General features: G+C 58.3%; 46 protein-coding genes and 2 pseudogenes (1 of these 48 only partly in view). 16 read left to right on the top strand and 32 right to left on the bottom strand.

What is annotated here, in order from left to right:
* Positions 1-145: 145 nt before the first annotated feature.
* The 6 genes from ACV1FX_RS02595 to ACV1FX_RS02570 form a co-directional block, all read right to left on the bottom strand.
* Entirely contained in the window at positions 146-1,030 is an 885-nt protein-coding gene (locus ACV1FX_RS02595; RefSeq protein WP_473115949.1) for an autoinducer binding domain-containing protein, read from the bottom strand.
* 262 nt (positions 1,031-1,292) lie between these two features.
* Entirely contained in the window at positions 1,293-1,724 is a 432-nt protein-coding gene (locus ACV1FX_RS02590; RefSeq protein ID WP_473115948.1) for a DoxX family protein, read from the bottom strand.
* A 59-nt stretch (positions 1,725-1,783) separates the two neighbouring features.
* Positions 1,784-2,821, bottom strand: a complete 1,038-nt coding sequence (locus ACV1FX_RS02585) for a zinc-binding dehydrogenase (RefSeq protein ID WP_473115947.1) — start codon at positions 2,819-2,821, stop codon at positions 1,784-1,786.
* Positions 2,822-3,006: 185 nt separating this feature from the next.
* Positions 3,007-3,975, bottom strand: coding sequence for a Bug family tripartite tricarboxylate transporter substrate binding protein (locus ACV1FX_RS02580; protein ID WP_473115946.1), 969 nt, complete (start codon positions 3,973-3,975; stop codon positions 3,007-3,009).
* Positions 3,976-4,331: 356 nt separating this feature from the next.
* A complete protein-coding gene (locus tag ACV1FX_RS02575; RefSeq protein WP_473115945.1) occupies positions 4,332-6,542 on the bottom strand; it encodes a xanthine dehydrogenase family protein molybdopterin-binding subunit in 2,211 nt (736 codons plus the stop codon).
* A gap of 1 nt (position 6,543) precedes the next feature.
* Entirely contained in the window at positions 6,544-6,999 is a 456-nt protein-coding gene (locus ACV1FX_RS02570; protein ID WP_473115944.1) for a (2Fe-2S)-binding protein, read from the bottom strand.
* Positions 7,000-7,036: 37 nt separating this feature from the next.
* Between ACV1FX_RS02570 and ACV1FX_RS02565 the strand changes: the two genes are divergently transcribed.
* A complete protein-coding gene (locus tag ACV1FX_RS02565) occupies positions 7,037-7,171 on the top strand; it encodes a hypothetical protein (protein WP_473115943.1) in 135 nt (44 codons plus the stop codon).
* Between the two features lie 1,185 nt (positions 7,172-8,356).
* Entirely contained in the window at positions 8,357-10,447 is a 2,091-nt protein-coding gene (locus tag ACV1FX_RS02560) for a methyl-accepting chemotaxis protein (RefSeq protein ID WP_473115942.1), read from the top strand.
* 177 nt (positions 10,448-10,624) lie between these two features.
* Here the strand turns inward: ACV1FX_RS02560 and ACV1FX_RS02555 are convergent, their stop codons facing one another.
* Together ACV1FX_RS02555 and ACV1FX_RS02550 are read right to left on the bottom strand one after the other, a co-directional pair.
* Positions 10,625-11,038 (bottom strand): carboxymuconolactone decarboxylase family protein, encoded by a 414-nt coding sequence (locus ACV1FX_RS02555; protein WP_473115986.1) that lies wholly within the window; start codon positions 11,036-11,038, stop codon positions 10,625-10,627.
* Between the two features lie 359 nt (positions 11,039-11,397).
* Entirely contained in the window at positions 11,398-12,177 is a 780-nt protein-coding gene (locus ACV1FX_RS02550; protein WP_473115941.1) for a TetR/AcrR family transcriptional regulator, read from the bottom strand.
* A 552-nt stretch (positions 12,178-12,729) separates the two neighbouring features.
* Here ACV1FX_RS02550 and ACV1FX_RS02545 point away from each other — a divergent pair.
* The 5 genes from ACV1FX_RS02545 (at position 12,730) to ACV1FX_RS02525 (ending at position 16,750) form a co-directional block, all read left to right on the top strand.
* On the top strand, positions 12,730-13,311 hold the full coding sequence (locus tag ACV1FX_RS02545) for a VOC family protein (RefSeq protein ID WP_473115940.1): 582 nt from the start codon (positions 12,730-12,732) through the stop codon (positions 13,309-13,311).
* Positions 13,312-13,603: 292 nt separating this feature from the next.
* Positions 13,604-14,074, top strand: a complete 471-nt coding sequence (locus ACV1FX_RS02540) for an Lrp/AsnC family transcriptional regulator (protein WP_473115939.1) — start codon at positions 13,604-13,606, stop codon at positions 14,072-14,074.
* A gap of 90 nt (positions 14,075-14,164) precedes the next feature.
* Positions 14,165-14,863: a fumarylacetoacetate hydrolase family protein gene (locus ACV1FX_RS02535; RefSeq protein ID WP_473115938.1), complete on the top strand. Its 699-nt coding sequence runs from the start codon at positions 14,165-14,167 to the stop codon at positions 14,861-14,863.
* A gap of 134 nt (positions 14,864-14,997) precedes the next feature.
* The gene (locus ACV1FX_RS02530; RefSeq protein ID WP_473115937.1) at positions 14,998-16,080 is read left to right on the top strand and encodes a cupin domain-containing protein; all 1,083 of its coding nucleotides are present in this window, start codon (positions 14,998-15,000) and stop codon (positions 16,078-16,080) included.
* An 88-nt stretch (positions 16,081-16,168) separates the two neighbouring features.
* On the top strand, positions 16,169-16,750 hold the full coding sequence (locus ACV1FX_RS02525; protein ID WP_473115936.1) for a maleylpyruvate isomerase N-terminal domain-containing protein: 582 nt from the start codon (positions 16,169-16,171) through the stop codon (positions 16,748-16,750).
* A gap of 69 nt (positions 16,751-16,819) precedes the next feature.
* Here the strand turns inward: ACV1FX_RS02525 and ACV1FX_RS02520 are convergent, their stop codons facing one another.
* From ACV1FX_RS02520 to lpxK, 8 genes are all read right to left on the bottom strand, one after another.
* The gene (locus ACV1FX_RS02520; protein ID WP_473115935.1) at positions 16,820-17,791 is read right to left on the bottom strand and encodes an amidohydrolase family protein; all 972 of its coding nucleotides are present in this window, start codon (positions 17,789-17,791) and stop codon (positions 16,820-16,822) included.
* Between the two features lie 35 nt (positions 17,792-17,826).
* Entirely contained in the window at positions 17,827-18,462 is a 636-nt protein-coding gene (gene wrbA, locus ACV1FX_RS02515) for an NAD(P)H:quinone oxidoreductase (RefSeq protein WP_473115934.1), read from the bottom strand.
* Positions 18,463-18,748: 286 nt separating this feature from the next.
* Positions 18,749-19,747 carry an ABC transporter substrate-binding protein gene (locus ACV1FX_RS02510; RefSeq protein ID WP_473115933.1) on the bottom strand — a complete coding sequence of 333 codons (999 nt, stop codon included), beginning with the start codon at positions 19,745-19,747 and terminating at the stop codon, positions 18,749-18,751.
* A gap of 69 nt (positions 19,748-19,816) precedes the next feature.
* Complete coding sequence (locus ACV1FX_RS02505) at positions 19,817-20,659, bottom strand: ABC transporter permease (RefSeq protein WP_473115932.1); 843 nt, start codon at positions 20,657-20,659, stop codon at positions 19,817-19,819.
* Positions 20,647-21,390 (bottom strand): ABC transporter permease, encoded by a 744-nt coding sequence (locus ACV1FX_RS02500; protein WP_473115931.1) that lies wholly within the window; start codon positions 21,388-21,390, stop codon positions 20,647-20,649. The genes ACV1FX_RS02505 and ACV1FX_RS02500 overlap by 13 nt, the downstream gene beginning before the upstream one ends.
* Positions 21,387-22,175: an ABC transporter ATP-binding protein gene (locus ACV1FX_RS02495; RefSeq protein ID WP_473115985.1), complete on the bottom strand. Its 789-nt coding sequence runs from the start codon at positions 22,173-22,175 to the stop codon at positions 21,387-21,389. Before ACV1FX_RS02495 ends, ACV1FX_RS02500 begins: the two co-directional genes overlap by 4 nt.
* A 224-nt stretch (positions 22,176-22,399) precedes the next feature.
* Positions 22,400-23,989 (bottom strand): M24 family metallopeptidase, encoded by a 1,590-nt coding sequence (locus ACV1FX_RS02490; RefSeq protein WP_473115930.1) that lies wholly within the window; start codon positions 23,987-23,989, stop codon positions 22,400-22,402.
* Positions 23,990-24,161: 172 nt separating this feature from the next.
* Entirely contained in the window at positions 24,162-25,217 is a 1,056-nt protein-coding gene (gene lpxK, locus ACV1FX_RS02485; RefSeq protein ID WP_473115929.1) for a tetraacyldisaccharide 4'-kinase, read from the bottom strand.
* 321 nt (positions 25,218-25,538) lie between these two features.
* Here lpxK and ACV1FX_RS02480 point away from each other — a divergent pair, with 321 nt between their 5' ends.
* The 5 genes from ACV1FX_RS02480 to ACV1FX_RS02460 all read left to right on the top strand — a co-directional run bounded on the left by ACV1FX_RS02480 (position 25,539) and on the right by ACV1FX_RS02460 (position 34,541).
* Positions 25,539-27,341, top strand: coding sequence for a carboxylesterase/lipase family protein (locus ACV1FX_RS02480; RefSeq protein ID WP_473115928.1), 1,803 nt, complete (start codon positions 25,539-25,541; stop codon positions 27,339-27,341).
* 410 nt (positions 27,342-27,751) lie between these two features.
* Entirely contained in the window at positions 27,752-29,911 is a 2,160-nt protein-coding gene (locus ACV1FX_RS02475) for a xanthine dehydrogenase family protein molybdopterin-binding subunit (protein ID WP_473115927.1), read from the top strand.
* 377 nt (positions 29,912-30,288) lie between these two features.
* The gene (locus ACV1FX_RS02470; protein ID WP_473115926.1) at positions 30,289-31,185 is read left to right on the top strand and encodes an SDR family oxidoreductase; all 897 of its coding nucleotides are present in this window, start codon (positions 30,289-30,291) and stop codon (positions 31,183-31,185) included.
* A 747-nt stretch (positions 31,186-31,932) separates the two neighbouring features.
* Positions 31,933-32,418, top strand: a complete 486-nt coding sequence (locus ACV1FX_RS02465; RefSeq protein ID WP_473115925.1) for a (2Fe-2S)-binding protein — start codon at positions 31,933-31,935, stop codon at positions 32,416-32,418.
* Positions 32,415-34,541, top strand: a complete 2,127-nt coding sequence (locus ACV1FX_RS02460; protein ID WP_473115924.1) for a xanthine dehydrogenase family protein molybdopterin-binding subunit — start codon at positions 32,415-32,417, stop codon at positions 34,539-34,541. Before ACV1FX_RS02465 ends, ACV1FX_RS02460 begins: the two co-directional genes overlap by 4 nt.
* A gap of 716 nt (positions 34,542-35,257) precedes the next feature.
* Here the strand turns inward: ACV1FX_RS02460 and ACV1FX_RS02455 are convergent.
* From ACV1FX_RS02455 to ACV1FX_RS02420, 8 genes are all read right to left on the bottom strand, one after another.
* Complete coding sequence (locus ACV1FX_RS02455; protein ID WP_473115923.1) at positions 35,258-35,779, bottom strand: hypothetical protein; 522 nt, start codon at positions 35,777-35,779, stop codon at positions 35,258-35,260.
* A gap of 1,251 nt (positions 35,780-37,030) precedes the next feature.
* A protein-coding gene (locus ACV1FX_RS02450; protein WP_473115922.1) for an IS5 family transposase occupies positions 37,031-37,794 on the bottom strand; the annotation gives its coding sequence in 2 pieces (ribosomal slippage) (positions 37,031-37,162 and positions 37,165-37,794; 762 coding nt in all).
* Between the two features lie 285 nt (positions 37,795-38,079).
* Positions 38,080-39,780 carry a methyl-accepting chemotaxis protein gene (locus tag ACV1FX_RS02445; protein ID WP_473115984.1) on the bottom strand — a complete coding sequence of 567 codons (1,701 nt, stop codon included), beginning with the start codon at positions 39,778-39,780 and terminating at the stop codon, positions 38,080-38,082.
* A gap of 796 nt (positions 39,781-40,576) precedes the next feature.
* Positions 40,577-42,325, bottom strand: a complete 1,749-nt coding sequence (locus tag ACV1FX_RS02440; protein ID WP_473115921.1) for a GMC family oxidoreductase — start codon at positions 42,323-42,325, stop codon at positions 40,577-40,579.
* Between the two features lie 289 nt (positions 42,326-42,614).
* Entirely contained in the window at positions 42,615-43,712 is a 1,098-nt protein-coding gene (locus ACV1FX_RS02435; protein WP_473115920.1) for a hypothetical protein, read from the bottom strand.
* 1,104 nt (positions 43,713-44,816) lie between these two features.
* Complete coding sequence (locus tag ACV1FX_RS02430) at positions 44,817-46,400, bottom strand: amidohydrolase family protein (RefSeq protein ID WP_473115919.1); 1,584 nt, start codon at positions 46,398-46,400, stop codon at positions 44,817-44,819.
* Positions 46,401-46,657: 257 nt separating this feature from the next.
* Positions 46,658-47,254, bottom strand: coding sequence for a glutathione transferase GstA (gene gstA / locus ACV1FX_RS02425; RefSeq protein ID WP_473115918.1), 597 nt, complete (start codon positions 47,252-47,254; stop codon positions 46,658-46,660).
* 513 nt (positions 47,255-47,767) lie between these two features.
* Entirely contained in the window at positions 47,768-48,667 is a 900-nt protein-coding gene (locus ACV1FX_RS02420) for a LysR family transcriptional regulator (RefSeq protein WP_473115917.1), read from the bottom strand.
* Positions 48,668-48,763: 96 nt separating this feature from the next.
* On the opposite strand from ACV1FX_RS02420, the gene ACV1FX_RS02415 reads away from it, so the two are divergent.
* Together ACV1FX_RS02415 and ACV1FX_RS02410 are read left to right on the top strand one after the other, a co-directional pair.
* Positions 48,764-49,657: an aldo/keto reductase family oxidoreductase gene (locus tag ACV1FX_RS02415; protein WP_473115916.1), complete on the top strand. Its 894-nt coding sequence runs from the start codon at positions 48,764-48,766 to the stop codon at positions 49,655-49,657.
* A 440-nt stretch (positions 49,658-50,097) separates the two neighbouring features.
* On the top strand, positions 50,098-50,418 hold the full coding sequence (locus ACV1FX_RS02410; RefSeq protein ID WP_473115915.1) for a putative quinol monooxygenase: 321 nt from the start codon (positions 50,098-50,100) through the stop codon (positions 50,416-50,418).
* Between the two features lie 366 nt (positions 50,419-50,784).
* Here the strand turns inward: ACV1FX_RS02410 and ACV1FX_RS02405 are convergent, their stop codons facing one another.
* The gene (locus tag ACV1FX_RS02405) at positions 50,785-51,378 is read right to left on the bottom strand and encodes a TetR/AcrR family transcriptional regulator (protein WP_473115914.1); all 594 of its coding nucleotides are present in this window, start codon (positions 51,376-51,378) and stop codon (positions 50,785-50,787) included.
* Between the two features lie 199 nt (positions 51,379-51,577).
* Between ACV1FX_RS02405 and ACV1FX_RS02400 the strand changes: the two genes are divergently transcribed.
* Complete coding sequence (locus ACV1FX_RS02400) at positions 51,578-52,192, top strand: FMN-dependent NADH-azoreductase (protein WP_473115913.1); 615 nt, start codon at positions 51,578-51,580, stop codon at positions 52,190-52,192.
* 18 nt (positions 52,193-52,210) lie between these two features.
* Entirely contained in the window at positions 52,211-53,140 is a 930-nt protein-coding gene (locus tag ACV1FX_RS02395; RefSeq protein WP_473115912.1) for an NAD(P)-dependent alcohol dehydrogenase, read from the top strand.
* Between the two features lie 176 nt (positions 53,141-53,316).
* On the opposite strand, the pseudogene ACV1FX_RS02390 reads toward ACV1FX_RS02395, so the two are convergent.
* The 7 genes and pseudogenes from ACV1FX_RS02390 to ACV1FX_RS02360 form a co-directional block, all read right to left on the bottom strand.
* Positions 53,317-54,147: pseudogene (locus ACV1FX_RS02390) on the bottom strand (methyl-accepting chemotaxis protein); the annotation flags it as partial.
* 72 nt (positions 54,148-54,219) lie between these two features.
* Positions 54,220-54,486: pseudogene (locus ACV1FX_RS02385) on the bottom strand (PAS domain-containing protein); the annotation flags it as partial.
* A 164-nt stretch (positions 54,487-54,650) separates the two neighbouring features.
* The gene (locus ACV1FX_RS02380; protein ID WP_473115911.1) at positions 54,651-54,833 is read right to left on the bottom strand and encodes a hypothetical protein; all 183 of its coding nucleotides are present in this window, start codon (positions 54,831-54,833) and stop codon (positions 54,651-54,653) included.
* Positions 54,834-54,869: 36 nt separating this feature from the next.
* Positions 54,870-56,003 carry a WD40 repeat domain-containing protein gene (locus tag ACV1FX_RS02375; RefSeq protein ID WP_473115910.1) on the bottom strand — a complete coding sequence of 378 codons (1,134 nt, stop codon included), beginning with the start codon at positions 56,001-56,003 and terminating at the stop codon, positions 54,870-54,872.
* Positions 56,004-56,011: 8 nt separating this feature from the next.
* A complete protein-coding gene (locus tag ACV1FX_RS02370; RefSeq protein WP_473115909.1) occupies positions 56,012-56,338 on the bottom strand; it encodes a hypothetical protein in 327 nt (108 codons plus the stop codon).
* Positions 56,335-56,781, bottom strand: a complete 447-nt coding sequence (locus ACV1FX_RS02365) for a hypothetical protein (RefSeq protein ID WP_473115908.1) — start codon at positions 56,779-56,781, stop codon at positions 56,335-56,337. Before ACV1FX_RS02365 ends, ACV1FX_RS02370 begins: the two co-directional genes overlap by 4 nt.
* A gap of 14 nt (positions 56,782-56,795) precedes the next feature.
* Positions 56,796-57,671, bottom strand: partial view of a sigma-54-dependent Fis family transcriptional regulator gene (locus ACV1FX_RS02360; RefSeq protein ID WP_473115907.1) — the end only. 1,161 nt of this gene lie beyond the right edge of the window; the window shows 876 of its 2,037 coding nt (coding positions 1,162-2,037); the start codon falls outside the window, past its right edge; its stop codon occupies positions 56,796-56,798.

The raw sequence follows: 57,671 nt of genomic DNA, 5'->3' as shown, positions 1-57,671 counted from the left end.
GATCGCCTGTCAGATTTTGCAGGTGGCGTGAGATCCGCCGGATCACGTTAGACCACTTTGGCTGGAATACAATGCGCCATGCCTCATCGAGGCGCACGCGCGTGCCCTCCGATCTGGCTTCGCTGGACATCGAATGAGAAGGCCGTCAGCTCAACAGGCCGCGGCGCAAGGCTATCGCTACACACTGGGCGATCGACGCCGCGCCCAATTTTCGGCGCGCGTTTTCGAGATGAAAGACGACGGTACGCGGAGCGATCGCGACCAGAACGGCAATATCGGCGATCGTCTTGCCCTGCGCTGTCCATGCAAGGCACTGGCGCTCGCGCTGGGTCAACTCACTTCCAATGAGTTGCCGCGTGACAAAAGCAGCTTCGAGCCGCGCGGCGACATGGACGTGAAAATACAAGCCGGCCTGGTGGATGAAATCCTTGCACTCGCCAGCGATACGATCGATATCTGTCTTCCGATCGTCCGTCGCCAGCGTAAAGGCCGCCATTCGTCCGAAACCGCCCCTGATCGGCACAGTGATGCCGGATCGAATGCCAAAGGTGGTTGCCTCATCAAAGAACTGGCGCTGGGCTCGCGAGCCGACGGGCGCGCCGGCGACCCCGCCCCAACTGAAGAGATCCCGTTCGACCTTGGCACGGAGGACGATCGGATCGAGCTGCTGATATCCAAGATGAAAGTAGCGGCTGGTCCATGACTTCGGGTAGGACGAGATCAGCATGGGCGCCTCGTCCGTCAAGCGCAAATAGGCAAATCGCTTAAATCCAAGCTTTGATGCAAGCCGCGCGGCGATCCGCTCGAAAGCGTTCGTATCGCCCGCTGTCTGGATCGCGTCAATAAACTCCTGGAACGTATTCTCGATCGAATTCATTTGCTCGGACCATCTCGGCATTTGTCTGCCGATTTTCGTCGATCGTCGGCGGCACTTGCTGCAATTCGGAAGGTGGACCCACGTTTGCCGGTCGGCATCCTCGCATCTCCGCTTCCTCAATTTGGAATGCCGTGCACCGGCGGCGCAGAGCATCTTGTTCTGCCGGCTTGCTCTGGAACCTGATGCATCATCATCGACCGTGCGCCTGTGGCCTGACCGCGACCGCGCTCGTCGACTGACGGATGACCGGTGTCCGTTTTCCCCAGCGATGTCGAAGAAGCACTAGCACCTTGATCTGTCTTCCCTGATGTAGCCCGTATCCGATAAGCTTGAGCTCGCCCGCGGGATCGAACTCGTACGCTATTTCGGACTGGGCGAGCCTTCATCGAGCGTCGAAGGCCAGTTTCCCGGTTGATCAGAATTCGCGACCAATGAGCCTGTCCACCGACAATCGGCCGCCCCCGAGAATGGTGATCGCAAGGCAGGCGGCCGTCCATAAGATCGAGTACTCCATCGCCGACCAGCCCCTTGCCGAGGTCACATGGATGGTGACGGTCAGAAGACCAGCGCATACCGCTGCGGCAGGGCGCGTCAAAAGGCCGACGGCGACAAGCAGGCCACCGACGAACTCGATCGATCCGGTGAGATCCACGAAAAAAGCGGCAGGCTTGAAGCCGATGGCCTGAAAGGCCGCAATCGTCTTTGCAGGATTACCGCCAAACCATCCGAACAATTTTTGCGCGCCGTGCGGGACCAGCAGAAGCCCAGCTGTGAGACGGATCAGGGGATAAGCGAAGGGTTCGAGGCCGCTATAGAGCGGTTTCAGAAACGGCAAAAACAGTTTCATCTGGCGGATTTCCTTCTATTCGTGCAATCAACGCAGCGAACAGAGGTGAGAAGCGGAGCTTATTTCAACGTCGGGTCAAGTACGATCTTACCTAGCACCTCCTGTGTTTCCATGAGGTGATGCGCTTCGGCCGCGCGCGAAAGTGGTAGTACTTGCTCGATTACCGCTTGAACCTTTCCGGCTGCAGCGGCGGCAAAAATCTTGGGAATATCCGCGGGGGAGTAGCCTGGCCGGCCCCTGATAGAGATGCTTTTCTGATAAAGATGAGAAAAATCTATCGGCACAACGGGGCCGGCGTGCGCCCCCGCCGTGACGAGGCGACCGTTAGAGCCAATCGCGCGAAACGCTGCCGGCAATACCTTGGGATTTGCAACGTTGTCATAGAGCACGTCGACACCCCTGCCCCTCGTGATCTCCATGACTTCCGCATAAAGGTCGTGAGAGTTGTAGTTCACGGCATAGTCAGCACCGAGGGACGTTGCCAGTCTGGCGCGATCGTCCGAACCTGCCGCAGCAATGACCTCGGCACCGACTACGTTTTTCGCGATCTGAATTCCGAGCGTCCCGAGATTGCCGCCCGCGCCCATGATGAGCACGGTCTCAGATCCTTTCAGTTCAGCGACATTGACGAGAAGATTCCAGGCCGTCGGAACGTGTCGCATGACGACGGCGGCGTGATGAAAGTCGATATCCGACGGGATCTCGACTGCGACAGCAGCCGGGACCGTGACTTTCTCGGCGAAACCACCGGGTCTGTTTATGCCCATCATACCGAAGGGTCCGCGATAGTCCTCCACGTTGCCACATGTATCGAGCGGCATCATGCCGGCTGCGGCGGCGCGCATTCCCCTACGCCAACCGGTCACCCCTGGACCAACCTTGTCAACCACACCAGCACAATCAACCCCGGGAATTAGAGGCAGAACAATGCCGCGGTGATGTTCCTTCCCAGCACGAACCGAAACGTCCAATACCCGATTGACCGTAGACGCGAGAATGCGGATGCGGATCTCGCCCTCCCGCGGCTCTGGTTCTGCCACGTCCTCGTAGCGCATGACCTCGGGCGGTCCAAACTCGCGAAGTACGATCGCCTTCATTCAAGCACTCCTCGTAAAAACCGGCATCGCTTGCCGCCAATCTGTCCCGTTTGACCCGGATCTCGATGATTGCGCTCCCGATCGGCACTCGGTCACCATTGCTCGGTCCAAACAGGCAGTACATCCGCACGAAGAAGACGCTTGCGTCTGGGTCAATGGGCGGGGGGGCCTGGTCGCTGAGATCCTCAATTTATCTTGAGACCAATCTCGCGGATCACGTTTCCCCACTTCTCTGACTCATTCTTCATAAACACTGCGAACTCGCTAGGCGAAGTCGCGATGGACTTAAGCATGTTAGGCGCCAGGAATTTTCGTTCAAAGTCGGCGTCGGAGAGTATCTGCCTTACATCTTTGTTGATCTTGTCGATGATGGGCTGTGGTGTGCCCGCCGGCGCCACCATGCCGACCCATGTATACGCCTCAAATCCGGCGAGCCCGCTCTCCGAGAGAGTCGGTACATTCGGCAAGTTTGATAGTCTCTGGAGACCGCCAGTCGCCAAAAGCCTGACAGATCCAGTTTCCGCGGCTTCCGCTGCCGGAGCAGGTGATACCAGCATCATCGAGACAGTTCCTGCGAGGACGTCAGACAAGGCGGGGGCTCCGCCTCGATAGTGCACAGCCACTAGCTTGAACTGACCAAGCTGCTGCATGAGTTCAAAGTTGAGATGCATGCTCGATCCTGCCCCGACAGTGCCGTAGGTCAGGACTCCCGGTTTGGATTTAGCGAGAGCCATCAGCTCCTGAAAGCTCGTGGCTGGGACGGAGCTATTAACGATCAGTGCTTGATCGATGCGGCCCACGCCAGTAATAGGCACAAAATCCCAGAATGGATCGTACTGGAGCGCAGGGTACAAGTGCTGATTGATGGCAAATGTAGCATCTGGCGCGATGAGCAGTACGGAACCGTCGGGCCGGGCCCTTGCAACAGCCACGGCACCGATCTGACTGTTGGCGCCAGACTTATTTTCGATGATCACGGGCTGCTTCCAAGTCTCGGAGAGGCGCTGTCCAAGAGCTCTGGCGATTGTGTCCACAAGGGCCCCCGGAGCTGTCGGAACGACAATCGTGACCGGCTTGGTCGGATATTGCTCCTGAGCCGCCGCCCCCGTTGTCAAGAGACCTACAATCCAAAGAATGTAAAGAACCCGCTGCATTTAAACGACCCGTGATGACTCTGATACTAACCGACCTTGTGTATTGCCCCGCACTGGAGACGACAATCACAAAGCCTTCCGACAACGACAGCCTGTTTGGCCGACGACACCTTCTTCTGCATGTGAGACCATAGGCAGATTCGTTGTTTCAACCACCGCACACCCGATAGGTCGTCGATCCTGGGACTTCGACGATTCCTCGTATGCATCCGGTGCGCCCCTCAAGACCTCTTGCCAGCCTTGCGATCACTAAAATGAAACGCCTCTCCCAAGAGAGCCGGTCGCAATGCTGAATGCACCAGAAGGCCAACCGAAACGCAAAAGCGCTTCGGTTGGAGTCTGGGAGGTTACCCGTCTCAAGCAATCGCCTTTTTCACCCGCTCGGGCAAGAACGGTGTGTGTCGCAGACGTACCCCGCTCAACTCCATGATTGCGTTAGAAATGCACGGCGCAACCAGAGGCGTTCCCGCTTCGCTAACCCCGGTCGGAGCATTATCAGTCTTGATCACCTCCACGTGAATCTCCGGAATTTCGTTCATCCGCGGGATTGCATAGTCATAGAAGTTAGACTGTTCGACTGCGCCATCCTTGATCGAGATGCGTTCGCTCATCGCCAAGCCCATACCGAAAACGATGCTGCCTTCCATCTGCGCGACGACGTTGTCGGGCTGGACTGCGAGCCCGCAATCGACGGTGCTCCAGAAATTATGCACCGTAATTTTGCCACTGGGTTGATCGAGCGACACTTCCGCGACGCCTGCAACGTGGGTGTGCTGAAAGTCCATATATGCCAACCCCAACGCACGGCCGGAGCGCTTCTTGCTCCACTCCGCCATTTGGCACACCCGCTCCACCACCTTGCGTGCACGCGGGCTGCCTTTGAGCAGATCGAGCCTAAAGTCGAGCGGATCCACCCGACGACTGCGCGCCACATCGTCCATGAACGCTTCGGTCGCGAACTTGTTAGCGTTTGCTCCAATCGCGCGAAGCGGACTGGTGCGAACACCAGTCTCTTGATAGCTCTGCTCCACGAGAAAATTCGGCACATCGTAGCCGTCTACGTCGGTGCCGCTCATTAGCATGCCATCCCTACCGCCACGTTCAACGAAGCGGACAGGATCAAGATATTGCGTTAGTCGATCCGCCGCAACGCGATGATGCCAAGCGATGAGCTTGCCGGCTCCGTCGAAGCCGGCGCGCAGAAAGTTGGCAGAAAGAGAGCGAAAGCGGCCGTTGCGAACGTCATCTTCTCGCGTCCATATCGTTTTTATCGGACGCCCTACTTCCTTGGACAGCATGACCGCATCCATGATGAAGTCAGCGTCGCGGCTGCCTCGGCGGCCAAAGCCGCCACCCAGCAAGAAATTATTCAGTTTCACCTTGTCTCGGGGGATATCGAGAAATTTGGCCGGTGTTGTCTGCGCGATAGACTGCCCCTGAGTGCCCGCCCAAATCTCGACTGAGCCGCCATCCGGCGCGACAGAGGCGACCGCATTCAGTGGCTCCATTTGCGCGTGATAGGCATAGTCAGTGCGGTATTCGCCCTCGACTACGCTCGCCGCTTTCTCGAGTTCGGCACGCGCCTGCCCCCGCGCAGTAAAATTGAGGGAAGGTCCCTTCACATTCCTGGCCCTCGCGGCAAAGGCGTCGAGCCCCTTGTCGCTGTCGAAGCCCCAAGCCAGGCCGGTGCGGGTCCACGTGACTGCGCCATTCAGCGCCTCGCGTGCCTTGAGGGCAGCCCAAACCGTCTCGGCCACGACACCCACCCCGTGCGGTAGCCGAACCACAGAAACTACCCCAGGGAGCGCTTTGACCACGGCCTCATTGATCTTGTCGGGAATCGCCCCCTCGATCGGCGCGCGCAAAACCACGCCGTAGAGCATGCCCGGAACTTGGACATCGATCGAGTAGGTCGCACTACCGTTCACTTTCAAAGGTAGCTCGATCCGCATGCGGTCCTTGCCGATCAGGCGAAAGTCAGCGGGCTTCTTGAGCTGATCCAACGTGATCTCGGGCGCCGTTGCGGGCACATCTGCGAACTTGGCGATATCGCCATAGGTCAACCTACGACCCGATTTCCGATGCACAACCACGCTCGGCTCGGTGGCAAGCTCTTCGATAGGGACGCCCCATTTACGTGCAGCATTTTCCAACAGCACGCGACGTACCTGCGCGCCGGCGACCCGCAGCGGAGTGTAATAAGCCTCAAGCGTGTATGATCCCGCAGTATACAGCATCCGATAGATCGGACTGCCATAGATCTCATCTACGATCGGCGCCGACACGACGTTGACTCGGGACCAATCAGCATCGAGCTCCTCCGCGACGATCAAGGGGAGCGACGTCATCGAGCCCTGCCCCATCTCAGCGGCAGGCGACATGATGCTGATTGTACCGTCCGGGGAAATGCTGATCCACGGACTCATGGTCTTTCCGCTTGGATCAGATGCAACAGTGACGGCGTCAGCGTTCCCTGGCAGGGCGATCGCGAACGACAATCCGGCCGCGCCGATCATAATTTGACGACGTGATAGAAGCGCTTCAGATTTCTCGATGCGCTTGTTCATGTCATGCCTCCCGCGACGCGCGCTCGACCGCGCGAATGATGCGCTGATAAGTGCCGCAACGGCAAAGATTGCTGCTCATGTGCTCAACGATCTCGGAGCGCGTCGGCTTAGGCTTCTGGTTCAGCAAATCAGCGGCACTCATGATCTGTCCGGACTGACAGTAGCCGCACTGCGGTACGCTCTCAGCGAGCCACGCCTTCTGAACCGGATGGCTAGAGTCCACTGAGAGGCCCTCAATCGTAGTAACCGTCTTGCCCGCCAACTCCGAAAGCTGCGTCTGACAAGAATACGCGCGCTTTCCATCAATATGGACCATGCAGGCGCCGCAAAGCCCGGCCCCGCAGCCAAATTTTGTGCCGGTCAGCTTGAGGCTTTCGCGGATCACCCATAGGAGCGGCGTATCGGTCGGCGCATCGACAGAAACCGATTTGCCATTGATCGTAAAGCTAGTCGTCATGACTTCCTCCAAGTAGCGCCATAGAGCGCCTGCACGCATGAACTATCCGAACTTCCGCATCGATCTCGTTGGTAAAGCTCCGCGCATGCGGATCGCCGAATCCACCAAAAACACTGAAGGGCCCATGGCAGGTCGGTTGGTGAGCGATGATCGGCGAAAGGGCTTTTTCTGATCACCGGCCACGGCTTTCGCCATCATCAGGTGGCACTGCGCAGGGCTGGTCGCGCAGCAAAGTGGCTGACATGATTGTTTCGATTGTGCCGACCACGGCACTAGCGCCGAGTCCGTGAAATTCGGTGCTTGTCGAACGAGGGAAACGCGCTTCATTCCAACCGCAACGATGCGAACGCCGCTTGGCGCGGCAGCATCGAGCTTCACTTTGTTCGCCTCGTGCAACCGCCGCGTTCTGTTCGAACTCGCCCGCGCGCTCATTAGACCGTTTCTCCCAAGCCGCATTGTTACACATTGAAAAGGGTGTTTCTTGCCAATTTTGTTCGTTGGATCGCGTCGAGTTGGTGGGTATTGCCAAGCACCCGCAATTTCGAATGCCCGAGCGCACGAACGGTTGCAGCTCGCCTAATGGCGTGAAGCGCATGTTCATCGAACGCCGGACATCATCACGATCAGCTATGGCAGTTGGCTCACCACCAAGAAAACGGCGCTACCGTTAGACGTTGGGCACCGAAAACTGACGGCGCAGTCACTACACCTTTTCGAAAGCTTCATGGATTCGGCTTCGGAACGTTTTGGCCGGCAAGAACTGATTGTGAATGAACCGCGATGGCTCAGCCGAGGGCCCGAACTAAGACGGCAGCGTTACGTTCCAAACCGCAGACAACGAAGTAGTGACAGGCACCCTTGACGAACAGACCGCATGGACCGGTCACCACGACTTGCTTCATGTCGTCGGCATATGCGCTGCCCGCAATAGTGCTCGCGCGTGAAGACGCCCCCCAGAGACAGCCATTCCTCCCCCTAGCAGATTACGCTCAGACAAATCACACCGAAAAATGTACATGTCCGATTTAATGCCGTCAATCAGTTTTGGGCGCTTTGGAGGGCAAGGGCGGCGGCTGCCTAGGACTGGCCAGGCAGCGGGTGGAATACGCCCCAAGTAAGTGGATTGCTCAATGAATCCGGGGATTCGCGCCATCCTGGAAGGAACTCTGCGTTCATCCCCCACCGCTTTATACCGCGATCGCGACGTCAAGGAGCGGTTAGCTTTTTTCGGTCATATACTAGTTTTAGAATCGCCTCCAAAACGGCGGCTTTCTCTCTCGATGCCGGTGGGAGCGGATGGGGCTGCCGCCAGCTGATAGCGATGCAATTCATCTAAAGAGAGCTTCTGGAGAAACGCATGTTGAATCGGTTGACTATATCGGCGCTACTGAAGATCGTGATTTTCGCCGCAGCTTTCTGTGTCGTGGTCGTATTCTCCTTCAATGCTTGGGATGGCTGGCAGCGCTTACTGGTCGCAAGCCGAATTTCCGTGGTCTCGGACGCTTCGGCAAACTTATTCGCGGCGATGCATAATCTGCGCACCGACCGCCTCTCCAGCAGCTATCTCAATGCCGACGCCCCTATCGATAGCGACACTGAAAAATATCTGCGTCAAGTCCGCGACGCGGAAGTACCGGCGATGGAAAACGCGCTCGCTGTCCTTGAGAAGATCGATTTCGAGTCGAAGAATATCCTGTTCTACGAGTTCGACCAGCACTTCAAAACGTTGTTGTCCCAGCAAAGGGAATTCTGGGAACTCATAGGGCAACCGAAGGCGCCTCGTCGTCCAGGGCTCGCAAAAGAGTATACAGAAACGGCAAATGCGCTGCTTGCCACATTGGCGAAGTTGTCGGCTGTCCTGGCCGTCGACATCAACCACAAGGACGCTGTGATCGACCAACTGCTTGCAATAAAGCAGGTCGCCTGGTTGTTACGAAGCACGGCTGGCGAAGGTGTTGCGATTGTTACAGCTGGCCTCATGGAAGGGCGCGTCACGCCGGAGTTGAAGAGCAATTACATTAGATCCGGCGGCGGCGTCGACGCTGCGTGGAAGGCGCTTGAATTGACGACCGCTACCATGCAGTTGCCACAAGGGATTTCCACCGCCATGACTGCGAACAAGAGCGCATATTTCGACGCAGAGTTGCTCTCGCTGCGTGATCGCTTGCTTATAGCCCTTGAGAATGGCCAGAAGCCCGAACTGACGGCGACTCAGTGGAATGTGCTCACTTCGGGTCGTCTGTCAACGACGGTTCGCGTTGCCGAAGCTGCTCTCGATGCCGCCAAGGAGCGCGCCCGGATCCTGTATTCCGCTGCCCTTAGATCGCTAGTCCTGCAGCTCTCGGTGCTGGCCGGGTCAATCCTATTGAGCGTAGGCGCTATGGTGGTGATCAGCCGACGTGTGATCACCCCGTTGCATAAGATCCGTGATGCCATGCTAAAGGTCGCCGCTGGCGATCTTTCCGTCCAAACGGGCTACGCTCATCGCGGCGATGAGATCGGATCGCTCGTCGGCGCGCTGGAGACGTTCAAAAATCAAGCCATCGAGAAGCTGAAGATGGAAGGCTTAGAGCGCGAGCGCAATGCCGGCGCTATCGCGCGCCAGCGGGCCATCGAAGGGTATGTCGGCGAATTCGAGGGCCGCGTTCGCAAATCCCTTAATGAGTTGAACGAAGCCTCCGCCGAGATGCGGAAGACATCCGGCGATCTATCGGCCGTGTCGCGCCAGACCAACCACCGCGTTCAGGTTGCCGAAAAAGCTTCCGGCGACGCTTCCATAAGCGTTGAAAGCGTAGCTTCAGCCTCGGAGGAATTGAGCGCCTCGATCAACGATATCAGCTGGCAGGCCTCGCATGCCGCAGGTATTGCGAGCCGTGCTGTGAACCAGGCTCGGGAAACGGATGCCACGGTGCAGGGGCTCGCGAAATCGGCCGACCGGATTGGTGAGGTGGTCGGTCTGATTACCAGTATCGCAGCGCAAACCAATTTGCTTGCGCTTAACGCTACCATCGAAGCCGCCAGAGCGGGAGACGCGGGTCGCGGATTTGCGGTGGTCGCCTCCGAGGTTAAGTCTCTGGCGAGCCAGACGGCAAAAGCAACCGAGGAAATCTCCGAACAGATTGCGGATATCCAGAGAGTGGCTGGCGATGCTATCAATGCGATTCAGGCGATCGGCGGTATTATCGGTGAGGTCAATGAGGTGGCAACCTCGATTGCCGCTGCCGTTCAGGAGCAAGGCGCGGCGACCGCAGAGATCACGCGCAGCACACAACACGCGGCGCAAGGCACCAAAAACGTATTGGACAACATCTCCGGCGTCAAAGTAGACGCTGATACAGCAGCAGGTGCGGCCGAGAGCGTGAAGCTCGCTTCCGAAACGCTGGAAGTACAAAGCCGCGGACTCGGCGAGCAGGTGAGTAATTTCCTCGGCAAGATTCGCGCGGCGTAGTCGAACCTAACATTCGTTCCATTCTGGACGACGGCCGGCATATTGACGGCGCAATCAGGCCGCTTTCTTAGCGCTGGCGTTCAGGTCCTCCCGCAGGTAGGGCCTGGAAGCCGCGCGCGCTGGCGCGCATTATCAGCATCCACCCGGAGTTGGTCGCGCGGGCCTCGCGTCGACCGACTACATTTCCACCCCGCTCGTCTCCGGCGTGATTCGAAGCGCTTTGGTAAATCGCGTATTCCCGACATACCAAGCCACTAGGGCGGCCAAATCCACGGCGCCCTGCGCGCCAAACGCATCGATCACCGCCTGAAACGTTTCGTCATCCACCCCGTCGGCACCACAAGCTTGATCAACGAATGCAAGTGCCACCCTCTCGTCGGTCAAGAATAAATCTGACTCAATCCAGGCTTTGAGTGCTTGAATTTTTGAAAGGGGCACACCGAGTTTTACCGTCACCCCGACGTGCACACTCCATTCATATGCGCCGTCGTTCAGTTGACAAATACGCAAGATCATCAACTGCTGTAGGGGCCTGGGTATCGAGGAGTCTCCGCGGAGAGCGGTCGCATAGGCCGCCTGAGCCCTTAACATCGCGGGAGAATGGCACAATGTCCTATGTATATTCAGGATTTCGCCGCCCCGAGCGCGGATCGCCGAAAACGCCTCAGTGATCCGGTCATCTTCCGCTGTAGAGGTCCCGAGCCGAGATGAGTTCTCAGACGCACGCATTGCACACCTCCAAACTGGGCCTGTTGCAAAAGGAAAAGCGCGCGCTCGGCTTGACGCAGGCGCGGACGGGGAGCTCCAATGCAACCCCAGCTATCAAGAGGCTCATAGATGCGAGCCCCTCAAATTGCAATATGTCCGATTTTATGACGTGTCAATATTTGGCTAGCGCCATGGTAGTCGGCGCCGTCGACCACAGGCAATAAGGCGCGAAGCCAATCCAGCTATGTGCGATTGCGAACAGGGCCGCGGCGCGTGGCCGGAGCGACCTCCGCTTTACCGCTTTTCATTCCATCGAGAAGCAGGGCAGTCATCGTTCTCAGCTCCGCCAGTCCGGGCTCGACCGACGGCTTATTGGTTGTGTGGAGCCACCAACGCACGGACGCGAACATGAGATAGAAGATTGTACGAGCGGCCAAATCGACGTCGATATATGGCATGATCTCCCCCGCGTCCCGCGCTTTGGATACGAGATCGCGAAGATGACTGATCGTCTCGAGGCGAATACGGCTGAACTCGCGCGCATGGGGAGACGTGGTGTGAAAAACATTCTCGCGCAGGATAGTGCGAAAAAGATCCGGCTCGGCGGCGTATGCGGCGTACACTGGTCGAAAATGGGCGACAACCGCATCCACGAGCGATCCTTGATAGACGCCGGCTTCTCGGCAACGTTCAATCACGGGAGGCATGAACTCATTGAAAATGAGCAGCACTAGCTCACGCTTGTTCTCCGCGTAAAATCCGAGAGTTCCGAGTGCTACACGCGCTTCCTTGGCGATGTCGCGAAGCGTTGTGCCGTCATAGCCAACCTCGGCGAACTGCCGGCGCGCGGCCGCGTAGATCCGCTGAAACTTGTCGACTTTATTCTGCTCCCTAAGTCCCAGCGTCTCCGCGTGATCCGCATGCGCACCACGGATGCGATAAACGTCGTGAGGCTGTTCCTTTTCACGAGAAATGGCGCGCGTGCTGGAACGCTGCGTCTTCGATTTTGCCTTTGACTTCATCTTATCCGCTGGTTGCTATCTGCCGAACCCTAACAGCGCTCATGTCGAGGATCTCACTTTCCCTGCGACAGCACCGTACAAGAATCATGAAATTGACAATGCTACTCGCAGATAGAGTGCCCCAGCAACCGACGCCATTTTTTGGCTTGTTCAGCAGCAAACTGACTGCAAGTAAAAATTGTACACGGTACATTTTTCTTGGTCAAGCACCGGACGCGATTCAGACCTTGCCGACTGCTGAAAGAAGCTCACGGCGCGGCGGCAAGGCGGCATTTATTTCCCGTTTCGGGGGCGCCAACCGCGCCTTCTTATCGCGAGGAAGAGCCACCGGCCGCCGGTCTACCCAGCTGACGAACAATTACTGGACATATATCAATTTCGATCCTATATCATTTTCCGTCGCCACGGCGCGCTTGAGAAGGTCTGGGCCGGGAAAGATAAGCGGCGAGCATTCGACTTGAAGAGAGAAGTCGAGCGAACGCAGGCCCGCTGTACGGGACGGCATTCTGAAAAGCGCATGTGATGGTCTGAACAAGAGGAGGAGTTTGACGGATGACCACGAAAGAGACGACCTCGCACCTGTCCAACCTTAATCCCAAGGTTGGCGGGCGCGAAGAAAAGGTCGACAATGCCTTTGGGTTGTGGGGGTTGGACCACTTTGCATTGACCAGCCAAAACGTAGCTCTCATGGAGCGTTTCGTGCGCGAGTTTATGGGGGGCGAACCCTATTATTACGCGGGCTTCGATGAGACGGACAAGAAGATGGGCCGTAAGCCCCACCTTTTCCTGCGGATCGGTCACTCGCTTCTGCAATGTACAGAAGAAGCAGGCCCGTCTACGCCGCAGCCCGACGACCCCAATATATCCCCGCATTATGGCTTCAGGACCACGGTAGCAGGACTTGATATGAACATCGCGCGTCTGAAGAAGGAAGGCATCCCCTTCTTCGGGCCGATGAGTCACCGTGATATCGATATTGTTTCCGTGTACTTCAAATCACCGGAGGGCCACAAGTTCGAGATCTGCACTTGGGAGGGGTACCCCGAGGATAAAGCGAGGATGATGGGAGCGCCGGGGGTCGGCTTCATTCCATGGAAAGACTTGAACCATAACTGGCCACATACGCGGAGCTGATTCAGATCCGGATGGGTCGACACGAGGCCGCGGGACAGTGTGAACGGTTCGCGGCGTAGCATTCGCGAAGGGGCATGTGATGCCGCTTCGCGCATGCGGCGGTCTGAAGCCGCCTATCCGCAATGCAGATCTAATCCTGTTTCTACCGATTTCAGGGATTGGTCAAAAGCGGGCAATGGCGCGGTTCATCAACTAGGTTCCCGACATGCCCCTCACACAAAGAGCTCAGACGACTCGAACCGGGAGTAGCGACCTGGTCACTTACAATGACGACAAGGTGGGAAGACTGAGGATGTCGGTTTCCAACCTAGATGCGATCGACAAAAAGATCATCAAAGCCCTTCAGTGCGATGGCAAGATCACGATTGGAGACCTCGCCGAAAAGGTTGGCCTATCCGGGTCTCCGTGTGCCCGCAGAGTGCGGCAGCTTGAGGACAGCGGCATCATCAAAGGCTATGCGGCCATCATTGACCAGGAAAAGGTCGGATTGCCGGTCAGTGCCTTCGCATCCGTCAAACTCGAACGTCAGACTGAGGAGCACGTCGAGCGCTTTGCGGCTGCCGTGATGAGCTGGCCGGAAGTTGTCGATTGCTACCTGATGACAGGGCAGCGCGACTTTTTGCTACGAATAGCCGCCGGTGATCTAAGGGCCTACGAGCGCTTCTTGAGGGAGAAGCTGGCGCGCGTTGAAGGCATAGCGTCAATTGAGACTAGCTTCGCTTTGGTACAAATGAAGCGTTCTGAAGCACTGCCAATCCCCTAACCATCGTTGCTGAAGACGGCCCGATGCTCCGCCTTCTTTCGGGTGGATCCGGGCTACGATAGAAATTGCGTATCGAAGAGGATCACCAACTTGAGTTTCGTGTTCGACCCCGCTCCTACTCCAAGCGCAGCCGTCTATGGAGAAGCCGCACGCTTTCCCGTTCGCCGCATCTTCTGCGTCGGGCGAAACTACGAGGCCCATGCCCGCGAAATGGGTAAGGACCCGTCTCGCGAAGCACCGTTCTTCTTTACCAAACCTGCGGATGCAGTGGTGGACGATGGTGCCATTGTTCCCTACCCGCCGCTGACGAAGGACTTCCAGCACGAGGCCGAACTTGTTGTCGCGATCGGGCGAAGCGGGTTCAACGTGCCGGAAGACAGCGCCTGGGACTTGATCTGGGGCTATGCGAACGGCAATGATCTGACGCGCCGAGACTTGCAATTGGAGGCGCGTGACAAGGGGCGGCCCTGGGACTGGGGCAAGGCTTTCGACAAGTCAGCCGTATGCGGTCCAATCCACATGGCTTCACGGATCGGTCGGCTCGCCTCGGGTGGGATCAGGCTATCCGTCAATGGAACTGTTCGTCAGAGCGCTGACCTTTCCGAGCTCATCTGGTCAGTGCCGGAGATCATCTCGATTCTCTCACATGCTGTGCGCTTATTGCCGGGCGACCTCGTCTATACCGGTACCCCCGCAGGCGTCGGCGCATTGGTGCCCGGAGACGTCTGCGTCGTCGAGATCGAAGGATTGGGCGCGCTCACCACCACGATTGCAGAGCCGGTTGGATGAGCCGACTGCTCCTTCACAACTAAGTAGATCTCGATGCGGAGCGAGTTACTCACCAGCCATGCTGTTCACCTCCTGCCCCGGAACGACCGCATCAACTCACGCGATCATCACTATGCGACGACAAGGCCAGGAACATGAATGATCAAGACCACAGCAACATGATGAAGCCGGAGGACACTCCGGAGCTACGTCAACTGTATTCGGAGTTCGAAGCCGAATATCTTAAGCCGCTGTGGACGCAGATCGACGACCTCATGCCGGTCGTACCCGCCCCCAAGGCTGTGCCTCACATATGGAAATGGTCGCGACTGCTTCCGCTTGCGCAACGTTCAGGTGAGCTCGTTCCAGTCGGGCGGGGCGGCGAGCGCCGCGCCATCGGACTGGCCAATCCCGGCCTGGGTGGGAAAGCGTACATCAGTCCAACGCTCTGGGCGGCGATCCAATATCTTGGTCCGCACGAGACCGCGCCAGAACACCGCCATGCTCAAAATGCCTTCCGGTTCGTCGTAGATGGAGAAGGCGTATGGACCGTCGTAAACGGTGACCCAGTACGCATGAGCCGAGGCGACCTTCTGCTGACACCCGGCTGGCATTTTCACGGCCACCACAATGACACGGACGCTCCGATGGCATGGATTGACGGTCTCGACATTCCATTCTCCTACCAGAACGACGTCGGATTTTTTGAGTTCGGATCCGATCGCGTGACTGATTACGCGACACCGCACTTCTCGCGCGGAGAGCGGCTCTGGTCGTATCCGGGCCTGCGGCCGCTTTCGCAGCTTAAGGACACCGTCAGTTCGCCGCTCAGTGCGTATCGATGGGAGTTCACCGACCGCGCACTGACTGAGCAACTGCTTCTCGAGGACGAGGGACAGCCGGCCACGGTCGAGCAAGGGCACGCAGCGATTCGCTACATCAATCCGACGACCGGAGGCGATGTTATGCCGACAATCCGCGCCGAGTTTCACCGCATTCGAGCGGGAACGTCTACGCCGCCACGACGCGAGGTCGGATCGTCGGTATTCCAGGTCTTCGAAGGATCAGGGGCGGTTTCTTTCAATGGCACCACGACAAGACTAGAAAAGGGGGATCTCTTCGTTGTGCCCTCCTGGATCGGCTGGTCCCTTCAAGCTGAGACGCAGTTCGATCTGTTTCGGTTCTCGGATGCACCTATCATGGAGCGTCTGCACTTCGCCAGGACTCAAATTGACTAGTCCGAGGGCCAGGCGGCTTGAGGTCTGATCCCATCGTGCCTGGAGGTGCAGAGAAGCCGGAACGGCAATCCCCTGGTACCAAAGGCGGATGTCTACAATGACTAGTCGCGTGGAAGAGGAGGCCCGGAGGCAATTGCGAGACCGGCTCGGATCGGACTCTCGATACGACTGTCCGGCGGCGCCCGCTCGAGATCTTTTGTGGGCGCGCCAAGGGACGGCCTACTTTGCTCGAAAGTTGAACGAACTCTCCGACAACGCACTAGACGCGCCCTCCCTCATTCCGAGTTGGACGCGTCGCCATGTCGTTGCTCACATCGGCTATCAGGCCCGCAGCCTTGCGCGACTCGCCGAAGCCGCACGCAAGGGAACGGCGAAGGAGGTTCTGGCAGAACCTGAGCACCAGATCGAGAACGTCGAGCTCGGCGCGACCCTTCCCGCGCACGCGTTGCGCCATCTCTTCCAGCACTCTGCGGTGCATCTCAGTGTTGAATGGCGGGATCTGAGCGATTCCCAGTGGCAGACCAGCGTGTTGTCCTTAACGGGTGATCTTGTGCGGATTTCGAGAACGCCATGGTCTCGAGCAACAGAGATTTGGAGGCACGCTATCGACCTCGATAACGGCGGCTCTATCTATGATGTACCGGCAGGACTGCGCAACTACGCAGGCTGACCTGGTGGTCTGCTCGCGAGAATGTCTGCGATCCGAACAGATTTGGGGCAGATAAAAGCGTTGTCAGCTCTAAAGGTTAAGCAACGCCTCCGCGTTGCCATGGGCAATGCGCTGCCTATCTGAGGGGCTAACAGGAATGTTATCGAGGAATGCCCTCCCCTCTTCCATCGTCCCGTAGGGGTAGTCCACAGAGAACATAATCCGCGGGACGCCGACTTCGAGCATTGCATTAAGAAACGTGTGCATGAAGTTGAACCCGCCAAACGTATAGTGCAGGTTTTGGCGAAGATAGTCGGCGACTGGCAGTCTAAGTTTTGTCATTTGCACGGGAAAGGACCGGTTCAGCCGCTCGATCATGAAGGGTATTCCCTCCCCGAGATGGCCGATCACCACCTGGAGCGCCGGATAGCGGTCGAACACACCGCCGAGAACCAACCGGAGAACGTGGGTTGCGGTCTCGATGTGCCAACCCCAGGCCTTCCCTGCGAACACGCTCGAGATTGCCGGAGGGAAACCGCCGTACAGCGCGTTGATGACCGGCTCCGGTGGCATCGTCGGGTGGAGGTAGATCGGAACACCGAGGCTCTCGGCGCAGGCAAGAACCGGACTGAAATAGGGATCATCGAGGTAGCGGCCACGAGCGTGGCCGTTGACATTGGCACCTTTGAATCCAAGTTCAAGAACGCAACGCTTGAGCTCAATTGCAGCCTGGTCCGGAGACTGGATCGGTAGCGAAGCAAAGCCCGCCAGACGGGTAGGATGAGCCTTGATTCCGGCTGCGAGGTAATCGTTTGCGTCCCGCGCGCATGCGATTGCTTCCGGAGCATCGGCTTGCTCGACACCGGGAGAATTAAGAGAGAGGACCTGCATGTCGATGCCGGCAGCATCCATCTCGGCGATCCGCGAGTCCCCGATATTCATCAACCTATCGAAAAGCTTGCCTCCACCCGGGGCTTGGCGCATCCGTTCTGTGCTGGCCTTGCCAAGGCTGGATACGAATGTCGGCGTAACGAAGTGTTCTTCAATTGCAATGACGCGCATTCCGCCCCTCCCAAGTTTGAGAATTAAAGCAACGTCTAATCGTGCGTGCGCCCCCGTAGTAGCCATAAGCCCAGAGTGGCAGCCCGCTCGCCCAGCACGGCTGCGCCCTCAAGATCATCCGCACTCGGTCTCACCCGAGTGCCGGCGGGCTTCGTCGTTGCGGTCGCGCCGTAGGGTGCTGCAACGAGATTGAAGATGGGATCGCTATAGCCGGGGGTAACTACGATCATGCCGAGATGCATCATGCTAGTCAGAATACCCATCAGGGTCATCTCATGACCTCCGTGTATCGTGGAAGCCGACGTAAATCCTGAGCCGATCTTGTCTCGAAGATCTCCCCGTTGCCAGTTCTCACCGAGGCGGTCGATGAACCGCTTCATCTCGGCCGACATTGAGCCGATGCGCGTGGGCGCTCCCATCAGCACGACGTCAAACGCGCTTAGATCGTCTGGCTGCGCCACAGGGAACTGTTGGATCTCCGCGAAGGCGGACCCGGTATGTCGGTGCGCGAGCAATTCCGCTTCATCCGTAAGCTCCGGGACGCGATAGACCTTCGCGGTAGCACCCTTAACTCGCCTAGCCCCATCGGCGAGGGCCTGAGCGATGCGCACCGTATTCCCACTGCGGGAGTGGAACAAGACAACCACCTTTACGCCATTGTCGCTCGCCATCTCAACCTCTCATCGGACCGCATTGCGGGACGTCCTGCAGTCGCCAGAAAGCCGCGATGGCAGGGACCGTTGCAGGTCGCTCCTATTTGTTGTTCGGCAGCCTTTCGGTGAGGGTCCCACTGGACGCAGTCGCCGCCCGGGCACTCCTATGGGGCCCCTGCGCCGTTGAGCTCATGCCCGGCCGACCAGGCTATCGAAACCTGGTCCACGCTTCCCGCGCTACCGGCGCAAGCGTTGAGCCGGAGAACAACATTCCTCCAGCTCGGAGGCCTTCCCAGATCGACTATCACTCACGCTTCATCGCTGCCTCGACCAGGCTCAGATCCATAGTGTCCGATAGATTGATAGGGTCCTTGATAATCTCCAGCTTCTCCATCAGGTCCAGATTGGCTTGCATCGCCGCCACGTTCGGCATCATGTTGGGGTCGCGATAAAAGTCCGCCTTGGTGAAGAGCCAGTCCTGCCAGGACGCTTCGGGCATTTTCGTCACCTTCGCCGCGATCTTTACGACTTCAGCGTGATTGGCAGGATCCGAAAACCAATGTGCGACCCGCCGCATGTCGGCGAGAAAGTCGATCAGCGCCGCGCGGTTCTTCTCTATGAAGGTCTTCTTCGCTACCCACACGATGGCCTGACATTCTCCCACGGCATCTGCAGCTGTAAACAAGACCCTATTGCCATCCCTGACCCCTCGTTGTGCCGAAAATGGACGGGTCACGGCGATCAAGTCGACCTTCCCACTCTTTAGCATCGCGCCCATTGTCGGAGCAGCGGCCTCGACGATGTTCACGTCCTTGCGTTCGTCGATGTTGTTCTTGCGCAGCATCGCAACAAGAAGCATGTAGTTGGCACTACCGCGCGCGCTTACAGCGATCGTCTTACCCTTGAGGTCGGGTACGGTACGAATGCTGCTGCTATCGCGTACGAGGAACTCAGTCGAATAATAGTCGGATATGCCGTCCTCTAGCTCGCCGGCGATGATGCTGACGTCCTTCACCCCGTTTTCGTAGGCGACGGCGAAACCAGTGGTCGAAATGTCCGCGATGTTGAGATCGCCGGAGGCAAGGCCCTGTAGAGCCTCGGAGGTTCCGCGGAAACGCGTAACCTCCAGATTGTAGGTCTTGCCGTTGTTCAGCATCAAGTCCTTCTTCTCGAGTACGATCGAACCCCAGTTGGTGACCGGGACAACCCAGGACAACTTGATTGCCGCAGGTTGCGCACCAGCGGACGCATCCATCGACAGCACCAAGCCTGCTACGGCTGCGACTCTTGCGAGCAGCATCATTGTTCTATCCTCCCGTTGATTTGCCGCCTTCAGGCGACGATTGTCCTTGCGCGCCGGATGCGGATCTGGTCACACCGTCGTCGGTGCGACTGCTTCCTGATGCCAACGCAGCAGCCGCTGCCGCAGCGTCCCCAGGATTTTGATCAGAAGGAAGCCGAGCACGGCGACCTCAACGATGCCCGCGAAGACTGCTCTGGAATTTGAGTAGCGAGACGCGTTCATCATGTCCGCTCCGAGCCCGGCCCCGCCGGTAAGCATCTCAGCGACGATACATATGATCAGCGAGAGCGGCAAAGCTACCTGTAGGCCTGTCAGGACTTGCGGAAGGGCCGCCGGCAGCAACACATCCCAGACCAGTTCGGTATCGTTTGCTCCCATGCTCTTTGCAGACCAGATCAGATCTCGCTGAACTGCCGTAGCAGCGGCGATCGTGGCGGTGAGCACCGGAAGGATTGCATCGATGATGATCATGGAGAGCTTCGTCGCATCACCGAAACCCAACCACAACACGATGATCGGCAAAAAGACGATCTTCGGAATGGGAAACGCGATCGAGATGATAGGGTCAAAAAACCACCGAACAGCCCGACTGCGAACAATCAACACGCCTAGGAGGATACCGATAGCGCTGGCGATCGAAAAACCCACCATTGTACGGTAGAGGGTGAGCCACAGGCTGCGCCAGAGTTCGCCTGATATCGCGCTTTCGTAGATGGTTGCGACCACCGAACTGAACGACGGCAATTGAAAAGGCGTGACCAATCCGCTCCTGGCGAACAGTTCCCAGGAGATCGCGAGCACCACCAACGCGATCGAATTACGCCCGATGTTCGCGACGCTTGTCATCACGGCGATGAACCTGACCGAGTCCTGCCGAGGCGAGGATCCCTGAATGCGCGCTACTCGCGCCATAGTAGAAGCCTCCGCGTGAACATCTGATACATGCGATCGAAACCAAAGCCCAAAAGCGCGACCGTAATGATAACCGCATACATCGGAGCGTAGGAGCCGGCGGCCCCATAGAAGCCGATCAGGTAGCCAAGCCCGTCGCGGCCAGAGATCAGCTCGCCGGCCACCAGCAGCACGAATGAGAGCGCCAATGCCGTGCGGACTCCGTTGAGAAGCTCGGGCAGCGCGCTGGGAGCGACGACGTCGAACAAGACACCGAGCCTCGATGATCCCATGCTGCGCGCTGACCAGACGAGCACCGCATCGCTAGATCGTGCGCCGTTGTAGGCACCGATGGTGATTGGGAGCATGCACCCGAGAAAGACAAGCAGCACCTTCGATGCATCACCAAATCCGAGCCAGATGGAAGTAACCGGAATAAGGGCCGATTTGGGCACCGGATAAAAGATCTGCACAAGTGGATTGACGATTGCATTCAGCCCACGCGACCACGCCATCAGAATGCCGAGGCTGCCGCCGAACGCAATCGCGAGGGCAAGTCCTGATCCCGCTCGCTCAAGTGAGGCAAATGCATTGGAAGGCAGCTCGCCATCGCGGACCAGCTCGATGAGTGACACGATTACCGTGCTCAACGGTGGGAGGATGTCGGTCGAGACCAAGCTCGCACGCGAGACTCCCTCCCATATCAAGGCGATTACAAGCAGCGGAGCGTAGTAGACGATGGTGCGTTTCATCGACCGGCAGCTTCCTGAGCCAGCCTGGCTTCGGCTCGGACCAGTTCCTGAAGCTCGTCGACTTTCGCCACGAATTCGGCGCTTCGCACGAACGAAGGATCGGATCGGTCGAAATCACAGGGAACGATGGTTTTGATGCGGCCAGGGCGAGCCGACATGACGACCACGCGCTGCGAGAGATATGCAGCCTCCTGCACGTCGTGGGTCACGAAGATAACCGTCTTAGGAGACCGCCGCCATATACCCAGCAACTCATCCTGCATCAGGCTGCGCGTCTGGGCGTCGAGCGCCCCGAACGGCTCGTCCATCAGAAGAATTTTGGGATCGATCGCGAGCGTACGCGTGATCGCGGCTCGCTGCTTCATACCGCCCGACAGCTGCGAGGGAAAACTGTCCTCGAAGCCGTTGAGGCCGACCAACCTAATGAATTCGCGAGCTCTGCTCTCGGCGTCGGCCTTCGACATTCCCTGCTTTCGCAGCCCGTAGGTGACGTTCTGCAATACCGTGCGCCAAGGGAACAGCGCAAAGCTCTGGAAGACTACGCCTCTGTCCGGCCCAGGTCCTCTGATGTCGCTGCCGTCGACGGAAATGCTCCCTTCGACGACGGGCAGGAAACCGCCGATCAGGTAGAGCAAGGTGGATTTTCCGCAACCGGAGGGTCCTAGCAGGGAGATGAACTCACCGGCCCTGATGCTGAGGGACACGTCCTGGAGCGCAACGACAGGCCGCTTATTTGCCGGCACATAGACGTGCTTGAGATTCTTCACCTCGACGGTGGAGAGCACGGTATTGGCGGAGGCCGTCAGGCCTTCGGACGGCAAGCCGCTCCCAACGCGCGTATCGAGCATGCTTACACCACTTTCTTTAGTAAACTCGGCTCGCCGCAGCGGCCACTGAACTCGCGAGCCCACAGATCAGAGCAAGTAGGGCAAGACCCACGCCGAGCGAATCTCTTACGCATAGGCATTGCTCACCTCCAAAACTGGGCCCGCTGCAAACGCGATGAGGGCTAGGCGATCTGAGCCAACTCCAGAGGCGTATTGACCAGCACCTCGGCCTCTTTGTCGCGAACAACCATGAAATCTGCCAGCATCACCCCGACATCGACCTTCCAGTTTGAGTCGTGCAGGTTGATGTTGTTCCCAAAGGCCATCCCAACTTCGAGCTCCATATCGTCGACCCGCGCGCCGTTGATTGCGTCAACGCCGTACCCGCTCGGGTAGACCACGCTGGGGTGTTCGGGCGACGCCGTTCCCATGGCGTGGAAACCGAGTTCGACCCAGTCTAGTCCTGCCGCTTCGGCCGGCTTGCGGATCATTGCAACGGCTTCACGAATGGTTCGGCCTCGCGTCAATGCGGTTTTACTAACCTGCAGACACTCGACTGCGACATCCCAGATGCGAAGCAATTGCTTCGGCGCCTGACGGCCGAGATACACCGTGTATTCGGTATGGCAGCGATAGCCGCCGTACTTGGTGTGGAGTTCCGATATGATGATATCGCCCGAAGCCAACGGGCGCATGGTTGGCGCAATCGGCTGATCCGACCCATGCAAGGTGTGCCATAGTTCGTTCGCAGGGTGCTCGACCGGGCCGGCCGCCCACAGATTGAAGATGTTGGGTTCGGCGCCGTTGGCGATCTGCGTCTTGATCATCTCTGCAAACACCACCGCCTCAGGTACTCCCGGGCGTGCGGTAGCGATCAGGGCGTCTACGGCCTTGCGGGCGATACCACCCGCCTTGCGTAGCATCCCAATCTCCTCTTCGCTCTTGACGACGCGCATCTCCTCGATGAGCCAGCCGGCGTCAACAAAGGTCGCCCCCGGCAGCGACGCTTTGAGAGCCTCGACCTCTCGGTGCAGCAAGGTCGGGGTACGCTGAATGGTCGACGAAAAGCCCACCAGCCCAATTCGCGCGCGCTCGAGACGGCGACCGCGCAGCTCGTCGACGATCCCCGGTGTTCCGGCGCGCCCGCGAACGTCGGAAACCCAATCCTGGATCGCCGCGAAGGGATTGAACGGCCGATTCATGTGAATAATGCCGGTCCAGACAACCGGATCACCTACGGCAGGGAAGAGAGCATCGCCCCCGATCTGCGCATCCAGCTGAAACATGTACCTGAGGTTTGCCATGCCCATGCCGAAGTAAATGTCGTTGCCGAGAAAGACCAGAGCGTCCAGCTCGGCAAACATCATCCTGCTCCTGGCCTGGGCCCATCGCCTATCCCGCTCGGCGATGCTGAGATGCGGTACATACTGCTTGAGCGCACTTGTCGGTACTGCATCTGAAGGAATTGCGCGCGCAGTTGGCATGAACGCCGGCATCGACATGGGGAGCCTCTCAACAAAATAGGAAGTCGGCGCCGCACCCGATGCCTCGATGGACCCGGGTGCCGCGAAATTGTAATATGTCCGATTTTGATATATGTCAAGAATAACGCGCGGCGGCAAAGCGTCGGCCCACGCTGCGAGCGCAAAAACATCAAGCTGCGAAGTTCGTCGGGAAGCGCGGGCTGGCGCCAGAATGTCGACGAAACCATCGATCAAAGGATGGAAACCGCTCTCAGGGTTGATCGCGGCGCGATCAATCCGCAGCGTCATCGATACGCATTTGTCGCGCGCATATTGCAGACGCTACGCGGTGCCGAATACGGTAGTCGCATGGCTATAATCATCCGTTATGAGCGTTGCTCGTGGAGCGCGTTCGAGAACAGTGAACAGCCCTCGCAAGCAGGCCTTACGAGCACGTTCGCTAAATTCGGACGCGCCTGGTTCAGCCGGTGGAACCGGCCGGCGCGTGGACGCTGGCCTGAAGCCGCTCAGCCAAGCGACACCGTTCGCGGGCCCTGTAGAGATAAGTGCTGATCGCTGCCCGGAGCCCTGCCGGATCGTCGAACTCGATCTCGACCGCGAAAGGCACGGCCTGGTCGTACAGACTGCTGCCGAGCAGTCGCGCAAGATCCTTTTCCGTGGTCACAAGCGTGAGCTGCTCGCGCTTCGCCCTGGCGGAGAGCGCTTCAATATCGGCCTTGGAGAACATTTGATGGTCTGTGAAACGATGCGTGCATGCGACCTCGATGCCGTTCGACCGCAGGATTCGGAAGAAGCGCTCGGGATCCCCGATGCCGGCAAATGCCAGGACCCGCTTGCCGACCAGCTTGGCAACCGTGGCGGAGTCAGGCTTCAGACGCGCACGCAGGACCGGCTTATCGCGCATCGCGATCTCAGCCGCCACATAGTCCGCGGCATGACCATCGCCTATCAGGACCAGCGCGTCAGTTCGCGCGATCTGTGGTGTCAGCGGCCCGCGAAGCGGACCCGCCGGAAACACCTGGCCGTTGCCAAGGCCGCGTTCGCTGTCGATCACAATGAGCGCGGCATCCTTCATGATGCGCGGGTCCTGAAAGCCGTCGTCGAGTAAAATGGCGGTCGCGCCCTGAGACTTGGCGAGCGTGACGCCGCCGAGACGGTTTCGCGCCACCGCGACCGGCACTTCACTCACCATCATCAGCGGCTCATCGCCGACATCGGAGGCGTTGTGACGCTCGCGATCGACCATTACCGGGCCCCTTAACCGGCCACGGTAACCGCGGCTCACCACAGCTGGGCTCTCGCCGAGCTCACGCAAGAGGCTTGTCAATGCGAGCACGGTCGGGGTCTTGCCTGCGCCGCCGGCGTGATAATTCCCGACGCAGATCACGGGGACGCAAGGTTCGAGGCCCTCGCGCGCCATGCGCCGGGCGGCGATTGCGCCATACAGCCCGCCCAACGGGCGGAGCACACACGACAACGGCGAGCGTGGCTGATACCAGAAGGCCGGCTCACGCATTGTTGTCTCCCATGTCGATCTGCAGGCGCAACGGACAGAGCTCGAGCGCGGGCGATGTCGGACTTAACGCGAGTCGCGCGACCGTGGGCTTGAACCCGGGTCTAGAGATGGAAATCCCCAAGGAGGGAACGAACGAGATAAAATTGCAATATGTCCGAATTTGTCATATGTCAAAAATGGCCCCGCGCCGGCCGTGGGCTGCCTTGCGGAACAGACGAAACCAGCGGCAAGCCCCCGCTTGATAGCCAAGGACGAGTCCGATGTTGCGGCTTGCGGAGCACTACCCACCTTGTGAAGACGCATATCTAGGAGACCATCCGGATGAGGGCAATGCCTCGATCTTATCCGGTCCTATCGAGGCAACTTTTATGTGTCCGAGATCATTTCTGGAGGGCAATTTTCACGAGTCCGCTTCTCGTCTCGCGAACGGCCGGGGAGACAGCGCGATCGTGCAGCCCAGGGGACGACGCGGACCTTCCTTCGGGCCTGAGCAGAATTGGATATCGTCGTCCGCAATCACTCAAGAAGAACTCTTGGCGAAACACGGCTGGCGGGACGCATTCGAAAATGGAGAAGCCGATGGCGTCTAACCCAACCAGCGGGCCGGTCGTTGCACTCGATTCTGGTAACGTCCGTGGGATTTCACAGGAACGGACCGAGGTATTCAGGGGGATACCCTATGCCGCGCCCCCCTTGGGGCCGTTGCGTTGGCGACCACCGCAACCCACGATCTCTTGGCAGGGCATCCGCAACGCCGACGAGTTTGGCCCAGCCTGCTTGCAATCGGAAGTTCCATTCACGCCACCCGTGAACGGAACGAGCGAGGACTGCCTTACCATCAACGTGTGGCGACCCTACGGGTCCGACAGGACCAAACGTCCGGTAATGGTGCTCATTCCTGGAGGCGGCTTTTTCAATGGGGGAAGTGGCACCCTCCTCTACGACGGCACACCGTTCGCGAACGCGGGCATTCTTTTCGTGTCCTTCAATTACCGGCTTGGTCGCTTCGGATTTTTTGCCCACCCCTCGCTAACGCAAGCGCACGCCGACGAGCCGGTCGGAAACTACGGTTTTATGGACCAAATTGCGGCCCTTCGCTGGGTGAAGCGCAATATCGCTGCATTTGGAGGCGATCCCGAGAACGTTACAATCTGCGGCGAGTCGGCTGGCGCGCGCAGCGTTGCGGCAATGCTGATAGCCCCACAAGCCAGAGGACTCTTTCAGAAAGCCATCTTACAATCGTCGACGCACGGAATGCATCGTGAGCCGCCGCTGCATCATCAGGCGGGAGTGGCGCGTACGGGCGAATCCCTGGGCGAGGCTTTCTTAGAATACTTTCGATTGGGACAACTCGATGCAGAAGGTTTACGGGCCCTACCTGCCGAGACGATCGTCAGCGGCCTTGGGCAAACCTCGCCGCAGCGCACAACGTTCGCTGGCCCGATGATCGACGGACAGATCATGACTGACTCGTTCGGACGCGCTTTCGAGAAAGGAGCGTTCACTGCTGTGCCGATCATCATTGGCACGACTGATTACGAAGCACAGGTGTTTCTTGGAGGCATCGATTTTGACGGACTTCTTAGCCGTTTGGGCGCCAATCGTGAGCCGCTGCTGCGAGCTTTTGAATCTCTATACCCTGAGTCTGAGCGAGCCGCGCGCCTGTTGACCGAAGCGCTCTATTACGAGCCAGCTCGCGCGATCGCCCGCTCTTTCGCGAAACTGAAGCAGCCCGTCTATTCATACCGCTTTTCGTATAGGGCACATGCCCTTCGTGCAAAGATTGCCGGAGCTCTACATGCGTCCGAGCTGCCTTTTATGCTCGACAATCTGCCGCAAACTCCGGCGACATCAATGGGACCTGACTGGACGAATACGCTCTTCGACGAGCCTCTGACTTTCACGGATGACGACCGGAAGATGGCAAAGGCCATGAACGGATACTGGACCAATTTCGTCAAGACAGGCAATCCGAATGGCCATGGTTTGCCACCGTGGACAGCTAGTTCGATCGAACCTGACGCCATCATGAACTTCAGCGAGACCGGCACGATGTCCGTATCCGACCCCGCGACTGCGCGCCTCGACATGTTCGAATTCGTTAATCGCACTCTTCGGTCCTAGAGCTTCCGAGCATCTGCGTAACCAGCTCATGGCACGCTACTAGTCCAGAGCGCCATGATATGTCGCAATTCCAAAAGCGATCACCGCCGTATCGATTGCCGGCATCACGCGCCGTTCAGCAGCACGTCACTTCGGCAGTATGTGGCTCATTTCGCCAATTGCACGAAATATTCAATGTGTTACGCGCACAACCTGCCTGTAAACGGCCGGAAAACGACAAACATTTGCTTGGCTTACAATATATCCTCTTGGCACCTGCAACGCCGAATAAGGTCCGCACTAAGGGATTTACTCGCGGAGCATAACGCGGCGTCTTTGAGATAGCGTCGAGGGCAAATGATAGACGCATTTCATACAGGTAGTGTTCTCCCCGCAACAATGTCCTTCGGTAAACATAGAGAGATAGTGCGATGAGCGTCCACGAACTCCCTTCCTCGCGCAGAACGTTCCTTGGGGGCGTCGGCCTCGTCATTGGCTTTGCCGTGATGCCGAAGAGCATGGCCCGCGCGGCGCTTTTAGGCGCGCTTCCAGGCGGCCCGGACGGACTTTCTTCCATGAATTCCTTCGTGAAGGTGGGACCGGACAGCACGGTTACTATCCTCTCTAAGCATCTCGAATGGGGTCAGGGAATCCATTCAGGTTTGGCCGCTCTCGTTGCCGAGGAGCTCGACGCCGACTGGTCGCAGATTAGGGTCGTTCATTCACCTATCGATGACAAAGCCTACGCCAATCTCATACTGGTCAGCCGGAACATATTCTTACAGGGGACCTTTGGTTCTTCCGGCATTGCCAACTCGTACGAGCAATATCGTAAAGCCGGCGCCACGGCGCGCGCCATGTTGGTGGCGGCAGCGGCGCAGGAGTGGAGCGTACCAGCCGCCGAGATTACTGTTTCAAAGGGCGTGATCGGGCACTCGGCCTCCGGAAGGAAGGGTGGCTTCGGCGCATTCGCGGAGCGAGCGGCAAAGCAGACCCCGCCAGCCGATCCAGTGTTGAAGGATGCTAGGAATTTCCAGTTGATTGGCCGGGAGCTTCAGCGGCTGGACATCCCAGACAAAACGACAGGCAAAGCGGTGTTCACTCTGGATCTCGAAGCCGAGAACATGGTGGTGGCGTTGGTCAAGCACCCGGATCAATTTGGCGCCAGCGTGCAGTCTTTCGATGATTCAGAAGCGCGCAAGGTTCCGGGCGTGGTCGATGTGAAGGCGGTCTCCACCGGCGTTGCGGTTTATGCGACCGATACCTACTCGGCTATCAAGGCGCGCGACCTGCTAAAGGTCGAATGGAATCTGTCGAAGGCCGAGACGCGCAGTTCCCAACAATTGGCTGCCGCCTATGCCGAGAAACTGGGAGAACCAGGTATAGACGCCATCAAAAAGGGTGATGTCGACAGAGTGTTGGCGGACAAAAGCGTCCGGACCCACGAGTCGCGCATTCTATTTCCGTTCCTGGCGCACGCGCCGATGGAGCCGATGGACGAGCTGTTCGTGCCCCGGGATGATGGTACGCTCGACATATTCTGCGGCTCGCAAATGCCTGGCGTCGATTTGAAGGCGGCCGCCAAAGTGCTCGGGATCGATGCGTCCAAGATCCGTCTCAACGCTCAGCTCACCGGCGGCGGATTCGGTCGCCGGACTACCTTCGGTGGCCCCGGCATGAGCTACGCCGCAGAGGTGTTCAAAGCGGCTGGAGGAAACCGGCCCGTCAAACACTTCCACACGCGTGAAGACGACATCCGAGGAGGCTTTTATCGGCCGATGTTCCTCCATAACTTGCGGGGCGCCATTGACAGCAAGGGCATGATCGTCGGCTGGGATCATGCGATTGTCGGTCAGCGTCTCACTCCTGGCGAAGATGTTGAGCACTTCATGGTAGAAGGCGCCGACGATCTGCCCTATGCCATCCCGAATCTGAGAGTAAAGGCCCACAATGTTGTCCTGGCCGTTCCGCCCATGTTCTGGCGTTCGGTCGGACACACACACACCGGCTTTGCCGTCGAGACGTTCGTGGATGAAATGTTGCAAATGGTAGGCAAAGATGCCGTGCAGGGCCGCCTCTCCCAGCTTGCCGACGAGCGTGACAAGGGCGTGCTGCGACGCGCAGCGGAAATGGCAAACTGGGGCAAGCGCCTCCCAGAAGGCCATCAGATGGGCGTTGCAGTGGTCAAGTCCTTCGGTACCCATGTCGCGGAGGTTGCCCAGGTGTCGCGCAATTCCGACGGTAGCCCCCGCGTGCACAAAGTCTGGTGTGCGGTCGATTGCGGCGTCGTCGTCAACCCGAATTCGGTGAGAGCTCAGATGGAAGGTGGTATCGCTTTCGGACTGGGCGCGGTCCTGTTCAGCGAGATCGCACTGGCGGATGGTGGCAGCGTTCAACAGTCGAACTTCAATGACTATCGCGTGTTGCGCATCAATGAGATGCCGGAGGTAGAAGTGTCGATAGTCAATTCCGGCGAGAAGCCAACCGGCGCCGGCGAACCTGGCGTGCCTCCGGTCGGCCCCGCCGTCGCGAACGCTTGGCGGAAGCTGACCGGAAAACACGTCCAGCGGCTTCCGATCGTAGAGACTTGAACCGTAGCTGCGAGAGGATCTTCGGGCTGGTGCCCTCTACCTGGACATCAGCCCGATGTATTGCACCATTGCCAGTGGGCACGCCCAACACCGGTGGCAAGGCCGAACACAACAATTCGCTGCTCATCCGAGCGATACGAGCGGACGCGAGTCTCGCCCCAACACGTTTTGTCCGTTCTGGACGATGAGCTCCGGAACTGCTTAGACGCGAGATTTTCGTCAATGCGCGATCTTAACGAAATCTCCTCCATGAAAGTGTTCCACGCTTGCGGGATTGCGCAAGGCGTTCATCGCGCGACACGTCACTCGGCCGATCATAGCGGCTACGTGTCTACAGAACCATTCGAGCAGAGGCTTCCTTTTCGAAAGACCACAGTGTGAAGGATGAAGAGGCGATGTTCTCCGAGCACAGCCCTAAAGATAAGCGACTGGTTGTCGTCTTCGGCGCTTCTGGCATAAGCGGTGGATACGTGCTGCGCGCCCTACGCACGGCCGGGTTTCGGACGCGTGCGACGACACATACAGACTCGGGTGCCAAGGTAATCGGCAGCTCTGCGGACCAGGTGGTTCACGCGGACCTCTCAAACGTGGAAACAGTCAGAGCGGCTCTCAAGGGCGCAGACGCGGTCTATCTTATCCCCCCGGCCATGGTCAGTGCCGAAGCCCTGTATGCTATGACGGTTGCGCGTGTGGCCGAGAACGAACAGATTAGGAAGCTCGTATACGTATCGGTCCTTCAACCCCATACGCCCGGCCTGCGCCATCACATGCGAAAGGCCGAGGCGGAAGCTGCAATCCGTAGTACCTCGCTGAATTGGACGATATTGCAGCCGGCAATGTACGCCCAGGTGGTATATCGCTCTTATGGCGGCAACTCGCCGGCAGGGCGGGTTCCGATTCCGTTCAATCCCGACCGCTTGTTCTCGCTCATAGATCTACGTGAGTTGGCTGAGGTCGGAGTCAAGTCGATCGCAGAGAGTGGCCACGAATACGCCAGCTATGAACTGAGCAGCACGCAAGGTTCAATGGCAGATATGGTACGCACGATTGGCCGCCTGCGCGACGTATCGCTGGATCCAGTTCAGATCAGTACGTTCGAGGTAAAATTGACGCCCCGCCTCGCTGCCCGCTCTCCCGAAGGGTTAGCAGACTGGCACGCCATGAACGAGCACTACGATCAACACGGCTTTTTGGGCAACAACAACGTCATGCGCATGCTCTTAGGCCGTGCCCCCGCAACGTTCGAGACAATTGCACGCAGCCTTGTTTCATGAGGCAGAGCCCGACGTCTGCGGCGTAGGCGGCGTCAAGTGTGTTGGACGGAACAGGACAACTTGTCGACCGGCGTTTGGCGCGCGGTGCTCCAGAGTGCAAGCTAATGGTGACCCGTCAGCTGCCCTTGCCAAGGCAGTTTCGCGGACCTTACCCGGCCGGGGGCTAACAAAACAATTGACACCCACAAATTCGTACATGTACTATTTTTCTGCGTTGCTCCCCGCCAAATTGTCGACGTGTAGAAGGCAATGCGAACGCAGGCGGGAGAAACAAGTCGGCGGGCCACGAATCTGTCTCCCTAGAACGTGTTGTAGGTCGAAGTCAGATAACTTGGTCGAGGGAGGTGGACCGAGGACTACTATGGCGGGGAGCAAGAACCCAAAAGAGAGCACTTCAAAGCGGGCTCTCATCTCCAAGTTTTGCGCGACTACCGAAGCCTTCGGCATGCCCGCCGGAGGTTTCTCTGTATCGCGGGGTCAACAAACTGATGAACCAAAAACGGAACTCTAGTCGATCAGGGTGCGCCATCGTCGCTCTCTCGGGATGGCCCATATCGCTCGATACTAGCAGCGTGCCAATGGACCGCACATTCGTGGGCACGCCATCGAGAGTGGATCAATCTCTGCCGCAGGCACGCGATCCCGGCGTTGCGGCGCCGCAAGCTCGCTTCTAGAACCGCGAGACCCCCAATCCTTCGTTATCGACTATCGAACAGCGGCCGTCGTTGCTTTGCAGGTAAATTAGAAATGACAGTTGAACTGGAAGTCAATGGGCGCATCGCAAAGGTCGACATTGCAGAAGACACACCGCTTCTGACGGCGTTGCGAAACTATCTGGGACTGACTAGCGTGAGGTTTGGCTGTGGTCACGAGCAGTGCGGCGCTTGCATGGTGCTCGTCGATGGGGAGCCGACCTATTCGTGTACGACGTCGGTCTTACAAACCTTTGGGCGGCCGGTGACAACCCTGGAAGGCCTTGGCAAGCTCGGGGAGCCACACGCGCTACAGCAGGCATTTCTTGAGGAACAAGCTGGGCAGTGCGGCTACTGTCTGTCCGGTATGATGATTTCGGCGAAGGCGCTTCTTGACAGCCGTCCCCGCCCCGATCGCCAAGAAATTCGGGCCGCCCTAGAACCCAATCTATGCCGCTGCGGGGCGCACCTCAGAATTTTGCGGGCCGTTGAGCGCGCGGCTGAGCTCCTCGCCCGAGAAGCAGAGAAAGCCGCATCATGATTTCCAACGATCTTCCGCCAATTTTGGTCGACAATCCGTGGCTCGATCAGTGGATCACGATCAAACCGGGCGGACGCGTCCGCTTCGCCACGGGCAAGGTGGAGCTGGGGCAAGGTGTGCTAACTGCGCTTGCTCAATTAGTTTCTGAAGAGATGGACGTCTCGCCGGACCGGCTCGACATCGTATCAGGTGACACCGATGGATGTCCTGATGAGCATTATACGGCCGGTAGCATATCGATAGAGAAATCTGGGGCTGCTGTCCGGTTAGTGGCCGCTGAAGTCCGCGAGATTTTTCGCAGCCAAGCTGCAGAGCAGCTCAATTGCCAAAACGACTCCATTTCGATTGTAAACGGCGCGTTCCTGCGTGACGGTCATGAAACGGGCGAAAGCTATTGGAGCCTATCCGGTGTGGTCGATCTCCATCGCCCCGCTACCGGATCCGCCGTGGTCAAGTCGCCAGCCGGCTTCAAGGTCATCGGAACCAGCCTGAAGCGGATAGACCTTCCGGCGAAGGTCTTCGGCGGGGGGTTTATTCATGACGTGTCCTTTAAGGGCATGCTGCATGCACGCGTGCTGCACCAACCTTGGCCAGGCGCGCGGATCGAACGGCTCGAGAGAACCAACCTACCCAAGCGCTACGTCGATGCGGTTGAGATAGTAAGGATGGGAGACTTTGCTGCACTCGTTGGAGAGCGGGAAGAGGACGTTGTAACCGCTTGGCAGGCTCGCGAACGCTTCATAACCTGGACCGGCGGAACCCCTCTTCAGCGGGGCGACGACGACCCGAGCGGCCTACGTGAGCGGACCATCAATGAGCGCACGTTGGGCGATGAAGAGCGCGACGAGCCTCCAATGGCCGCCAGAGCGGTCACCGCGACTTATTCGCGGCCCTGGCTCGCCCACGCCTCGATCGGACCGTCCTGTGCGCTCGCCCTTTTTGAGGCTGGGCACCTTACTGTTTGGACCCATGCGCAAGGTGTGAATCCACTTCGTAAGGCGATCGCCACCGCGCTCAACCTGGATCCTTCCGCCATTAACCTCATCCATCGCCAGGGAGCGGGCTGCTACGGACACAACGGGGCCGACGACGCGGCTTTCGAGGCCGCACTGATCGCATGCTCGAAGCCTGGCTCGCCGATCAGGGTTATGTGGATGCGCGAGGATGAGATGACCGTATCTCCCCTTGGCCCCGCTGCGGAAGTGACGGTCGAGGTAGATCTTGGCGACGACGGCAAGCCGCGCGCATGGGGAATGAATATTTTGAGCCCAGTGCACGGCACACGGCCGGGCATGGGAGGACGGGTTAACCTCCTGAGCGCGCAACTTATGCCAAATCCGCCGTTGCCATCCATGCCAGTCGATATACCCGACGCCAGCGGTGGTGGTGGCATCCGCAATGGCTTTGCCATCTATGACATTCCGCGGCAGCGCATCCTGCATCGGCTTGTTACGGATCCCCCTGTGCGCAGTTCGTCGATGCGGGGCTTAGGCGCGCTCGCAAATGTGTTCGCCATCGAATCAATGATGGACGAACTGGCGGAGCTGGCGGGACGAGATCCTCTGGACTATCGACTAGACAATCTGTCCGATCTTCGCGGGCGGAAGGTAATTGAGGCTGCGGCTGCGATGGCCGACTGGCGCGGACCGGGCGAGATCGGGAGCGGTCGGGGCCGAGGTTTCGCCTTTAGCCGCTATAAGAACCGCGCCGCTTACGTCGCCATGGTCGTCGACCTTTTGGTTGACGAAGAAGTACGACTCGAGCGTTTTTGGATAGCAGCAGATGCTGGTCTCGTCATCAATCCCGACGGCGCAATCAATCAAATCGAAGGCGGAGCAATCCAAGCAGCGAGCTGGACAATCAAGGAGCGTGTGCGATTCGAAGATGGGGTCATAAAGTCGAACGCGTGGGAACACTACCCGGTACTACGGTTCAGCGAGATACCGGAGATCGACGTCAAGCTAATCGGCAGCCCAAAGGATCTGCCGCTCGGCATTGGAGAGGTAGCGCTCGGCCCGACGGCAGCTGCGATTGGCAATGCGATTGCCACCGCCCTGGGCGTCCGAATACGGTCATTACCTTTCAGCAGAGAACAACTTATGAGTAGCCTACTCGAAGCCTGAGGTGCTACTCGCTCCCTGCGACTGCAACCTCACATCTTGCGAAGGCCACTGATTAGGCCGACGCAACCGGCTCGACGAGTTTCCGATCTACATTCGCGATTGTCGTTATAGGCGCCTTTTTGATCTCAACAGATTCGTTTGCTGAGCAGCAAATGCCACGTGACTCGGTGTCGGCCATTCCGCCGTGAGACGGTGCGAAAATGGTCAAGTTGGTGCGAGGCTTATCACGTGTCTCGTTTCAATATCCCTGTTGAGGCGAGCTTTCTTAAGGCCTCCGGAATGCGCCGACTGATGTTCGCCGAAGTGTGATAGCAACTCGGTGGACGCCGCTTGCTCCCTCGCAGGCCGCTTTCCCCTTCCTCACACTTGAAGAAGCGCGCGGTCGAGATCGCGCCCGAGCGAAGACATGCCGAAGAGTGCCGTTCAATGCCGCCGATCTATTAGCGATTTTCTCTCATTTTCCTGGCACACCATATCGAGGACGATGTACGGATGGAGCTTGTCCGAAATCAGCGCGGCGCCTCAAACTGGGCTTTCAAAACCACATCTAATGCTTGTTCTATGGTCAAATTACCTTAGTCGATTCCGAGGGCTGTAATGAAAGATTTCTGAGCCCTCCCGATCGCTGGGCTATCGTCCAAGTAGGTTCTCCCAAGACTGGGCTGCAGTAATGCGCAGCCCTTTTTTTGTTTTCCAGACAGCAGCAATTCAAGATTTCAGGCGAGAGCGCGATTCAACATATCACACCAGACCTTCGGTTGCTTGATCATGACTCCTTTCGGAGTGCAGGTCACGTACTCGAGATCTGCCAACCTGCCCGTTTTTCGACGAACCGTTTCTTTGGGTATTCCGAGTAAAGCCGCCACATCGATTAGGCCGATCGGCGTGACTTGAACGGTACAGTTCGTGGTGGTTGTGCAGAGATAACCGATCGCCAGGAAGATCAGCACCTCATCGGGCGTGAGACCGAGCCGTTTCCGAGGCGACGAAAATAGGCGCAACAATCGAACCATCTTGTCCCGGCTCTTCTGAATGTCGCCTGGCCAACAATGGCCGGCATCAAAAGCCGACTGCTCCAACGCCCGCTCCTCGCCGGTCTGATCGATACTTCCTCGAGCGACAAATGATCTGTTTCTTCCCATGGCATCCCGGCTCAGCGTATCGACAATGCTTCCTCTATGGTCCGCTTCACCATCAGGACCAGGACGCGACTCGAACAAGAGGCGACTCGGGGACATTTGCTACTCCCGCGTGTGGGGTCGAGGCGACCAATGCATTGGAGCCTTCCTCGGACCTAAAATGGAAATGGAGTGACGTTTGGGCGCGACGCACGACTATATAGTCGGCGGCCGCGTTTCAGCCGGCGCCGCATCGTAGAAATCAAGCCAGCTACAAAAGATGGTACATTCACGCAGTTCGGTGATTGGCATTTTCGCTAACGGCGGCATTCGAGATTCCTCCTCCCTCAGTTCCCCCACCTAGAACATGCGCGTTTTCACGAAATTATGATACGACCGAAATTAGGTTATGTCCAGTCTCCGGCTCTCGAAGGCCGCGTACGAACGAACTTGTCGACGATTAATGATATCGAGCATATCTGCGGCTGAAGGCGCCGGGATACGCAATCGCTGCGGGTAGCAAAATCAGAGTTTCACTTGGAAGGCATGCGCGTCGAGGCGGCGGATGACGGGCCAGATCTACCTGACAACCCGAATGCGCGGTGCGCGGCTTCGACACGGGACGCGCGTACTGTCTCTTCGCCGGCTCCGATCGTACGGCGGCGCGCCGCATGCAGCTCTAGAGGTCGATCCGCAAGCCCTTGCTGGCGGACGTCCCGGGCCCCATTGCCAACAACTGGGCCCATTGCCAACAACCCGCAAGGCCGAATCAATGAACTGCCGCTCGCGAATGGAAGACGCATATTCGCTGCGCTCACACCGTGCGACTATCCCGCACAATTCGAACAATTCACGCCGTAAGAGACTGCCGGTGAAGTGAGCACCGCAGCGGTGCAAGCAAAACGGACAGAAAGTTCATGGACAAGCGCAGCGGGACCAACAAGACGCCCCGAGACGGGAAGCTTGCATGATCATCGATGCGAGAACATTGATCCTCAGAAGGCAGGCTCTAACGAACGTTCCCGCCCTATTCGGATTCGCCGGTGACCGTCACGCCAAGCGGCACACGCACATCGACGCCTACCTAAGGCATTATGCCGGCGCCATTCTACCGACAAGCGACGGCGCCGGCGCAACGGTTACGGCGCGTAGATGGTTGTGCCGGTTCGCGTCGGAGATGCACCGCTTTCTCTGCCGGCGCTCTAGGTCCGCACCTTGAGCGCTGCTCGCCTCCGAGCCTGGCAACGCGCCATATAGGCGCAGCCCGGGCTGACGTGCCGATGACGCTGACCGTCAAACTAGCTAGTTCAATCGGCGCAGCGTAAGTTACCAACAGCTCGATCCTTAATCAGATCTTCATGGAAGCCACTGCTAGGACGCGGACTCATCAAGACGCAGCCAAAGCCTTATTGACGCGAGCTGAACGAAGGCAAGATAGTTGGCGGCCAGCCTGTTGTAGCGCGTCGCCACCCGACGACATTGTTTGATCCTATTGAAGAACCGCGCTCGACTTGGTTGCGAGCACGATAGAGATAGGGGCTTAAGCAGATCGGATCGCTGCGGTTGCTTTTCGGTGGAATGTTGGCCCACGCGCCCTTACTCATGGCAAGCTCCCTGAACCAATCCGCGTCGTAGCCACGGTCAGCAAGCAGCATTGACCCGGATTTCAGACGAGAGAGCAGTTTTCCGGCAAGTCGAACGTCATGCGCCTCACCGGGGCTCAGCGCGAGGCGTACCGGCAAACCATTGCTATCGATCACCGCATGAATTTTGCTCGTCGAGCCGCCGCGGGACCTTCCCATCGATTGGCGTTGGCTTCTTGTGACGCAGGCTCCTTGCTGATGCACGCGGACAATGGAGGTATCGATCATCTGGACAGCGGCATCATGGGCAGTGGCAAGCGCTTCTATGATGCGGCCCCAGACACCGGCCCGCCGCCACCTGACAAAGCGGTTGTAGCAAGTGGTGCACGGGCCAAGCGCCGTAGGTAGATCACGCCAAGGTGCTCCTGATCGCAGGACCCAGAAGATGCCGTTAAGGACCCGTCTATCGTTCACCCGAGGGACGCCACGCGGCTTGTTCGGCAACATCGGTTTGATGGCGGTCCATTCATGGTCGGCGAGTTCGTAGCGCATGATTCGAGCCGGCGATCTGGAGGGCTTGAATCATGGTTCGGGGCCCAAGCTCAACTGGTCGCTATGCACCCGAAAGAAGACCTATTGTGCTCAGAGTAAGTTTTGTCATTCATGACCCTGAGTGGACCTTTGGCGGTCCTCATTCCGTGCGAGCGGAGGCGTAATCATCGACGTCGTCCCTAGTTAACGTAGATACGCCCGGCGGCGGCTACCCCCACCCCCGCCCCGCCAAAGGCGCGAGGACTATTCTAAAAGATGAGAAGGAGGGACAAGTTCTTCGACCATTCATGCCGCTCGCACAGTATTAAGGAAATTGCCGACCTCTACCTTTAGACGATTGCTTTCCAGCGCCAGCGACTGTGCCGCGCCCAGAACCTGTGACGAGGCCGAGCCCGTCTCTGCCGCCCCGCGCTGCACGGCCGCGACGTTGGACGAGACTTGGTGCGTTCCTTCGGCCGCCTGTTGCACGTTTCGCGAAATTTCCTGGGTCGCGGCGCCCTGTTCCTCCACCGCCGCGGCGATCGCCGAAGCGATCTCGGAAAGCCTCTCGATCGTTCCGCTGATTTCCCTGATTGCACCGACGGAAGCTTGGGTCGCGGACTGAATGCCGGAAATCTGCTGGCCGATCTCGCCGGTCGCTTTCGCGGTCTGCTCGGCGAGCGCCTTGACCTCCGATGCAACGACGGCAAAGCCGCGCCCGGCTTCGCCGGCGCGGGCGGCCTCGATGGTTGCGTTCAGCGCCAGAAGATTGGTCTGGCCGGCTATCGTATTGATCAGTTCGACGACGTCGCCGATACGGCTGGCCGCCTTGGAGAGCTCGCCGACCTGCTCGGTGGTCGCGCGTGCTTGTCCGACGGCGTCATTGGCCATTCGCGCCGAGTCCTGCACTTGGCGGCTGATCTCGTTGATGGACGACGAAAGTTCTTCCGTGGCGGAAGCGACCGACTGGACGTTGGTCGAGGCTTCTTCGGACGCGGCCGCGACGACGACCGACAGCTCCTGCGAGCGCTCGGCCGTGCTGGTCAGCGTGTCGGCGGAGGCCTCGAGCTCGGTCGACGCCGACGAGACCGTTTCGATGATCTCGCCGACAGCGGATTCGAACTGATTGGCGAGGCGGTACATGTCCTGGCGCCGCTGGTCGGCCGCCAGCCTGTCCTGCTCGGTCTTCGCCAGCGCCTCCCGGTTGGCCTTCTCGGCCAGCATGGTCTTGACGCTCTCGACCGCGCGAGCGGTGTCGCCGATTTCGTCGCGACGGGTCAGGGCGGTCATCTCGATGTCTTCGCCTTTAGCCATCCGCCGAAGCAGATCGACCAGGCCCCTCAGCGGACGTGCGATGCCGAAAATGCCAAGCAGAAGAGCACCAGATATGGCAACGATGCCGGAGACGGCGGATAGAATGTAGGAATTCCGGATCTCAGCAGCTGCTCCGGCATGTTGTTCGTCGGCGCGGGATTTGGCAAATGCCACCATGTTGTCGACGAGTTGCAGCTGTGAAGCGACGGCAGACTGGAGAAGATCGTTACATTCGGCACGCATGCGGTCCGCAGCCTTTGCATTGTCCTCGGCCGTCGTCGTGGTGGATGCGTATTGGATGACTGGCTTGCAGGCCGAAAATGCCTTGGTGAAGTGCCCGATCTGGGCTTCGAGCTCGGCTGCCTTTTCGGGCACGCTCTTCTTCACTTTGTCGAGGCCGGAAAGAACGCTTTCGGCGCTGTCGACGGTGGCCTTCAACAGCCTCGCATTTCCGGCGTCGGTTGTTTCAACCAGCAGCTCGAAAGCTGAGGCGCGATATGTTTCCGCCCTGCGGGCGGTACGCGCCACCACCGTGGTGGAGGTGTCGATCCTGCTGACGATATCCGAGTAAGTCGCATCCAGCGAAGCCATCCTGGTCGAGATATAGCCGACCAGTGCGATCATCACGGCGCCAAGCGCTGTCGTGATGAGGCCGATCTTGGCGGCCATTTTCAGATTGTTGAACAAGGACATCATTGTCTTGGTCCTGAGAGAGTATTTTGACGGCCGCAAAAGGCAGGTTGAGCGGCAAACATGGGCGAGATAGCTCGTCCAAGCCGGTGCGGCATTCCAGAGGCACTGCAAAAATCGCGATGTGGCGCGCGGCTCGCATCTCTGTGCACCAGAATATCATCGACCCGTTTATGAAATTACTAACGTTGCTAGACCGTACTTGTACGGTGCCCTGAGTGAGTCTTAGGATAATGAATCAACTATCGACGGATCTCTGGTTGCTACCTGAGTTTAGCACAGCCAGCCGATCGCAGCACATGATGGCGAACGGGCCACCCAGCCAGAGGTCGGTATGGCAACATGTCACCGATCGATAGGCTTCACACTAACGAGTTGGCCGCAGCAAACAGGTTAGCCCCCCAGGAAGGGAGCTGCCACCGCTCTTAGGACATCGAGTCGTCGTTCGGGACAAGTGGATTTATGGCGGACAGTGGCAAGACCAGCACTTTTGTATGTGCTTCAGTTAGCCGGTCTGCCGTCTTAAAACGGGTGCGTTAGCAGACCACCGTCGCGAATGAAGTCAGCTTACGGCCCTTCAGCGACGTCGGGAAATGTCCGCTTTTTCGCCGCTGTTGGAGGTAGAGCGGACATCGGCGGCCAACTGCTTAATGAGTACACGGCCTAGTCGGGGCCAGACCGTTTTTCGTCCCCAACGATCAACACTGCTATTATGATGCTGGATCGACTTAGAACCAGCGCGGGAACTGCGATTTAGAATCGCGATCGAGCTAGGCTCGGCTTACGGTCAACCTTGCGGCTAAGGTGGGTCCGAGAGTATCTCTGCCATACGCTCACCAATGTGCACGCATGCGGCCATCAAAGCAGCGGCAGGAATCCGCGGCATGATAGAACTATCGGCAATGCGAAGGTTGCTGACCCCATTGACGCGCAGCTTCGCGTCGACAACTGCCTGCGCATCTGCGCCCATGCGGCACGTGCCACTGGAATGGTAGAATGTCGAGGCTCCGTCACGGGCGAAGTTTGCAAGTTCCTCTCCTTTGAGTTCCTTGCCTGGGGCAACTTCACGCACTGCAAAAGGACGTAACGCAGTCGAGTTTCCGATCTGGCGACAAACCTCAATGCTCCGCACCAGCGCAGCAACGTCCTCCGGTTGACTTAAGTAATTCGGTTCGACAACTGGCCGGTCCTTCGGATCGTTGGATTTCAAGCGGAGGTGACCACGGCTTTTCGGGGCGACCACAGCTGCACAGAGTGCCCAGCTCGTTGTCGGCGGGCTATACTTCTTGGATATGACTTCTGTCGTGATTGGCGACTCCACCTGTACCACGCTTATGTCGGGACGATTTAGCGACGGGTCGCTCTTTAGATAGCCCAACACTTCGGCACCAGAGTTTCGTAGCTCCACCTTTTTCGGTGCCTCCCAGAGACAGCCCCGATGTAGAATATGATCTTGGAAATTCTTGCCGACCTCGGGGCTGTGAACCACGGGCTCGATGCCGACGGATTTGAGATCCCTCTCGTCACCGATGCCGCTCAGCATCAACAATCGTGGCGTGTTGATGCCGCCGCCGCATACGATGACTTCATGGTTTGCTCCAATGATTCGCCTATTGCCATCGCGGACGAACTCGACTCCACTCACTTTGCCGTTGTTGATTATTAGGCGATCGACCTGCGTATCGACCAACAGCGTAACGTTCTTTTGGTTCAGCACAGGGTAGAGATAGGACTTCGCCATGTTTTGTCGCTGGCCGTCCCTAACAATGTGATTGAAGTAAGCGAATCCTTCGCCGGTCTCTTCACGCTTACCGTTGGAGTCTGCTATCACCGGCAGGCCGAGGGCCCGGCAGGCCTCAAGCATCGCTGGCGCAACCGGCGAAGGGGCCTGTGCAGGTTGACACCAAACCGGCCCATCTTTTCCGCGATATCGGTCATCTGGTGCCCCTCTCCAATTTTCGGCCCGCCGATATATGGAAAGCGCGTGCTCATAGCCCCACCTCTCATCCTTGGCTTCCTTGGCCCAGAATTCGAAATCTTCCTTGAACGGACGCACCCAGCAGGCCGCATTGATGCTGCTCCCCCCACCCAGTACCCTACCTGTTTGTTCAAGGATCGATCGGTTGTTGATGCCGGCGAATGGCGGCGTAAGGTCGCTCCAGGCTCGCTCGGTGCCGATATTGGTGAACCAAATGCCTGGATTGAGGATCGACGGCGCATCATCCCATCCGCCTGCTTCGATCAGAAGAATGCTCTTGCTGCTGTCGAGCGCCAGCCTGCCAACGAGCGCGCATGCAGCGGTGCCAGCTCCACACACGACGTAGTCATAGCTTGCGGACAAGGATCTGGCTCTGGCTGCCTGATTAGCCTTGATTTCCTCCAACGTCTGCGCGAGCGCGCTGATCCGACTGGCCGAGAGAAGACCCAGGGCCAGCGACATGGTGACAAATCTGCGACGACTAATCGAGCCACGCAGAAACGCGGTCTCGAGGACATCCTGGTGCCAATCAATGTGGCTGGCGGAGCGGCTCGAATCACTAATCGACACGGTATGAACCTCCATTAGATCAGGTATCAGCTGCGAGACGCCTGGTCGGGCTATGATCGGCACTGTGACTGGTTCAACGCGCTTCCGGAACAGCCGCATACGGCTTCACGTGAGACCTCCTGGCACGTACTTCACATGCAGACGCACCGCATACACTCAGAAGGTACGTCGCCCATCACTGAACCGGGCCATTCAGAGAACGTTTTAGGGGCTTCCATCGGAAGCCCCTCTCGTCGAGATCATCATGCGGCGCTAAGGGCTGGATGCTCGAGGCGCCACTTCTTCGGATCTACCATTTAACCGTTATGCCGGCGTAGACGGTGGATTCGGTGCAAGTGTTGTTGCTCACGCCTGGAGAAATGTTGCAGGTCCTGCTCACGCTGTGGTCAAGTCCGAACTTGTTTTGCCAGTATCGGTAAGACACCCATAGGTCGACAAAATGTGAGTACTTGGTTCCCCAAACCGCCTTGCTCGCGTCGAAGGTCAGGCGGATGGGCTCGGAGAAGTACTGTATAGCGGTACTGAGGCCAGGGAGCGGATTGGCCTCATATCCTCTTTGTCCGATAATTGCAGTACGGCCGCTAAGTGAGAAGAACTGCATGTTTTCTGGCAGAAATCCGAGATCCATGTAGTAGTTGGCCTCAATCGACCATGTCGGATTGTATCTTCTGGTGCCGTCGATTAGGCAGTTCACACCCGGAATAGTGCCGGCGAAACTACTTCCGCATTGAGCGTACGCGCTATTGTTGGAGAACTCCCAGAACGCCATCGGCGCGACATTCAAGAAGCCCTTATATGGCAAATCGAACTGGAATTGCAGACCAGCGACGACGTCACGCCTGGCCGGAGTCAAGAAGTTGTTTTCGGTGCCGCCATCCAAGCCGGTTACGAACGAGATATTTTTCAGGGGCCCCGCAGTGAACGCCTTCGTGTTGAACAGTTCATTCCATCCGAAGGTCGAGCGCAATTGCCCGGTAATGTCAGTTGCTCCCGAGCAAGTGGCCAAAACCACCGGACTGGTAAAGCTCGTCTGGATTATCCCGGCGTTTGTGCACGGGTGTGCCGGGTTATTGTGATCCGACTTAAGCAGAGAAATATTGAACGAGTTGGTGCCATAGGCCCAAACGTCGAAGTGTGTGAAGGAGTAGACCTGCTTTGCAGTCTTACCGTCGATTGACCCGTCGGGACGCCGCGAATAAGCCCCCGGCTCCGTGCCTTGTGGCATCCAGGAAAACGTCAGCCGATTGTCGTTCACCAGGAAGAATGGAGGGTCTGCCGGTGGCGCCTCCTTCGCCTTGACCGAAAGGTCCGCAGCGTTTGCCACACTAGCTGACCCAATCATGGCGATGGAAAGTGCTGCCGCCCGTAGTCTCTCATAGTTTAACATTTGTCCCCCTCGATATGAACGGGCCAAGGCCGCGCATGATGCATCGGCCTCACCCTATGCTTCCTCCATTTGCCGCGCCTGATTTGCAGTCGGACCGCGAACACTCTGAATTGACACCAAGGAGCCGTTCGCTTGTGGTTCTCAGAACCCAATCTAGGTCCTCACCATTGAATCCACGGCGGAGTCATAATTCGGCAACAGTACGAGCGACCGCTCTGAATGAAGTCGACCCTTTCGTGCCACTCGCCTTCTCGACGAGAGTTCGAGCACTGCCTCGGCAATGCAGCCTTGCGAGCCTTGTGAGCCCAGGCATCAGCTCATGCGCCCGCCTATGTCGTTCGCGGCTATTACTGGCATGCCCTCCCACTTCGTCGATCGCACGCATGCTCCGACACGGCATGCAGAATCCGCGATGCGACTGATGGGGTGAGAAAAGCGCTCGCGATCGGAGACGCAGCATCGCTAGTGGCGCCGTGAATGTGAGGAACAACTTCCGAGTGCTTGCCCACAAGTGCTGCATGCAGAGCCAAGCAAGCGGCCAGCAATGCACGCCGCAGTTCGTAGGCTCGTTTGCAAACGGCGCCTTCACTCACTGGATAGTTACAGTCCGAAGAAAACGGTGGCCCCTTGGAGCTCGGCATTGGTCCAGGTGCACTTAGTGGCCCCGAACGGACAAGAGTCCCGACCCCCGCCCCTGCGCCCGCTTCCGAAGGCTTGCGAGACCGGTTCGACGGAGAACGCGAAACAGAAAGATCATCCCCGAAAATTATAAGGGAGTTTCTATAAAACCAGTTTATGTACGATTTTGTGCTTTGTCAAATTTATCGGCGAGCTGGGGGTTATCGGTGACGCGTGGCGACGTTGGCCCGCTGGGCCGTAACAACCCTGCCTGGGCCGCGGCGATCGTCACAATCCTCGTTGCTGTTACCGCTCAGGCTGCGCCGGTACTTCTCTGCATGATATTACGCCTCGTCCCACCGAGACTACATTTGAGCCTTGTCCGGAGCGAATCCTCAATCGGGATAGCTCAGATTTGCCGGACGGCCTCAGCTACCAGGCCCTTCCTTTGCTAGGCGGCCTGTTCGACCCTCGTGCCGCAGTCTTCTAACGTTCGCAGCATGTTCCGAAGGGCTCGACCTTCCAGCCGGCGCGAGCAAACAATTGGTCTCGAGAGGTCTCGAGCGAGCGCAGCAGTTTCACCATATCGACGTTGACAAGTCTGCCTCGCCACTTTCTCACTTTACCCGCGATGAAGACCGTATCCACATTGCTGGTGTCCATCAGCGTTACGATCGCTCCCGGAACGTTGGTGATCGGCCACACATTTATCATGTCGGTTCGTAGCATGATGATGTCTGCTTCTTTACCCGGAGTCAGGGAGCCAACTTTGTGGGCCAGGTTCGCACCGACCGCGCCTCCCATCGTCGACATCTCCAGAACCTCACGGCAAGTGATCGGCCGGGGCACATCACGCTGACCGTTATCAGAGAGCTGTACAGCAAGAAGTCGTTGAAGCATAAATGCGCCGCGCATCTGAGAGAAGAAGTCGGCAGTCATAAAGGCCTCGGCATCGGTGCTGAAACTCGCCCGCTCCATGATCCCGTACTTCATCACCTCCATGATTGCCGGAATTCCGTTTGCCACAGTAGGTTCGGTAACGGAGGACATGGACACTTTCGCACCGTTGTCTACGATCTGCCGCCACGCGCTCTCTGGCAGCTCCATCGCGTGAATGATGGTGCAGTCGGCGCGTATCCCTAACTCTTCAACCACCGCACTTCGGGCTGCTCCGGTCACATGAACGTAAATTGGCATCTTAATTTCGCGAGCGAGCGGGAAAACCGCTTTGACGTCGGGAGGAAAGGCCCCCAAGCCAACCGTCATAAGCTGATCTTCGGAGCTGAAGTATTGGGATTTTATGCGATGGATGTCTTGAGGAAATGCATAGTCCGCCACACTAGCGGCGTTGCCCGGACCACTCGTAAAGACAAAGACGGTGCGGTGACCGGACTCCTTGAACGCATCTATGCAAGCGTCCGTATGTTTTCGCGTGATTGACACCTGCGACGTGTCGCACACTGTGGTGACACCCGCGGATATGTTGGTGAGCCCGCCAACGAGCTGGCCGATGTAGGCGTCTTCGGGTGTATACTTCTCATGGATGCCGCCGGGCATGAACGCACGCCGGTAGTCCGGTCGACGTCCAGAGGTAAAATAGAACGCGTCGGCGAAGTAGCCACGTGTGTTCGTCTGAAATTGATGGTGATGTGTATTGACAAAGCCGGGCATCACGATTGTGTTCGTGGCGTCAACAACAATGGCATCGGGGGCCGAAAGGTTTGGCCCCACAGCCCTAATCGTCTTTCCCTCAATCAATACGTCGGCGTTCATGAAGTCGCCGACGGATCGATCCATGGACAGCACGATTCCGCCTTTGAGTAGTATCCTTCGGTTGCGATCACTCTCAGAGCCCTGCAGCCGGCTCAAGATGCCTTCACTGGCTTGCTCTCCGGAAGGCTGCGCATTCGCGCCGAATGGCATGAGCGGCCCAGCTGCCGCAGCGACTGTGGCGCCAACCGCAGTTGTCTTGAGAAATTGGCGACGCGACGCGGCCACGTCTGGCTCTTGATCAACGTTGGAGGAGGTTTGGCCGACGTTGTCGTTTGACTCGTTCCTGTTAAAGATCATTGTCTCCTCCGATTTGAGCGCCGATCTTTGCAGAGCAAGCGCCGCCTCTCACGCGACAGGTCACGCTCCTCCGCAAACGTGCGCCATGTGTTTAGGCACTGCCAAAAGCCTCGTGAAATGCTCCCGCGAGGCTTCTCCCGCGTCCTCTTTGATTACGCGGACCTCGTCGCCTTCTACCCCCAGCTCCGCACCCTCCAAACCGATTGACGCTCTAGACGGGTCCCTCCCCCGAGCGCCGCGCTTTACCCCGCCTTCATCTAACCTTCCTTAGCGAGGGCCTCTTTCACCTTCGGGCGCGCAGCTATACGGGCCTTGTAGGCGAGCAGGCTCCCCATACCCGAAAGATCGAACTTTAAGGGATCGGTCCAGCCTAATATTGTGAACAAATAGCCGTCGGCGACCGTGAACTGGTCGCCCATCAGGAAATTGCGGCCAGCAAGCTGGCTGTCGACATACTTTAGCTTGGCGATGACGCGGTCCCTGAAGAATGATTTAGCGTCGTCGGCTAGTACTGGTGAAAACAGCGGGCCGAAGTTCTTGTGCAGCTCCGTCGTGATGAAGTTGAGCCATTCGAGCAGCCTGTAACGCTCGGCGCTGTCACGGGCCGGAGCTAGGCCATTGCCGACCTTGTCGGCGATCACCTGAACGATGACCGGACCCTCTGTGATGACCTCGCCGCTATCCAGTTGCAGCGCGGGGACCTGGCCTTTGGGGTTGACCTCCAGATAGTCCTCCCCACTTTCGAGCTTCTTCGTTCGCAGATCGACTTTGACCATGTCGAACGGAAGACCAGCTTCCAGAAGGGCGATATGCGGCGAGAGCGAGCAGGCGCCTGGTGCATAGTACAGTTTCATCAGTCTTCCTTGTCTAGCCAGGGACAACCGCGCTACCGACCTTCGCTGCGGCAAACCTGAAATTGATATATGTCCGATTTTGATATGCGTCAAGTAAAGCGGTGATAACTATTGAAGGATTCCGGGGCACCGACCGTTGCGCCAACTCGAACTGTGAATGTCTCAAGTGCCATCGACAATTCCTGATGAACGCCTTTTCGCGCGCTACGACGCGGGCCATCGGGGAATCTATCGCTCATATCGGCAATCTCGAATGTCCAAGGTTTTGGTTTTACTGACGCGATCCATTGCGGACGCGTGGAACATTTGGCCACAATATCTCGCGCCTCCCCCCTCCTCCGGGAAAAGCCATCGGAGCTCTCTGCTACTTGATACGAGGCCGGTATCTCGTTTCGCCACGCTCCTCTATCGCAGTAACGCTCCGCGCGCAGCTTTGAGCGCTCAACCAGGGAGCGTCTCGCTGCTGGCGAGCCCGCTACGGGAGCAGGAACTGGATCCACACGGCGGGTAGGATCATTCACCCTTTACGAAGTCGATGAATGCGCGCAACGGCGCTGGCACGAGCCGTCGGCCGGGATAGTAGAGGAATGGACCGGAGAAGCTTTGCCACCAGGGCTCAAGGACCGGCTCGAGCTGACCACTGGCGATATAGGGGCGCAGCCATTCTTCAAAGAGAGTGATGATGCCAGTACCGGCGATGGCCGCGGCAACAGCAAGGTCTGTCGCCGTCCCCACGCTGACCAACAATGGTCCCTTGGGCTCGACGCGAACGATTTCTCCCTCGCCTTCGAACTCCCACGGGGCCACCAGCGCACCGGACGAAAAACGCCCCCCAAGACAAGCATGGTTGAGTAGGTCGCGAGGATGATTGGGCCGGCCGTGACGATCGAGATAGATTGGAGAGGCAGCGGTCGCAAAGCGCTGAATGCGCGGTCCAATCGGTACTGCCATCATATCCTGCTCAAGACGCTCGTCATATCGGATGCCGGCATCGCAACCCGCCGCCAGAACGTCGATGAAAGTGTCCTCGGCAACGATTTCCAGCCGAATGTCGGGATAGGCCGCGAGAAAGCGCGGTACGATTGTCGGCAGCACAAGACGCGCCGCGCTAACGGGTACGTTGAGACGCAGCGTACCTGCAGGCCTGTCGCGGTAGTTGTTGACCACGTCGACCGCAGCTTCAACTTCGGCGAATGCCGGCCCGAGCCGCTCGAGGAGGCGCTGCCCCGCCTCGGTAGGCGCGACGGACCGCGTCGTTCGGTTCAACAGCCTGACGCCAAGTTGCGCTTCCAGCCTAGTGACAGCTTCGCTGAGCCCCGAGGCACTGGCCCCGCTCGACCGCGCTCCGTCCCGAAAGCCTCCAGCCTGCGCCACGGTCACGAAGGCGTTCAGTTCACCCAGATCGACTTTCACTGTTCACTTCTCCGAACGGCCCGTTCGGAGAGTACCTAGTTATCGACTGGGCCGGCAACATCTAGCTACAGATCATCGATTTTACGGAGACGACCTATGCCCACAGCCAACTCAGCTACCAGCTTCGATCTGGGAGACCGCCGCGTAAAGCGCCTTGGTTACGGCGCCATGCAACTTGCCGGTCCCCACGTGTTCGGTCCTCCGAAAGACCGCGCCGCAGCGTTGGCTGTCCTGCGCGAAGCCATCGGGTTGGGCGTGAATCATATCGATACTTCCGACTTCTACGGCCCCCATGTTACGAATCAACTGATCCATGAGGCGTTGCATCCCTACCCCAAAGATCTCGTCATCGTTACCAAAGTCGGCGCTCGGCGCGGCGCGGACGCTTCATGGAATCCGGCCTTCTCGCGCGAAGAGCTCACCCAGGCGGTTCACGACAACTTGCGCAACCTCGGGCTCGACGCGCTCGATGTCGTCAATTTTCGCGTCATGATGGACCCGAATACGCCGGCAAAGGCCATCGAAGCACCACTGAGCGTCTTGGCAGACCTCCAACGTCAGGGCTTAATAAGGCATATAGGACTGAGCAACGTCACTCCTTTGCAGATCGCGGAAGGACGCAAGATTTGCAAGATCGTATGCGTTCAGAATCTATACAACTTGGCTCACAGGTCTGATGACGCCTTGGTCGATGACCTCGCACGGGACGGCATCGCGTATGTGCCGTTCTTCCCGCTAGGTGGGTTCACTCCCCTGCAATCGTCCACCCTGACCAATGTCGCCGCTCGCCTAGCTGCAACATCCATGCAGGTAGCGCTCGCTTGGCTTCTTCATCGCTCGCCCAACATCCTCCTTATCCCCGGCACCTCGTCCCCCGCGCACCTGCGCGAGAACCTCGCAGCGGCGGAGCTCAATTTGCCGGATCATGCACTCCAAGAGCTAAATGGCGTTGCTGACACCCCTCGCGCCACGAGGGCAGGACACCGTTGATCGTCACGATCACATCAGATCGCCGCAGACTTCTAAATCGGCAGATTGACTTCTGCGACTAGCCGAAAGCGCGTCGGCCGTGACACGGCCAACGCGTTACCACTCGCCTACGAGCCAAGCTGCAGAGGTCCCGTTTGGCGGCCGAGCAGCTCGATGCATTGTGCGCTCTTGGATACCAGAGAGCGGCATTTCGACTTAATCTGTCCTTCGCCGCACACCGGATCACGGATCACAAGTCGCGGCCTACTCACTGTCCCTGGAAGACCATCGTCCTCCGTCCGGTGGCTGACGGAATGTCCGGCGCTCTTGAGCAGACAACAGCTGCGAACCAAATGCCATGCAAAAGGCGATGCAGGCACCCGTAGGTTGACTGCGCCAATTCACGATCTCAATATCGAGTCGCACCCTCATGCGGTGGCGCCGCACTGGAAGAGTTCACCATGACCATTGTAGTATCCGTGAAGTACGTCCTTAAGCCGGGGAAGCGGGATGAGCTATTGTCGTTTGTAATGGACAATGTCCAGAACACGCGAGAGGAGAAGGGAAATCTGGCCTACTCTCACTATCCCTCGTTGGAACACCCAGACGAAATGTTCGTCTTCGAAACGTGGGAGACGCTGAAGGATCTGGAAGACCACATCAACATGCCGCACTACGTAGCATTCGACGAGAGGAGGAAACCCCTTTTGGAATCCTATGAAGCGAAAGTCTACGAGGCGACCTTGTGCCGCTCAACAAACAAGGCTCCAAGGGCCAACTGAAGCTTAGCGAGACCCCGGTCCCTTCGGACCACAAAGGATGCTGATCCTTAAACACTGCCTCCGGCGCAAAAGCTCATCGTTATCGCTCTCCGTTCGGAGGGCTTGTTCTCAGCGACGAGCCTCGCGGCAAGCGCCACAGAGAAGCCGATCGAGCGTGCAATTATCGAATGGCTGGCGTTGCACGGCCTACCCGGTTGATCGGCGGCTAAACGCCGAAGGGCATTGTCGATTGCGACGCCCCAGGCCCCTTCCGGGCACACTTGTGGCGCAGCGCCCGAAGATTTGGCGTCGTTCTTTCCATAGGGAGAACAATTCCTCCCTAGTCCGCCACCGTAAAGCGCACTCACCGCCGGCGTCTCGCGAGCACTAGAGTTCGTCCTCCAACGCGGAGAACATCTGTTTGATGAAGCTCGCCAGCGGCTTTTGACCTCCCTCGTCGGCCCATGCGTCAACGGCAAGACGCATGGCCCCGACAGAAGCCATCGCAACGACCTGGAGCGCTCTGCGCCGGCGCGCTTGAGGCCAGTGCTCCGACAGAGCTTCGAAAGCCGCTTTCTCCATCGACACGAATTTCGCCTGATTGCTTGCCCTCAACTGCTCGGTCGAGCGCAGAATGCGACCGATCGCCATGGCGTGTTCGGAGCTGAATTGCACCGGCAGCTTCAAGAACGCGTTCCGCACGAGGTGAACCGGACTCTGGTTCGGCGATTCTGCAAGGATCGCGGCGCGGACTGCATCCGGCAATCCCTGCTGCCAGGCGAGCAAAATGTCTTCCTTCGACTTGAAATAATAGAAGAACGTCCGCGCCGATATGCCGGAGGCTGCCGCGATCGCTTCCAGCGTCGTCGCCTCGTATCCATTCTGGATAAATAGCTTGAGCCCGGTTTCGGCAATGCGCTGCAGCGTCTCGCGACGCTTTCTTTCACGCCAACCTTCAGGGGCCGATGCTTCCTGCTTCATGGCATTTCAAATACCACTTATGGCACCCCTTGTAAATTCGCAGTCACTGCAATATTTAAAAATCGCACTGACTGTAATTTTCTGCCTCACCTCTCCGGCTGGAGCAGGTTCTCATCCGTGCGCGCGCGAACAAGCGTAAGCACGTGCAAGGCGTCACCTCTATCGACGCTTTAGTGGATCATATGAAAGGACTTGGACCATGAAACTTCTGCATGTCGACGCCAGCATCCTTGGCGGCCAATCGGCCAGCCGGCAACTCTCTGCCGCCATCGTGCAGCGACTGACCACCCTCAGTCCCGAAGCGCAGGTCATTCGCTACGACCTTGCCGCAGAGCCAATCGGGCACCTGACTGGTCCGGAGTTGCTGGCTCAGCGGGGCTCGGCCCCGGAGGATGCGGCTACGAAGGAGAGCGCAGCGCGCAATGCCAAGGTACTCGACGACTTTTTCGACGCCGACGTGATCGTCATCGGCGCGCCGATGTACAATTTCTCGCTTCCTTCGCAACTCAAGGCCTGGCTCGACCGCGTGGCGGTCGCGGGTAAGACATTTCGTTATACCGCCAACGGCGTCGAAGGACTTGCAAAGGGCAAACGCGTGATCATCGCGTCCTCGCGGGGCAATCTCTATCGTGAAGGTCAGCCTGCCGCCGGGCTCGATCATCAGGAGAAATATCTAAAAAGCTTCCTCACCTTTCTCGGAGTCAGTGACGTAACAGTCATCCGTGCCGAGGGCCTTGGACGCAGCCCGGAGAACCGGACCGCCGCGATGGCTGCTGCCGCTGCTGAGATCGAGAACCTTGCAGTCGTTTACTGACAAAGCCGAGACGCAGCCATGAAGAGAGTGCAGTACGATCGCTACGGTGGTCCCGAGCAGATGTATTTCGGCGATTACACGCCGCCGCCGCTCGACCGCAACCAGGTGCGGGTCAGGGTGAAGGCCGTCGCCATCAATCCCCTCGACTGGAAGCTCCGCCGGGGTGCCATGAAGCTAATCATCGGCAGAGCATTTCCAAAGGGAGTCGGCTCCGACTACGCTGGAACCGTTGAGGCGGTCGGTGAGAACGTAACGAACGTCTGTTTTGGTGATGATGTCTTCGGCACGATGGACTTCAAGAACGCCGGCGCTTTTGCCGAATCGATCGCGGTCGATAGTCGATATTTGACGAGAAAACCGGAGCGGCTCTCGTTTAGCGAGGCGGCTTGCCTTCCCATTCCGGCAACGACAGCCTGGGCTGCAATCATCGACAAGGCACAAGCCCGCAGCGGGTCACGCATCTTTATCAACGGTTGTACCGGGGCGGTCGGCGCGTTCGCTGTGCAGTTGGCGTTGGCACGAGGCGCGGCGGTCGCTGGTTCTTGCGGCAAAGCCAGCATGCCAGCGGCCAAGGCCGCCGGCGTTGATCCGGTATTCAACTACGCTGATAGCCCCTCGTACCGAGAGGCTGGAAAGTTCGATGTGGTCTTCGATACGGCCGGAACGATGCCCGTAGGCGAAGGAATTTCCATGCTCAAGCGTGGCGGCATGTTTGTCGACATCAATCCCACTCCGAGAAGAGCCATCCGTGGGATGCTGTCGGGCCGTTACAAACTTGTCTTCGCAACCATGGGAACCGAGCAACTACCCGAGATCGCCAAGCTTGCCAACGAGGGTGTGCTACGGCCGGCGATCGGTTTCGAGAGGCCGTTCAGCGAGGCTCTGACCACGATCGCAGAAGCAGAGGCTGGTTTTCGCAACCCGGGCCGGATTGTGCTCGCATTGTGAGACTGGAGCTTTCCCGGTCTGTCGATGAGCCGAGCGTCTGGCCGCTACTACTGTTATCCCTCCCTCTGAGACGACCGGAGCCCCGCAAAATGAGCTGTGAGATTGTCCCGCACGAGTTTGCCCATTGCTCGCCGGGCCTTGAGGTGTCGCAAAATCACTAATTCTCGGCTTTTACCTCATGAGGCACGTACTGTGTTGAGGAACCGGCTCACCTCGTCTCTCAGCCGACCACTCTCGCTCGACAGCGACCGTGCCGAGGTTAACACCTGGGAAGAAGCCGCACCAGTTTCGGTGGCCTCGCGCCGCACGTCCATGATGTTTGTGGACACCTGTTGGGTACCGTTCGCAGCCTGCTGAACGTTGCGGGCAATCTCCTGCGTAGCCGCACCCTGCTCCTCGACAGCCGCGGCGATGGTTGACGAAATCTCCGACAGCTTCTCGATCGTGCCGCTGATCTCACCAATTGCGCTGACTGATTCCTGTGTAGCGGCCTGGATCCCGCCGATCTGCTGGCTGATTTCTCCAGTAGCTTTCGCCGTCTGCTCTGCCAGGGCCTTCACTTCGGACGCCACGACCGCGAAGCCACGGCCGGCTTCGCCCGCCCGCGCCGCCTCGATGGTGGCGTTCAAGGCCAACAAATTTGTCTGTCCCGCAATTGAATTAATGAGCTCGACGACGTCACCGATGCGTGCAGCCGCTTTAGAGAGCTCGCTGACGCGGTCGTTGGTCTTTCGCGCCTGATTAACGGCCTCGTTGGCAATGCGAGCAGCGTCCTGCACCTGTCGGCTGATTTCCCTAACAGATGAGGAAAGTTGCTCGGTAGCTGAAGCGACGGACTGCACGTTCGCAGACGCTGCCTCAGAAACAGTACCGACGGTCGTCGCTAGTTCCTGCGACCGCTCGGCGGTACTGCTCAGCTTGTTTGCGGAACTCTCGAGTTCAGTCGAGGCTGACGAAACCGTCTCGATGACCTTGCCGATTGCACCCTCAAAATCGTTGGCCAGGTTGTTGATAAGAGCTTTTTTCTCTGCTTCTGCAGTCATCAACTCGTGAATATCGACCAAAGACCCACAAGCGCGCCTCGGCTTTCCTCTCTCATCGAGCACGACTCCACCTGTCGCTCGAAACCAGCGGTAACTTCCGTCTTTTACCTTCAAGCGGTACTTTACGTCATAGCCGACGCCCGTCTCGCATGTCGAACCAAACGCGGCAAACGTGGCCGGGGCGTCGTCGGGATGAAGGCGGTCCGACCAGGATTGCACGACGTTGGGGAATTCGGCCTCGGTCTTATACCCACACAAACGACGGAATTCGCTCGACCAAGTCCAGCGCGCCTTGGGATGCATCGCGTCTCCTTCGTGAAGAATCGCGTCCCACAATCCGATGCCCGAATAAAGTGAAAGCGTCTCGAGCCATTCCGCCTTGTGGAGGAGCTCGTCGTCCCGAAACAGTCGCTTCAACATACTATTCCCCCAGATTCAATTGGCACTTCACTAAGGCGCAGACACTCTTATTGGGTCACCGCGCTTCGCTCAAAGGGCTTGTTCTCGGCGATAAACCTCGCTGCCAGCACCAAGGCACCCATCGAAAAGTCCTTTCCGTGCGCGGCGACCATGCGTTCGGATAGTTCGGCCAGCTCTATAAAGAATCGATCTTTACTTTCGTTTTCACTAACGGAAGGATCGGTGGACATAGTTATTTCTCCTCGCGATTTCGCTTCGTCCGTATTTCATACTCGAACGGGAAGCTGTTTGAAGACATGCGGCGGGAACGTCACGATCGCTGCCTCGCCCTCACTCGTTCCGAGCGCCAGATGTTGGCCGTCGTTGGACCAACGCAGCCCGTGAACGGCGCCTCCGCCTGGCCGCCTAACGACCAATTCGTCGGATCGTCCAACCTTAGCGACAACGATCAAGCCGTCTGTATAACCTGTCGCGACCAATCTACTCTGCGGATGAAAATCCACGGCCTCAACGGGCACGAACCGAGCGCGGCCGGTGGCGAGGTTCGTCGGTTGCCCGCCGTGGTCGTCAAGCCTAGACACGTCCCATGCAATGGTCCGATAGGCTCCGCTTGTGGCAAGGATACGGGAGTCCGCGCTCCACGAAAGAGATGCAACGGCTGCGGGATATGCCGGGATGCGGATGATTTTCGCGTCCGCAAGGCGCATCAAGACAACGCCCGCTCCTGTCACTGATGCAGCCAGCCAGCTCCCATCGGGACTCCACGCCAACGCAGAGACGGATCCCAACTCGAACGAAGCGACTGGCTCCGGCCGTGGCCCAAGCGTTCGAACAAATAGATGATCGTCGGCCCCGATCGCGAAGCTGCGACCATCCGATGATGCCGCCATCGCCGAGGCAGGCCCACCAACCCGCTCCTGCAGCCAGACGACCTCGCCATTGCCATCGTAAAATAGGATCGCCCTTCCGGAAGCAGTTAGAATACCGCCGCCCGCGACGGGGGCAATGAAATCGACGGGCGCCGCGTTGTTCGATATTGCCCGTGTGACGCCAGACGCCGAAATGCAAAGCAAGCGGCCGTGGTCACTGGTTACGAATTCCGATGCCCCAATCGGAGAGAGAGGGAGCGGGCCGTCGCTAATGATCACTTTCGTCAACGGCGGGACTGGTTTTTGTCGGGGTGAAATCGTCGTCCGCCCCATATCCAATTCCACGCGACAGCGATCTTGCGGCGGCTCGATGTCGTTCAGAGGAGCTATCGCAACAGCACCATCGGCGAGAGCAAACGCGACAGATCGTCCCGCGGGATCGAAGGCGGTATTCGTGACGCCCGCGCCTACCGTCCAGTGCCGCCCAAGCAAGTCATAGAGCGTCGGGGCCTCTGCTTCCATCGTATCCATCGGTCGCCTCACGGTTCGTGATCGTCATAACTACTATCGGCAATGCACCTATCTAGTTCTTCAAGGCGCAGCTCCAGTGCGGCGCAATGGGCGTCGCATTCTGCCATTTCGGCAGTTGCCTTTCTTAAGCGCTCGCAAGCGTCCTCGAGGGGCCTGGCAAGGTCACGCGAGCAGCCGGAGGCCGCAATCTCCTGCTCTATACGCTGAATATCGAGCTCGGCGCCGCCGCCAAGCTGACGGTTGAGCAGATTGCGCGAATGAGCGGCCGATATCGCCTGAACGACCTGCAGCCGCTGGGCCAGCATTTCGACAACAGTCAGGGAAGCGGCTGTCATGCATCAGTCTCGATCTGGACCAGGATCCGATGCAGGCCACCCACGCCCGATAGAAAGTGGTGTTGCGCATCATTGATGTGCGATGCCAACGAATCCCATAGGTCAACCCTCAGCAACCGCGATGGATCGCCGGCCATGGTCTCGAGCGCCTGCAAACCGAACTGGTGCCGTAGACCGATGCCCTGCAGAACGAAATCGCTCAACTCGCGCGCATGGGTTTCGATGAAAGGACGCAATAGCGGATGCTCACCATAGCTGATGCCGCGCTTCGCGAGTTCGGTCTCGATGAACACTACGAAATGCCGTACTAGCAGATTTTGGCTTTCGCCAACCAGGTGCACCATGAACGTTACGTCGCGGTCCGCACGCGACAGGATCTGCGAAGCGAGCGCCGCAGCGGCAGTCTCCTCTCCTCCATTTTGCCCGTTCCAGACCGTCGCCATGCCGGATTGCGTCCTCAACTTCGCGAACGGTATTGGTGCAATTTCCGATACAGCGTGGCACGAGAAAGTCCCAGCTTCTCCGCGGCGACGGCAATGTTGCCGCCGGCGTTGGCGACGGCCCTCTCGATGGCGCGACGCTCCACTTCATCGAAGCGGTCGACCTCGTCTCTTTCCGGCGTTGGGCCATGCCCCGTCGATAAGAGCATCGAGGGTGGTTGAACCGCTTCGACGAAATCCTCCGGCAAGTCCCTGGGCGTCACCACTCCGGTGAGCGTCATTAGCACGAGATTCTCAACGAGATTGCGCAGTTCGCGAACGTTCCCGGGCCAACTATAGCGCCGCAATAACTCCATTGCGGCCGCCTCGAACCGCAGAGGCTGTGTGCTATAGGTGTCCGCAAATTGTCGGCTGAAGTGGTCGATCAGTATCTCAACATCACCGAGCCGCTCCCGAAGCGGTGGAATAGTGATCCTGACGACACCGATCCGAAAATACAGGTCTTTGCGAAAACGTCCCTCCGCCACTTCCTGCTTCAGATTCCGATTCGTGGACGCCACGAGCCGGACGTCTACGGGGCGAGGCTTGTTGTCGCCGAGCCGGTATACCGCTCGTTCTTCCAGCACGCGGAGCAAGTATGGTTGCAGATCTAGCGGCATCTCACCGATTTCGTCGAGGCTGAGCACGCCGCCATTGGCAAATTCAAACCTGCCGGGCTTCCCTTCGCGAGTGGCGCCCGTATAAGCGCCCGGGGCATGCCCGAACAATTCGCCGCCGAGAAGCTCCTTCGAGACCGCGCCGCAATTGAACGCGACGAAGGGCTCCTTACCGGTCTTCTGGCCCCCGGCGTGAACGAGACGGGCAAACAATTCTTTGCCAACTCCGGTCTCGCC

The sequence above is a fragment of the Bradyrhizobium ingae genome, assembly GCF_055791185.1.
This window is presented reverse-complemented; position numbering and strand designations above follow the sequence as displayed.

Excerpts from the sequence above, each read along its gene's own strand:
- ACV1FX_RS02540 (WP_473115939.1), top strand. The coding sequence starts at position 13,604 with ATGTCGGTTTCCAACCTAGATGCGATCGACAAAAAGATCATCAAAGCC.
- ACV1FX_RS02475 (WP_473115927.1), top strand. The coding sequence starts at position 27,752 with ATGAGCGTCCACGAACTCCCTTCCTCGCGCAGAACGTTCCTTGGGGGC.
- ACV1FX_RS02365 (WP_473115908.1), bottom strand. The coding sequence starts at position 56,781 with ATGGCGACGGTCTGGAACGGGCAAAATGGAGGAGAGGAGACTGCCGCT.
- ACV1FX_RS02500 (WP_473115931.1), bottom strand. The coding sequence starts at position 21,390 with ATGAAACGCACCATCGTCTACTACGCTCCGCTGCTTGTAATCGCCTTG.
- ACV1FX_RS02590 (WP_473115948.1), bottom strand. The coding sequence starts at position 1,724 with ATGAAACTGTTTTTGCCGTTTCTGAAACCGCTCTATAGCGGCCTCGAA.
- ACV1FX_RS02520 (WP_473115935.1), bottom strand. The coding sequence starts at position 17,791 with ATGCGCGTCATTGCAATTGAAGAACACTTCGTTACGCCGACATTCGTA.
- ACV1FX_RS02575 (WP_473115945.1), bottom strand. The coding sequence starts at position 6,542 with ATGAACAAGCGCATCGAGAAATCTGAAGCGCTTCTATCACGTCGTCAA.
- ACV1FX_RS02400 (WP_473115913.1), top strand. The coding sequence starts at position 51,578 with ATGAAACTTCTGCATGTCGACGCCAGCATCCTTGGCGGCCAATCGGCC.
- ACV1FX_RS02405 (WP_473115914.1), bottom strand. The coding sequence starts at position 51,378 with ATGAAGCAGGAAGCATCGGCCCCTGAAGGTTGGCGTGAAAGAAAGCGT.
- ACV1FX_RS02595 (WP_473115949.1), bottom strand. The coding sequence starts at position 1,030 with ATGCTCTGCGCCGCCGGTGCACGGCATTCCAAATTGAGGAAGCGGAGA.
- ACV1FX_RS02545 (WP_473115940.1), top strand. The coding sequence starts at position 12,730 with ATGACCACGAAAGAGACGACCTCGCACCTGTCCAACCTTAATCCCAAG.
- ACV1FX_RS02460 (WP_473115924.1), top strand. The coding sequence starts at position 32,415 with ATGATTTCCAACGATCTTCCGCCAATTTTGGTCGACAATCCGTGGCTC.
- ACV1FX_RS02465 (WP_473115925.1), top strand. The coding sequence starts at position 31,933 with ATGACAGTTGAACTGGAAGTCAATGGGCGCATCGCAAAGGTCGACATT.
- ACV1FX_RS02490 (WP_473115930.1), bottom strand. The coding sequence starts at position 23,989 with ATGACGCTGCGGATTGATCGCGCCGCGATCAACCCTGAGAGCGGTTTC.
- ACV1FX_RS02570 (WP_473115944.1), bottom strand. The coding sequence starts at position 6,999 with ATGACGACTAGCTTTACGATCAATGGCAAATCGGTTTCTGTCGATGCG.
- ACV1FX_RS02585 (WP_473115947.1), bottom strand. The coding sequence starts at position 2,821 with ATGAAGGCGATCGTACTTCGCGAGTTTGGACCGCCCGAGGTCATGCGC.
- ACV1FX_RS02415 (WP_473115916.1), top strand. The coding sequence starts at position 48,764 with ATGCCCACAGCCAACTCAGCTACCAGCTTCGATCTGGGAGACCGCCGC.
- ACV1FX_RS02550 (WP_473115941.1), bottom strand. The coding sequence starts at position 12,177 with ATGAAGTCAAAGGCAAAATCGAAGACGCAGCGTTCCAGCACGCGCGCC.
- ACV1FX_RS02480 (WP_473115928.1), top strand. The coding sequence starts at position 25,539 with ATGAGGGCAATGCCTCGATCTTATCCGGTCCTATCGAGGCAACTTTTA.
- lpxK (WP_473115929.1), bottom strand. The coding sequence starts at position 25,217 with ATGCGTGAGCCGGCCTTCTGGTATCAGCCACGCTCGCCGTTGTCGTGT.
- ACV1FX_RS02530 (WP_473115937.1), top strand. The coding sequence starts at position 14,998 with ATGAATGATCAAGACCACAGCAACATGATGAAGCCGGAGGACACTCCG.
- ACV1FX_RS02560 (WP_473115942.1), top strand. The coding sequence starts at position 8,357 with ATGTTGAATCGGTTGACTATATCGGCGCTACTGAAGATCGTGATTTTC.
- ACV1FX_RS02380 (WP_473115911.1), bottom strand. The coding sequence starts at position 54,833 with ATGTCCACCGATCCTTCCGTTAGTGAAAACGAAAGTAAAGATCGATTC.
- wrbA (WP_473115934.1), bottom strand. The coding sequence starts at position 18,462 with ATGGCGAGCGACAATGGCGTAAAGGTGGTTGTCTTGTTCCACTCCCGC.
- ACV1FX_RS02505 (WP_473115932.1), bottom strand. The coding sequence starts at position 20,659 with ATGGCGCGAGTAGCGCGCATTCAGGGATCCTCGCCTCGGCAGGACTCG.
- ACV1FX_RS02370 (WP_473115909.1), bottom strand. The coding sequence starts at position 56,338 with ATGACAGCCGCTTCCCTGACTGTTGTCGAAATGCTGGCCCAGCGGCTG.
- ACV1FX_RS02395 (WP_473115912.1), top strand. The coding sequence starts at position 52,211 with ATGAAGAGAGTGCAGTACGATCGCTACGGTGGTCCCGAGCAGATGTAT.
- gstA (WP_473115918.1), bottom strand. The coding sequence starts at position 47,254 with ATGAAACTGTACTATGCACCAGGCGCCTGCTCGCTCTCGCCGCATATC.
- ACV1FX_RS02510 (WP_473115933.1), bottom strand. The coding sequence starts at position 19,747 with ATGATGCTGCTCGCAAGAGTCGCAGCCGTAGCAGGCTTGGTGCTGTCG.
- ACV1FX_RS02555 (WP_473115986.1), bottom strand. The coding sequence starts at position 11,038 with ATGTTAAGGGCTCAGGCGGCCTATGCGACCGCTCTCCGCGGAGACTCC.
- ACV1FX_RS02580 (WP_473115946.1), bottom strand. The coding sequence starts at position 3,975 with ATGCAGCGGGTTCTTTACATTCTTTGGATTGTAGGTCTCTTGACAACG.
- ACV1FX_RS02445 (WP_473115984.1), bottom strand. The coding sequence starts at position 39,780 with ATGTCCTTGTTCAACAATCTGAAAATGGCCGCCAAGATCGGCCTCATC.
- ACV1FX_RS02410 (WP_473115915.1), top strand. The coding sequence starts at position 50,098 with ATGACCATTGTAGTATCCGTGAAGTACGTCCTTAAGCCGGGGAAGCGG.
- ACV1FX_RS02525 (WP_473115936.1), top strand. The coding sequence starts at position 16,169 with ATGTCTACAATGACTAGTCGCGTGGAAGAGGAGGCCCGGAGGCAATTG.
- ACV1FX_RS02455 (WP_473115923.1), bottom strand. The coding sequence starts at position 35,779 with ATGTCCCCGAGTCGCCTCTTGTTCGAGTCGCGTCCTGGTCCTGATGGT.
- ACV1FX_RS02565 (WP_473115943.1), top strand. The coding sequence starts at position 7,037 with ATGAACTATCCGAACTTCCGCATCGATCTCGTTGGTAAAGCTCCGCGC.
- ACV1FX_RS02375 (WP_473115910.1), bottom strand. The coding sequence starts at position 56,003 with ATGGATACGATGGAAGCAGAGGCCCCGACGCTCTATGACTTGCTTGGG.
- ACV1FX_RS02430 (WP_473115919.1), bottom strand. The coding sequence starts at position 46,400 with ATGATCTTTAACAGGAACGAGTCAAACGACAACGTCGGCCAAACCTCC.
- ACV1FX_RS02435 (WP_473115920.1), bottom strand. The coding sequence starts at position 43,712 with ATGTTAAACTATGAGAGACTACGGGCGGCAGCACTTTCCATCGCCATG.